This is a genomic window from Microbispora catharanthi, from assembly GCF_006334915.2.
Classification (GTDB): domain Bacteria; phylum Actinomycetota; class Actinomycetes; order Streptosporangiales; family Streptosporangiaceae; genus Microbispora; species Microbispora catharanthi.
The window spans coordinates 1-54,910 of record NZ_VDMA02000025.1 but is presented as its reverse complement, the minus strand read 5'-3'; the positions used below and the strand labels follow the sequence as shown (position 1 = coordinate 54,910).

Annotated in this window: 63 protein-coding genes and 1 pseudogene (1 of these 64 cut by a window edge); 35 read left to right on the top strand and 29 right to left on the bottom strand. The window is 70.8% G+C overall.

What is annotated here, in order from left to right; genetic code table 11:
- The 3 genes from FH610_RS34930 to FH610_RS34920 form a co-directional block, all read right to left on the bottom strand.
- Nucleotides 1-118: the 5' end (the start) of a LysR substrate-binding domain-containing protein gene (locus FH610_RS34930; protein WP_139579514.1), read on the bottom strand. 791 nt of this gene lie to the left of the window's left edge; only the first 118 of its 909 coding nucleotides appear in the window; the start codon lies at nt 116-118; its stop codon lies beyond the left edge, outside the window.
- Nucleotides 119-188: 70 nt separating this feature from the next.
- Nucleotides 189-917: an ABC transporter permease gene (locus FH610_RS34925; protein WP_139579513.1), complete on the bottom strand. Its 729-nt coding sequence runs from the start codon at nt 915-917 to the stop codon at nt 189-191.
- Complete coding sequence (locus FH610_RS34920) at nt 914-1,657, bottom strand: ABC transporter ATP-binding protein (protein WP_139579512.1); 744 nt, start codon at nt 1,655-1,657, stop codon at nt 914-916. The genes FH610_RS34925 and FH610_RS34920 overlap by 4 nt, the downstream gene beginning before the upstream one ends.
- Before the next feature lie 64 nt (nt 1,658-1,721).
- Here FH610_RS34920 and FH610_RS34915 point away from each other — a divergent pair, with 64 nt between their 5' ends.
- On the top strand, nt 1,722-2,414 hold the full coding sequence (locus FH610_RS34915; RefSeq protein WP_139579511.1) for a TetR/AcrR family transcriptional regulator: 693 nt from the start codon (nt 1,722-1,724) through the stop codon (nt 2,412-2,414).
- Here FH610_RS34915 and FH610_RS34910 read toward each other — a convergent pair.
- Nucleotides 2,368-3,054 carry a TetR/AcrR family transcriptional regulator gene (locus tag FH610_RS34910; RefSeq protein WP_240809381.1) on the bottom strand — a complete coding sequence of 229 codons (687 nt, stop codon included), beginning with the start codon at nt 3,052-3,054 and terminating at the stop codon, nt 2,368-2,370. The two genes, FH610_RS34915 and FH610_RS34910, sit on opposite strands and share 47 nt — an antisense overlap.
- Nucleotides 3,055-3,183: 129 nt before the next feature.
- Between FH610_RS34910 and FH610_RS34905 the strand changes: the two genes are divergently transcribed.
- The 13 genes from FH610_RS34905 to rocD all read left to right on the top strand — a co-directional run bounded on the left by FH610_RS34905 (nt 3,184) and on the right by rocD (nt 14,893).
- Complete coding sequence (locus FH610_RS34905; RefSeq protein ID WP_139579510.1) at nt 3,184-4,212, top strand: DMT family transporter; 1,029 nt, start codon at nt 3,184-3,186, stop codon at nt 4,210-4,212.
- A 30-nt stretch (nt 4,213-4,242) separates the two neighbouring features.
- Nucleotides 4,243-5,067, top strand: a complete 825-nt coding sequence (locus FH610_RS34900; protein ID WP_139579509.1) for an MBL fold metallo-hydrolase — start codon at nt 4,243-4,245, stop codon at nt 5,065-5,067.
- A gap of 32 nt (nt 5,068-5,099) precedes the next feature.
- The gene (locus FH610_RS34895; RefSeq protein ID WP_139579508.1) at nt 5,100-5,786 is read left to right on the top strand and encodes a DsbA family oxidoreductase; all 687 of its coding nucleotides are present in this window, start codon (nt 5,100-5,102) and stop codon (nt 5,784-5,786) included.
- A gap of 444 nt (nt 5,787-6,230) precedes the next feature.
- Nucleotides 6,231-7,442, top strand: coding sequence for an aminotransferase class I/II-fold pyridoxal phosphate-dependent enzyme (locus FH610_RS34890; RefSeq protein ID WP_205826285.1), 1,212 nt, complete (start codon nt 6,231-6,233; stop codon nt 7,440-7,442).
- Entirely contained in the window at nt 7,432-7,938 is a 507-nt protein-coding gene (locus tag FH610_RS34885) for a DUF6190 family protein (RefSeq protein ID WP_139579507.1), read from the top strand. The genes FH610_RS34890 and FH610_RS34885 overlap by 11 nt, the downstream gene beginning before the upstream one ends.
- An 8-nt stretch (nt 7,939-7,946) precedes the next feature.
- Complete coding sequence (locus FH610_RS34880) at nt 7,947-8,756, top strand: dihydrodipicolinate synthase family protein (protein ID WP_276607724.1); 810 nt, start codon at nt 7,947-7,949, stop codon at nt 8,754-8,756.
- A 5-nt stretch (nt 8,757-8,761) separates the two neighbouring features.
- Nucleotides 8,762-9,601 (top strand): iron-containing redox enzyme family protein, encoded by an 840-nt coding sequence (locus FH610_RS34875; RefSeq protein ID WP_139579571.1) that lies wholly within the window; start codon nt 8,762-8,764, stop codon nt 9,599-9,601.
- Nucleotides 9,598-9,930, top strand: coding sequence for a Rieske (2Fe-2S) protein (locus tag FH610_RS34870; RefSeq protein ID WP_139579505.1), 333 nt, complete (start codon nt 9,598-9,600; stop codon nt 9,928-9,930). Before FH610_RS34875 ends, FH610_RS34870 begins: the two co-directional genes overlap by 4 nt.
- A complete protein-coding gene (locus FH610_RS34865; protein WP_205826283.1) occupies nt 9,927-11,390 on the top strand; it encodes a purine-cytosine permease family protein in 1,464 nt (487 codons plus the stop codon). The genes FH610_RS34870 and FH610_RS34865 overlap by 4 nt, the downstream gene beginning before the upstream one ends.
- Entirely contained in the window at nt 11,387-12,103 is a 717-nt protein-coding gene (locus FH610_RS34860; protein WP_139579504.1) for a DsbA family oxidoreductase, read from the top strand. The genes FH610_RS34865 and FH610_RS34860 overlap by 4 nt, the downstream gene beginning before the upstream one ends.
- Nucleotides 12,104-12,279: 176 nt before the next feature.
- Entirely contained in the window at nt 12,280-12,729 is a 450-nt protein-coding gene (locus FH610_RS34855; protein ID WP_030506266.1) for an Lrp/AsnC family transcriptional regulator, read from the top strand.
- A gap of 107 nt (nt 12,730-12,836) precedes the next feature.
- Complete coding sequence (gene ddaH / locus FH610_RS34850) at nt 12,837-13,691, top strand: dimethylargininase (RefSeq protein ID WP_139579503.1); 855 nt, start codon at nt 12,837-12,839, stop codon at nt 13,689-13,691.
- Nucleotides 13,688-14,893: an ornithine--oxo-acid transaminase gene (gene rocD, locus FH610_RS34845; RefSeq protein WP_139579502.1), complete on the top strand. Its 1,206-nt coding sequence runs from the start codon at nt 13,688-13,690 to the stop codon at nt 14,891-14,893. Before ddaH ends, rocD begins: the two co-directional genes overlap by 4 nt.
- Here the strand turns inward: rocD and FH610_RS34840 are convergent.
- A complete protein-coding gene (locus FH610_RS34840) occupies nt 14,862-16,445 on the bottom strand; it encodes an alkaline phosphatase D family protein (RefSeq protein WP_139579501.1) in 1,584 nt (527 codons plus the stop codon). The genes rocD and FH610_RS34840 overlap by 32 nt on opposite strands.
- 254 nt (nt 16,446-16,699) lie before the next feature.
- Between FH610_RS34840 and FH610_RS34835 the strand changes: the two genes are divergently transcribed.
- On the top strand, nt 16,700-18,022 hold the full coding sequence (locus FH610_RS34835) for a Glu/Leu/Phe/Val family dehydrogenase (RefSeq protein WP_139579500.1): 1,323 nt from the start codon (nt 16,700-16,702) through the stop codon (nt 18,020-18,022).
- 70 nt (nt 18,023-18,092) lie between these two features.
- Here FH610_RS34835 and FH610_RS34830 read toward each other — a convergent pair whose 3' ends face one another.
- Genes FH610_RS34830 through FH610_RS34820 form a run of 3 tightly spaced genes read right to left on the bottom strand, consistent with a single transcriptional unit; the run spans nt 18,093 to nt 20,320 of the window.
- The gene (locus tag FH610_RS34830) at nt 18,093-18,998 is read right to left on the bottom strand and encodes a Gfo/Idh/MocA family protein (protein ID WP_139579499.1); all 906 of its coding nucleotides are present in this window, start codon (nt 18,996-18,998) and stop codon (nt 18,093-18,095) included.
- Between the two features lie 34 nt (nt 18,999-19,032).
- The gene (locus FH610_RS34825; protein ID WP_139579498.1) at nt 19,033-19,962 is read right to left on the bottom strand and encodes an NAD-dependent epimerase/dehydratase family protein; all 930 of its coding nucleotides are present in this window, start codon (nt 19,960-19,962) and stop codon (nt 19,033-19,035) included.
- Between the two features lie 10 nt (nt 19,963-19,972).
- Nucleotides 19,973-20,320: a YrdB family protein gene (locus tag FH610_RS34820; protein WP_139579497.1), complete on the bottom strand. Its 348-nt coding sequence runs from the start codon at nt 20,318-20,320 to the stop codon at nt 19,973-19,975.
- Nucleotides 20,321-20,433: 113 nt separating this feature from the next.
- Here FH610_RS34820 and FH610_RS34815 point away from each other — a divergent pair, with 113 nt between their 5' ends.
- Entirely contained in the window at nt 20,434-21,132 is a 699-nt protein-coding gene (locus FH610_RS34815) for a TetR/AcrR family transcriptional regulator (RefSeq protein ID WP_139579496.1), read from the top strand.
- Nucleotides 21,133-21,189: 57 nt separating this feature from the next.
- Here the strand turns inward: FH610_RS34815 and FH610_RS44835 are convergent, their stop codons facing one another.
- The 4 genes from FH610_RS44835 to leuA all read right to left on the bottom strand — a co-directional run bounded on the left by FH610_RS44835 (nt 21,190) and on the right by leuA (nt 24,042).
- Nucleotides 21,190-21,345, bottom strand: a complete 156-nt coding sequence (locus FH610_RS44835) for a hypothetical protein (protein ID WP_240809380.1) — start codon at nt 21,343-21,345, stop codon at nt 21,190-21,192.
- A complete protein-coding gene (locus FH610_RS44830; protein WP_240809379.1) occupies nt 21,342-21,581 on the bottom strand; it encodes a hypothetical protein in 240 nt (79 codons plus the stop codon). The genes FH610_RS44835 and FH610_RS44830 overlap by 4 nt, the downstream gene beginning before the upstream one ends.
- A 168-nt stretch (nt 21,582-21,749) precedes the next feature.
- Complete coding sequence (locus tag FH610_RS43060; RefSeq protein WP_161628148.1) at nt 21,750-21,917, bottom strand: hypothetical protein; 168 nt, start codon at nt 21,915-21,917, stop codon at nt 21,750-21,752.
- 400 nt (nt 21,918-22,317) lie between these two features.
- Entirely contained in the window at nt 22,318-24,042 is a 1,725-nt protein-coding gene (gene leuA, locus FH610_RS34800; RefSeq protein ID WP_139579495.1) for a 2-isopropylmalate synthase, read from the bottom strand.
- Between the two features lie 278 nt (nt 24,043-24,320).
- Here leuA and FH610_RS34795 point away from each other — a divergent pair, with 278 nt between their 5' ends.
- Nucleotides 24,321-24,566: a DUF2630 family protein gene (locus FH610_RS34795; RefSeq protein ID WP_139579494.1), complete on the top strand. Its 246-nt coding sequence runs from the start codon at nt 24,321-24,323 to the stop codon at nt 24,564-24,566.
- 74 nt (nt 24,567-24,640) lie between these two features.
- A complete protein-coding gene (locus FH610_RS34790; RefSeq protein WP_139579493.1) occupies nt 24,641-25,693 on the top strand; it encodes a GNAT family N-acetyltransferase in 1,053 nt (350 codons plus the stop codon).
- A gap of 260 nt (nt 25,694-25,953) precedes the next feature.
- On the opposite strand, the gene urtE is transcribed toward FH610_RS34790, so the two are convergent.
- From urtE to urtA, 5 genes are read right to left on the bottom strand one after another with little or no spacing between them, the layout of a single operon-like run.
- Nucleotides 25,954-26,646: an urea ABC transporter ATP-binding subunit UrtE gene (gene urtE, locus FH610_RS34785; protein ID WP_139579492.1), complete on the bottom strand. Its 693-nt coding sequence runs from the start codon at nt 26,644-26,646 to the stop codon at nt 25,954-25,956.
- Nucleotides 26,633-27,439, bottom strand: coding sequence for an urea ABC transporter ATP-binding protein UrtD (urtD, locus tag FH610_RS34780; RefSeq protein WP_139579491.1), 807 nt, complete (start codon nt 27,437-27,439; stop codon nt 26,633-26,635). Before urtD ends, urtE begins: the two co-directional genes overlap by 14 nt.
- Nucleotides 27,436-28,488 carry an urea ABC transporter permease subunit UrtC gene (urtC, locus tag FH610_RS34775; RefSeq protein ID WP_139579490.1) on the bottom strand — a complete coding sequence of 351 codons (1,053 nt, stop codon included), beginning with the start codon at nt 28,486-28,488 and terminating at the stop codon, nt 27,436-27,438. Before urtC ends, urtD begins: the two co-directional genes overlap by 4 nt.
- Nucleotides 28,485-29,339, bottom strand: a complete 855-nt coding sequence (gene urtB, locus FH610_RS34770; protein ID WP_139579489.1) for an urea ABC transporter permease subunit UrtB — start codon at nt 29,337-29,339, stop codon at nt 28,485-28,487. Before urtB ends, urtC begins: the two co-directional genes overlap by 4 nt.
- An 8-nt stretch (nt 29,340-29,347) precedes the next feature.
- Nucleotides 29,348-30,574, bottom strand: a complete 1,227-nt coding sequence (gene urtA, locus FH610_RS34765) for an urea ABC transporter substrate-binding protein (RefSeq protein ID WP_139579488.1) — start codon at nt 30,572-30,574, stop codon at nt 29,348-29,350.
- 182 nt (nt 30,575-30,756) lie between these two features.
- Between urtA and FH610_RS34760 the strand changes: the two genes are divergently transcribed.
- The 7 genes from FH610_RS34760 (at nt 30,757) to FH610_RS34730 (ending at nt 36,135) form a co-directional block, all read left to right on the top strand.
- The gene (locus FH610_RS34760; RefSeq protein WP_139579487.1) at nt 30,757-31,059 is read left to right on the top strand and encodes an urease subunit gamma; all 303 of its coding nucleotides are present in this window, start codon (nt 30,757-30,759) and stop codon (nt 31,057-31,059) included.
- On the top strand, nt 31,056-31,382 hold the full coding sequence (locus FH610_RS34755; RefSeq protein ID WP_139579486.1) for an urease subunit beta: 327 nt from the start codon (nt 31,056-31,058) through the stop codon (nt 31,380-31,382). Before FH610_RS34760 ends, FH610_RS34755 begins: the two co-directional genes overlap by 4 nt.
- Nucleotides 31,375-33,093, top strand: a complete 1,719-nt coding sequence (locus FH610_RS34750; protein WP_139579485.1) for an urease subunit alpha — start codon at nt 31,375-31,377, stop codon at nt 33,091-33,093. The genes FH610_RS34755 and FH610_RS34750 overlap by 8 nt, the downstream gene beginning before the upstream one ends.
- A gap of 1 nt (nt 33,094) precedes the next feature.
- Nucleotides 33,095-33,955 carry an urease accessory protein UreF gene (locus tag FH610_RS34745; protein ID WP_139579484.1) on the top strand — a complete coding sequence of 287 codons (861 nt, stop codon included), beginning with the start codon at nt 33,095-33,097 and terminating at the stop codon, nt 33,953-33,955.
- A gap of 43 nt (nt 33,956-33,998) precedes the next feature.
- Nucleotides 33,999-34,724 (top strand): urease accessory protein UreG, encoded by a 726-nt coding sequence (gene ureG, locus FH610_RS34740; RefSeq protein WP_139579483.1) that lies wholly within the window; start codon nt 33,999-34,001, stop codon nt 34,722-34,724.
- Between the two features lie 5 nt (nt 34,725-34,729).
- On the top strand, nt 34,730-35,527 hold the full coding sequence (locus FH610_RS34735) for an urease accessory protein UreD (protein ID WP_139579482.1): 798 nt from the start codon (nt 34,730-34,732) through the stop codon (nt 35,525-35,527).
- Nucleotides 35,528-35,652: 125 nt separating this feature from the next.
- Entirely contained in the window at nt 35,653-36,135 is a 483-nt protein-coding gene (locus FH610_RS34730; protein WP_139579481.1) for a hypothetical protein, read from the top strand.
- A gap of 6 nt (nt 36,136-36,141) precedes the next feature.
- On the opposite strand, the gene era is transcribed toward FH610_RS34730, so the two are convergent.
- The 7 genes from era to FH610_RS34695 form a co-directional block, all read right to left on the bottom strand.
- Nucleotides 36,142-37,053, bottom strand: coding sequence for a GTPase Era (era, locus tag FH610_RS34725; RefSeq protein WP_139579480.1), 912 nt, complete (start codon nt 37,051-37,053; stop codon nt 36,142-36,144).
- Nucleotide 37,054: 1 nt separating this feature from the next.
- Nucleotides 37,055-37,390, bottom strand: coding sequence for a cytidine/deoxycytidylate deaminase family protein (locus FH610_RS34720; protein ID WP_139579479.1), 336 nt, complete (start codon nt 37,388-37,390; stop codon nt 37,055-37,057).
- Entirely contained in the window at nt 37,387-38,046 is a 660-nt protein-coding gene (locus FH610_RS34715; RefSeq protein ID WP_139579478.1) for a hypothetical protein, read from the bottom strand. The genes FH610_RS34720 and FH610_RS34715 overlap by 4 nt, the downstream gene beginning before the upstream one ends.
- 292 nt (nt 38,047-38,338) lie before the next feature.
- A complete protein-coding gene (locus FH610_RS34710; protein WP_139579477.1) occupies nt 38,339-39,634 on the bottom strand; it encodes a hemolysin family protein in 1,296 nt (431 codons plus the stop codon).
- Complete coding sequence (gene ybeY / locus FH610_RS34705; RefSeq protein ID WP_079312172.1) at nt 39,631-40,104, bottom strand: rRNA maturation RNase YbeY; 474 nt, start codon at nt 40,102-40,104, stop codon at nt 39,631-39,633. The genes FH610_RS34710 and ybeY overlap by 4 nt, the downstream gene beginning before the upstream one ends.
- 28 nt (nt 40,105-40,132) lie before the next feature.
- Nucleotides 40,133-41,155, bottom strand: coding sequence for a PhoH family protein (locus FH610_RS34700; protein WP_139579476.1), 1,023 nt, complete (start codon nt 41,153-41,155; stop codon nt 40,133-40,135).
- A 54-nt stretch (nt 41,156-41,209) separates the two neighbouring features.
- A complete protein-coding gene (locus FH610_RS34695; protein WP_139579475.1) occupies nt 41,210-41,554 on the bottom strand; it encodes a histidine triad nucleotide-binding protein in 345 nt (114 codons plus the stop codon).
- A gap of 245 nt (nt 41,555-41,799) precedes the next feature.
- Here FH610_RS34695 and FH610_RS34690 point away from each other — a divergent pair, with 245 nt between their 5' ends.
- The 3 genes from FH610_RS34690 to FH610_RS34680 all read left to right on the top strand — a co-directional run bounded on the left by FH610_RS34690 (nt 41,800) and on the right by FH610_RS34680 (nt 43,448).
- A complete protein-coding gene (locus FH610_RS34690) occupies nt 41,800-42,279 on the top strand; it encodes a SigE family RNA polymerase sigma factor (RefSeq protein WP_111697223.1) in 480 nt (159 codons plus the stop codon).
- Nucleotides 42,276-42,941, top strand: a complete 666-nt coding sequence (locus FH610_RS34685) for a hypothetical protein (protein WP_139579474.1) — start codon at nt 42,276-42,278, stop codon at nt 42,939-42,941. The genes FH610_RS34690 and FH610_RS34685 overlap by 4 nt, the downstream gene beginning before the upstream one ends.
- 180 nt (nt 42,942-43,121) lie before the next feature.
- Entirely contained in the window at nt 43,122-43,448 is a 327-nt protein-coding gene (locus FH610_RS34680) for an alpha/beta hydrolase (protein WP_240809378.1), read from the top strand.
- A 17-nt stretch (nt 43,449-43,465) separates the two neighbouring features.
- On the opposite strand, the gene FH610_RS34675 is transcribed toward FH610_RS34680, so the two are convergent.
- From FH610_RS34675 to hrcA, 3 genes are read right to left on the bottom strand one after another with little or no spacing between them, the layout of a single operon-like run.
- A complete protein-coding gene (locus FH610_RS34675) occupies nt 43,466-44,200 on the bottom strand; it encodes a 16S rRNA (uracil(1498)-N(3))-methyltransferase (protein WP_139579472.1) in 735 nt (244 codons plus the stop codon).
- A gap of 9 nt (nt 44,201-44,209) precedes the next feature.
- Nucleotides 44,210-45,346, bottom strand: a complete 1,137-nt coding sequence (gene dnaJ, locus FH610_RS34670) for a molecular chaperone DnaJ (RefSeq protein ID WP_139579471.1) — start codon at nt 45,344-45,346, stop codon at nt 44,210-44,212.
- A complete protein-coding gene (gene hrcA / locus FH610_RS34665) occupies nt 45,347-46,360 on the bottom strand; it encodes a heat-inducible transcriptional repressor HrcA (protein WP_139579470.1) in 1,014 nt (337 codons plus the stop codon).
- A gap of 174 nt (nt 46,361-46,534) precedes the next feature.
- Between hrcA and FH610_RS34660 the strand changes: the two genes are divergently transcribed.
- Together FH610_RS34660 and FH610_RS34655 are read left to right on the top strand one after the other, a co-directional pair.
- Nucleotides 46,535-47,197 (top strand): hypothetical protein, encoded by a 663-nt coding sequence (locus FH610_RS34660; RefSeq protein ID WP_139579469.1) that lies wholly within the window; start codon nt 46,535-46,537, stop codon nt 47,195-47,197.
- An 18-nt stretch (nt 47,198-47,215) separates the two neighbouring features.
- Entirely contained in the window at nt 47,216-48,022 is an 807-nt protein-coding gene (locus tag FH610_RS34655; RefSeq protein WP_139579468.1) for a DUF3097 domain-containing protein, read from the top strand.
- Here the strand turns inward: FH610_RS34655 and hemW are convergent.
- On the bottom strand, nt 48,019-49,239 hold the full coding sequence (hemW, locus tag FH610_RS34650) for a radical SAM family heme chaperone HemW (protein WP_139579467.1): 1,221 nt from the start codon (nt 49,237-49,239) through the stop codon (nt 48,019-48,021). The two genes, FH610_RS34655 and hemW, sit on opposite strands and share 4 nt — an antisense overlap.
- A gap of 446 nt (nt 49,240-49,685) precedes the next feature.
- On the opposite strand from hemW, the gene FH610_RS34645 reads away from it, so the two are divergent.
- The 5 genes from FH610_RS34645 (at nt 49,686) to FH610_RS34635 (ending at nt 54,529) form a co-directional block, all read left to right on the top strand.
- The gene (locus FH610_RS34645; protein ID WP_139579466.1) at nt 49,686-50,576 is read left to right on the top strand and encodes a CDP-diacylglycerol diphosphatase; all 891 of its coding nucleotides are present in this window, start codon (nt 49,686-49,688) and stop codon (nt 50,574-50,576) included.
- Between the two features lie 202 nt (nt 50,577-50,778).
- Nucleotides 50,779-50,925, top strand: coding sequence for a hypothetical protein (locus tag FH610_RS43055; protein WP_161628147.1), 147 nt, complete (start codon nt 50,779-50,781; stop codon nt 50,923-50,925).
- Between the two features lie 36 nt (nt 50,926-50,961).
- Entirely contained in the window at nt 50,962-52,473 is a 1,512-nt protein-coding gene (locus FH610_RS34640) for a recombinase family protein (RefSeq protein ID WP_139579465.1), read from the top strand.
- A 506-nt stretch (nt 52,474-52,979) separates the two neighbouring features.
- A complete protein-coding gene (locus FH610_RS43050; protein WP_161628146.1) occupies nt 52,980-53,135 on the top strand; it encodes a hypothetical protein in 156 nt (51 codons plus the stop codon).
- Nucleotides 53,132-54,529, top strand: a complete 1,398-nt coding sequence (locus FH610_RS34635) for a replication initiator (protein ID WP_240809377.1) — start codon at nt 53,132-53,134, stop codon at nt 54,527-54,529. Before FH610_RS43050 ends, FH610_RS34635 begins: the two co-directional genes overlap by 4 nt.
- 198 nt (nt 54,530-54,727) lie before the next feature.
- Here FH610_RS34635 and FH610_RS34630 read toward each other — a convergent pair.
- Nucleotides 54,728-54,910: pseudogene (locus FH610_RS34630) on the bottom strand (GntR family transcriptional regulator); the annotation flags it as partial.

Here is a 54,910-nt window from a genome sequence, read left to right as displayed (position 1 = left end):
TCGCCGACTGCGCCACCATGAGTTCTCTGCTGGCCGCGGTCATGCTGCCGAGCTCGGCCGCGGTTACGAAGTAACGCAGCTGGACGAGGGTGAAGTTGACGTCCGCCACGCCACCCATTGTGACCGTCTCCGTGCCCGGCGGCGCCCGCAAACCGGTATCAACTTCGAATGCCTTTTCCTAGCCCTGATCAGGCGTTTTCCCTTTGGAAACGCCTGGTGCCCAGGGTAACGCCCAGGACGGCGAAGGCCAGGGACACGACGACCCCCCACAACAATGCGGACGACGCGTAGGAACCGGCGAAAAGCGCGCGCAACCCCTCGACCGCGTACCGGAACGGCGTGAGCCGCGACACCACGTCGAGCCATGCGGGGGCGAGCGACATCGGCAGCAGCGCGCCCGACAGCAGCATCAGCGGGACCACCACGGTGGACATCACGGGCGCGAACAGCTCCTGCCGCATCGTGAGCGCCGCCGTGTACGACAGCGACGCCATGCCGACCGACAGCACGGTGGTCAGCAGCAGCGCCGCCAGCACCCCCGCGACCGGCGCCCGCAGGCCCAGCGCGTACGCGGCCACGATGATCGCCGTCGCCTGCACCAGCAGCACGACGCTGTCCCTGAGCACCCGGCCGAGCAGCAGCGTCACCCGGCTCACCGGCGTGACCCGCAGCCGTTCGAGCACGCCGAACCGCTGGTCGAAAACGATGGTGAAGCCCGCCATTCCCGCGCTCGTCAATCCGAGCTGCACCAGCAGGCCGGGCACGAGGACGGCCCAGGAACCCACGCCGCTGCGGTCGAACAGCGGGCCGAACAGCACGAGGTAGAGGAACGGCTGCAGGGCGCTGAAGACCAGGCTGAACTTGTTGCCGAAGGAAACACGCAGGTAGTGGCCGGTCAGGACGGCGAGAGCGGTCATGCGGCGGCCCCCTCGCGCAGCTCGCGGCCGGTGACGGCGAGGAAGACCTCGTCGAGCGTCCGCGCGCCGTGCTCGGACTTCAGCTCGTCCGGAGTCCTCTGGGCGACGAGCCGGCCGTGGTCGATGATCAGGATGCGGTCGCAGAGCGCGTCGGCCTCTTCCAGGTAGTGGGTCGTGAGGAAGACCGTCAGTCCCTCCTGCTCGCGCAGCCGGCGCACGTGGTCCCACAGGTTGGCGCGGCTCTGCGGGTCGAGCCCGGTCGTCGGCTCGTCGAGGAAGAGCAGCTCGGGCCGGTGGAGCAGGCCCATCGCGATGTCGAGACGGCGCTTCTGGCCGCCCGACAGCGACACGCTCGTACGCTCCTCGACTCCGGGCAGGTCCAGCTCGGCGAGCAGGGTGGTCACCCGCTCGCGGGCCTGGGCCCTGCCCATGCCGTACAGGCGGGCCTGGAGCACGAGCTCCTCCCCCACGGGGGAGAACGGGGCGAACGCGCCGCCCTGGGCGACGTAGCCGATGCGGCGGCGTACGCCCGCGGGGTCGGCGAACAGGTCGGCGCCCGCGACCGTGGCGGTCCCGGAGGTCGGGCGCAGCAGCGTGGTCAGCATGCGCAGCGTGGTGGTCTTGCCCGCGCCGTTCGGTCCGAGGAAGCCGACGATCTCCCCTGCGGAGACGTCGAGGTCGATCCCCCGCACGGCCTCGGTCGGGCCGAAGGTCTTGGTGAGCCCTCTGGCGTGAATCATGGCGAGTAGAGTAACACCAAATTTGGAGTCACTTAAAGATTGTGCTCGCCCTTACAATCGGAGCGTGGAAGAGGGCCTGCGGGAGCGGAAGAAGCGGGAGACCCGGCAGCGCATCGCCGACATCGCGATGGGGTTGTTCCTGCAACGGGGGTTCGACAACGTCACGGTGGCCGAGGTGGCCAGAGCCGCCGACGTGTCGGTCAACACCGTCTTCAACTACTTCCGCACCAAGGAGGACCTGTTCCTCGACCGCAGCGAGGAGACCGAGGACCTGCTGGCCCGGGTCGTGCGCGAGCGCCGCGCGGGCGAGAGTGCGGTCGAGGCGGTGCGCCGCGACTTCTTCGAGGCCCTCGACGCCGGCGACTGGCGTTACGGGATGAACGAGGGCGCGGACCTGTTCGTGCAGCGGGTCAGGGAGAGCGTGGCACTCCAGTCGCGGGTGCGCATGCTGGACGTCAACCGGGAGGATCGGCTCGCCCGCACGCTCGCCGAGGAGACCGACGCCGATCCCGACGACCTGACCCCCTGGCTGGTGTCGGCGCAGATCTGCGCCGCCGTCCGCGCGCTGACTCGCCACTTCGCGATCCGGCAGATGGCCGGCGAGGATCCGGCGCCGATCAGGGCGGACATCAGGGAGCACGCCGAGCGCGCCTTCGACCTGCTGGAGCGCGGAGTGGGCGGCTACTGCCCGCGCCCCGAGCCCGGATCGCTCAGCCGCCCGCGAGCCGGCGAGCGCTCCACACCAACGCCTCGGTGACGCGGGCCTGCGACAGGCCCAGGGTGTGCCGCTGGAACTGGTAGACCTCGGGCGCGAGCGGCGCCAGCACGGCGTCCGCCACTCCCTCCGGGTCCGGCACTCGCGCCTCGGTCAGCAGCATCCGCACGTGCGCGCGCCAGAAGCGGTAGGCGCCGGTGCCGAAACGCGCGCTCCCGGTCTCGGCTCCCAGCACGAGGTGCAGGTGACGCTCCAGCAGGTCGATCATGGCGATGTGGAACGCGGCCAGCCGGTCGGCCGGTGAGGCCCCCGGCCCGAGCGGCGGCGGGCCGTTCAGGATGTGTCCCTGCACCTGCCGCTCGTGCTCGTCCAGGAGGGCCGTCGCGATCGAGGCGGGGTCCGGATAGCGCCGGTAGAGCGTGGCCCGCCCCACTCCCGCCGCCTTGGCGATCTCGTCCATGGTGACGTGCCGCGCGTCCCTCGTCGCGAAGAGCTGTTCGGCCGCCTTCAGTACGCGCATGCGGTTGCGCGCGGCGTCCGCCCGTTCCCGCACCGGCGCCGGGCGGCCCGGTTCGAGGTCGAGCACGGGCAGTTCCCGGCCGATGCCGGCCGACATGGTCCCCTCCGACGGAACGCGGCCGTTCCTCCGGTTCCCGCCGGGATCCATAAACCCGTTGTTCATGAGGACATGGTAGCCCCCCGGCGGAACGATGTGGACAGAGCGTCCACTTTTGCCTTACGCTCATCCGGACACCATGTCCGGTTCTGGTCCGGCTTCTCGGAAATCCGGTTCTCTAGAAGAGGGATCGCGATGCATGCCCTGTTCCTCGCCTCGGCACTGCTGGTCGGCTGCTTACTGGCAGTGCAAGCCTCGGTGAATCTCCAGCTCAACAAGGCCGTGGGGACGCCGTACGGCGCCTCGACCCTGCAACTGGGCGTGGCGACGGCCCTGCTGGCGCTCCTCGCGGTCGCGGTCGGAGCGATCGGCGCCGTCCGCCTCGTGCCCGGCGTGCCCTTCTGGCACCTGCTCGGGGGTCTGGCCAGCCCGCTCTACATCACCAGCGGGATCCTGCTCTTCCCCCGCCTCGGCGCGCTGGCCGCGGCGGGCCTGTTCGTGACCGGTCAGATGTTCGCGTCGCTGGGGCTGGACCTGTTCGGCCTGTTCGGCATCGCGCGCAAGCCGCTCAGCGTCGGCATCGCGCTCGGCGCGCTCGCGGTCCTCGCCGGCATCACGGTCATCATCCGGGGACAGCGCCCGGCGCAGTCGCCGCCCGCGGCGGGACCGGCGCCCGGCGGCGCTCCCGGCACTCCCGCCCGTGGCGGGACGGCCACCGTCACCGCCCCGGCCGCGACGGCGGCGGCCGTACGCCGGAGCGGCGGCCTCGGCCAGGGCGGCTGGATCCTGCTGGGCATCGTGGCCGGCGCCGTCCTGCCGGTGCAGGGGGCGGTCAACGCCGCGCTGCGCAAGGACATCCACGAGCCGGTGACCACCGCGATGATCAGCTTCATCGTGGCCACGATCACCATCGCCGTGGTTCTGCTCGTCCTGCTGGCGACGCGCCGCACCCCCCGGCCGCAGCTCGGCGGGCTGCGCACGATGCCCTGGTGGGGCTGGCTCGGCGGCGCCTGCGCCGCGGCGTACGTCACCGCGACCTTCACGCTCATCCCCACGATCGGCGCCGCCACCACCGTGGCGCTGACCGTGACCGGCCAGCAGGTCGCCTCGGCCGTGATCGACAACTACGGCTTCCTCCGGCTGCCCCGCCGCCCGCTCACCGCGCCGCGCCTGTCCGGTCTCGCCCTGCTCATCGTCGGCTCGGTGCTCGTCCAGCTCACCTGAGTCAACCCACCGCGGAAAGGACCCCCCTCCATGACCTCCTATCTGCGCAGCCCCTACGAGGCGACACCCGGCGTCACCACGCTGCCGTCGTCCCTCCCCATCACCGGCGCCGGCCTGCTGCCGGTGAACGCCTACCTGATCCGCGGCCCGCAGCCGATCCTCGTCGACACCGGCATGGCGATCGACCGCGGCTACTTCGAACAGGCCCTGTGGTCCCTGGTCGACCCGGCCGACCTGCGCTGGATTGTGCTCACGCACGACGACAGGGACCACGCGGGCAACCTCAAGGAAGTCCTCATGGCGGCGCCGCAGGCCAAGGTCATCACGAACGGCCTGGCCGTCGCGCGGCTCGGCGAGGAGTGGGACGTGCCCCCGAACCGTGTCCTGCAGGTGAACCCCGGCCGCACGCTCGACCTCGGGGGCAGGATCGTCTCCCTGCTGCGCCCGCCCGCCTACGACTCCCCTTCGACGCTGGCCCTCTATGATCACGCCACCCGTTCGCTGTTCAGCGCGGACAGCTTCGGCGCGATCCTGCCGACACTGGCGGAGGACGCCCAGGACATCCCGGAGAGCGACTACCTCGCCGGGATGGCCCTGTTCACCAGGGCCAACGCCCCCTGGACCGCACTGGCCGACCCGGCCAAGTTCGACACCGTGCTGGACGACCTGCTCCGGCTCGCCCCCCGGCACATCCTCAGCTCACACGGCGCCACCGTCGTGGAGGGCACCGAGACGCTCGTGAAGACGCTGCGCGAGGTGCCCTCCATGACGCCGTGGCTGCCGGACGAGGACGTGCTGGTGGAGGCCGTGCTCGCCAAGCACGAGGGGGCCACGCTCAGCGCCGGCGCGGCCTGAGCGATACGAGGCACGACACAAGGAGAACGTCGATGACGACGACACTGACCCCGGAGCCCGGCACCATCATCATCTTCTCGGATATCTGGTGCTCCTTCGCGCACATAGCCGTGCACCGGCTCCACAGGACCCGGGAACGGCTGGGCCTGACCGACCGGGTCCGGTTCGACCACCGCGCCTTCCCCCTGGAACTGCTCAACGACGCGCCCAGTCCCCGGCCGGGGACCGACAGCGAGGTGGGCCGGATGGCCGCGCTGGAGCCCGACGCGGGGTGGCAGCTGTGGCAGGCGAAGGACTGGCTCTACCCGTCCACCACGCTGCCCGCGCTGGAGGCCGTCCAGGCGGCCAAGGAGCAGGGGTTCGCGGCGTCGGAACAGCTCGACCTGGCGCTGCGGAAGGCATTCTGGGCCGAGTCGCGGTGCATCAGCCATCGCAAGGTCATCCTGGACGCCGCCGCGTCCACCGGCGTGGTGGACGTGGACGCCCTGGCGGCCGCACTCGACGACGGCCGGGCCCGCAGGACGCTGTCCGAACAGGCCGCCATCGCGGCGACCGACCGGGTGAACTGCAGCCCGCACCTGTTCCTGCCGGACGGCACCGACCACGCCAACCCCGGAATCGAGGTCGGCTGGGTGGGTTCGTACGGCATCGGCTGGCCCGTCGTCTCCTCCGACGATCCGAGCGTGTTCGAGGACATCCTCAAGCGCGCCGCCGCCTGACCGAAGCCCTCCCCCCGGTAACACAGAACAGCCCTTTCCCAGGGGCACAGAACGCCGGCGGACCCGCGTGGCCCGCCGGCGCAGCACGCGACCGGCTCTTTCATCGGCGCGCGCCGGGACGTCGACGCGCGCCGATTCTTTATGGACGATCCCCATTCCTGGGATAATCGATGCGAATTTTGATTACCCAGGGTCAGCGTCCGGTGACGCGAAAGCCGGACCATTCCGGAAATCCGGAAAGAAGCATTTCCCGTCTCACCCGTTGACTCCGCCGTAAGTGAGACGTACCTTTTATTGCATCGCCCATCGCGGGCAAAACGGGAGTGACGTTCCTCCCTGCTTCTCCGTAAGAAGGAGCTCGCGGCGAAACCGCCGCCTCCGACGCATGTCTTCCCGCACCACTCTTGCGCTACTCCATGTTCCGCACCAGTGAAGGGATCTGTCATGAACAATGTCGGTTCGGAAATCGAAGAGACGCCGCTCAGCGCGTCCGGAACGCCGGACGTGACCGGGTTCGTCGACCTCACCCAGCACGAGATCCAGGCCCTGAAGACCCGGTGGAACCTCGCCGACGCACACACCCACCAGCGTCAGTCCGCCGGCCAGGACAAGATCGTCTCCCGGCTCCCCGACCTGTGGTACGAGGCCGAGGAAAACCAGCAGGCGTATTTCGAGCGCCGATTCATCGACGCCTTCTTCCGGCTGCACAGGCAGCCCACCGCGGCGGCCGCCGGCAAAACCTGGCTGTCGTATTCGGCCAGCGTCTCCACAATGGTCGCCGCCATGTACCTGATGCAGCGGAACATGTCGGTCGGTCTCATCGAGCCGTGCTTCGACAATCTCGTCGACCTGCTCAAGCACATGCAGGTCGAACTCACCGCGCTGCCGGAGGAGTCGCTCGCCGATCCGGCCCGCATTTACGCGAACCTGAGCACGCTGGAAACAGACGCGCTCTATCTGGTCGACCCAAACAATCCGACCGGGTTCAGCCTCCTGCAGTACGGGATGGACGGATTCCGCGAGGTCATCCGCTACTGCAAGGACCACGGCAAGCTGCTGATGCTCGACCTGTGCTTCGCGTCGTTCGCGCTGTGCGACGAGAAGATCGGGCGCATCGACATCTACGAGCTGCTGGAGGAGTCGGGCGTCTCGTACATGGCGCTGGAGGACACCGGCAAGACCTGGCCGGTGCAGGACGCCAAGTGCGCGATGCTGACAGTCAGCGACGACATCAAGGAGGAGGTCTACAACATCCAGACGGCCGTCCTGCTGAACGTCTCGCCGTTCGTCCTCAACTTCCTCACCCAGTACGTCGAGGACTCCATCGAGGACAACTTCGCCTCGGTGCGCGACGTCATCACCGACAACCGGGCGATGGCCGTCAAGGCCGTCGAGGGCACGATCCTCGAGTACGTCGAGCCCGTGGTGAACACGAGCGTCGCGTGGTTCCGCATCAAGCCGGAGGACCTCACCGCGAGCGAGCTGCAGCAGCGGCTGCTGGAGGACGAGATCTACGTGCTGCCCGGCACGTACTTCTACTGGAACGACCCGGCGAAGGGCGAGCGCTACATCCGCGTAGCCCTCGCCCGCCGGCCCGGCACCTTCGCCTGCGCCATGCACCGGATGCGTGAGGTGCTGCTCGGCTATGAGCGATAAGCCCTTCCTCGACGCCGCCCTGTTCATGGGCATGCACAGCCGCGACGACGACGTCCGGCGGGGGTGCAAGCGCTTCTTCACCGAGCGCCTGTCCGGCGGCCACGTCCTGATGAGCCTGGAGCACGTCGGGCGGTGCGACGACCTGGTCTGGCGATACCCCCGCGAGGCGCAGGACGAGTACTACCCGTTCATGGACAACCTCCACTCCGACATGGCCATCGACCGCATCGGCTACGACGAGCAGGACCTGCGCCTCGCCCTCGAGGCCGGGGCGCTGTCGGACCTTCCGCTGCACGAGCGGCTGCTCGTGGCGATGGCGATGCGCCGCGACACGGTCGTGGTCACGGCCAGCCCCCGGCTGAGCCTGCGCCCCGACCTCCCGGTCCGGCCGGTGGAGCCGGCGAAGCCGGCCGATGACGAACCGGTGTTCCCGGCGCCGCTGGAGCGGCTCTACGAGCGGTCCTTGGCCCTGCGAGTCGACGTCGACGACCTGTGAGGTGACCCGTGTATCCAGCAAAGCACTCGGGGACGATCGTCCCCATGGTCACGCCCCTGACCGAGGCGGGCGAGGTGTCCGAGCCGAGCGTACGACGGCTCGTCGAGTCCCTCAGGAGCGAGGTCACCGGGCTGATGCCCGCCCTGTCCACCGGCGAGGGATGGAAGCTGTCGGATCGGCAGTGGCACGAGGTGGTCGCGTACACCGTCCGCCACGCGGACGGGCTGCCCGTCCTGGCCGGCGTGCAGTCGCCGACCACCGAGGAGGTGATCGCCAGAGCGAAGGAGGCCCAGGCCCTCGGCGTGGCGGCGATCGCCGTCACCACCCCCTTCTCACCGGACCTCACGCAGGAGGAGATCTACGAGCACTACCGGGCGATCCGGGAGGCCGTGCCGGTCCCGCTGTTCGTCTACAACGAGAAGGCCCTGTCGGGCAACCAGATCGAACTGGACACCCTGGTGCGCGTCTGCGCCCTGCCCGGCGTCGTCGGCATCAAGGAGTCCAGCGGGTCGGCAGAGTTCACCAGGAAGCTCGTCGCCGCGGTCCCCGAGATCCCGGTGTTCGAGGGCTGGGAGAACCTCCTGCACGAGGTGACGGGGCCCGGCGGGGTCGCCGGGTTCATCGGTCCCCTGGCCAACCTGGAGCCCGGCCTCGCCAACGCCATGCTCGCCCAGCCGTCCGAGCGACGGCAGCGCGAGATCGACGCGACCTGTGAGCGGTACGGCCTGTTCAACGACGACTGGTACCGGCACCTGAAGAAGGAACTGCACCGCCGCGGGGTCATCGACACCGACGCGGTCGTCGAGGAAGCGGGGTGAGCGGGATGTTGGAGGTCCGGCCCGGAGACTCCGCCCAGAAGCGGCTCTACGTCTACAACCGCTCGGTCCTCACTCCCGAGAGGTACGCCGAGCTGTGCGAGATCGAGCGCGACTGGGTGGTGCGTCTCGCCGCCGAGCACGAGGAGCGCGCTCCCCGCTTCGGGTTCCGCATCGAGCTGATCGACGCGCTCCACGACCTGCTGGCCAAGGAACAGGCCAACCCCTCCGGCGACGAGCGGTTCCTCGCGGAGGAGGCCACCCTCGACCAGTTCAAGACGGTGGTCGCGGAGTTCGCCGTCGACGGCCTGGTGGAGTCGCAGTCCCACCTCGGGATCCTGCGGCGCCTGCCGTCGAAGGCGCGCATGGCCGTGCTGCGCGTGCTCATCGACGAGTTCGGCTGCGGCAACGACGACATGGAGCACTCGCGGCTCTACCGCGACCTGGTGACCGAGCTGGGCATGCCCGCCGACCTGGAGCACTACGTGGACCTGGCCGGGGACGCCAGCTTCGCGTACGTCAACCTGTTCCACTGGCTGGCCGACCGGGCGCCGGCGCCGGAGTACTTCCTCGGCGCGTACGCCTACTTCGAGGCCAGCGTGCTGTACGCCTTCAAGCCCTTCGCGGCCGCGGCGAAACGGCTCGGCATCAGCAACGACCGGTACTACACAGAACATTTGTACATCGACAGCTTCCACTCCAAGCAGATGCAGACCGCGATACGGGCGCTGGGCGAGCACCGCGAGGTCGACCTGGCGAAGGTGTGGGCCGGCGTCACGCTGACCAGCGCCGTCATCGCGGAGGCCACGGAGGCGGCGGTGGACAGGGCGAGGAAGGTGCCCGCATGACCGACAACCCGGGTGGGTCTGTCTCGCTGCGCCAGATCGCGCCCGACCTCCTGCTCATCGAGGTGGCGGGCAGGCGGGTGCTGACCCAGGCGGAGTGTCCCCACCGCAGGGGGCGGCTGCGCTACGGCTACCTCAACGGGCGGACGCTGCGGATCACCTGCCCGCTGCACCACTCCACGTTCGACCTGCTCACCGGCCGGCAGGTGGCCGGCCCGCCGTGCGGGTCGCTGCGCGTCACGCTGCTGCCCGAGGACGCCGCGTCTCCTCGGTCGGCGGCGGAGGCGGCGGCGTACGCCGAGGCCGTCCGGCCCGAGGCGGGTGCTCCGTGACCACCCGCGAGCTGCCCGCCCAGGTCACCGGGCAGGTCAGCGGGCAGAGCACGCGGGTGGAGGCGCACGGCGTCGACCGGATCCCGGACGGGGAGCGCACCGCCTCGCCCCGCGAGTTCCTGTGGATCTGGCACTCGGCCCAGTTCTCGTTCGGCACGGTGGTGCTCGGCTCGGTGCCGGTGAGCTTCGGCCTGAGCTGGACGGCCTCCGTCACCGCGATCCTGGTGGGGCTGCTGATCGGCACGGCGGTGTTCGCACCGCTCGTGCTGTTCGGCAAGCGCACCGGCGCGAACGACGCGGTGTCCAGCGGCGCCCACTTCGGCGTGCGCGGCCGGGTCGTCGCCAACGTCATCACGATCGTGGTCGCGATCGGGTTCTTCTCGATCGCGGTGTGGACGGGCGCGACGGCCATCCTCGCGGCCGGCCAGCGGGTGCTCGGCACCCCGGCCGGCCCGGCGGGGCTCGCCGTCACGATGCCGCTGATGGCACTGGCCGTCGTGGTGGTCGCGGTGTACGGATACGGCGCGCTGCTGGCGACGTACAAGGTCATGACGGTGATCGGCGGGCTGGTGCTGCTGGCGCTGGTCGTGGTGCTGCTGCCCGGTTTCGACCCGGCGTACGCGGGCGGGCCGTACGCGCTGGGCGACTTCTGGCGGACCTGGCTGCTGGCCGTGTCCTTCAGCGCCACGCTCCCGGTGTCGTACTCGACGTTCCAGGGCGACTACAGCCGCTACCTGTCGCCCGGGGTCCGCGACCGGGCGGCGGTGGCGTACAACGGCGCGGCGATGTACGTGAGCAACGCGCTCGCGCTCGTCGGCGGCGCCTACGTCACCACGATGCTGAAGAACGGCTCGGCGCCCTGGATCCTCGGGGTGGCCGACGCCGTGCCCCGTTGGTTCACGGTCGTGGTGATCGCCTTCGGGTTCGCCGGCACGCTGCCGCAGGCGGCACTGTGCCTGTACGCGGCGGGGCTGTCGGCCAATTCCATCCTGTGGCGGATCCCCCGCGCCGCCGCGACGTGGCTGATGTGGGCACTCGGCGTCGCCACCCTCTACGTCGGGGCGATCGTCTTCGACGCCATCGAGTCGATCTCGACGTTCGTGCTGATCCTGCTCGTCCTCGTCTCGCCGTGGACCGCGATCATGCTGGTCGGGTTCGCCCTGCGGCGGGGCCGGTACCACCCCGAGGACCTGTACGGCTTCGCCCGGCCCGGCCACCGGGGCGGCTACTGGTTCACCGGCGGGTTCAACCTCCGGGCCCTGGGGGCGTTCGTCCCCGCGGTGGTCCTGGGGCTGCTGTTCGTGGACAACACGATCTACACCGGCCCGTTCGCCCGCCTGGCGGGCGGGGTGGACCTGAGCTGCCTGGTGCCGTTCTGCACGGCGGCGCTGCTCTACGCCGCGCTGTGCCGGCTGTTCCCCGAGCGGACGGCCGTACCGACCGGAGGTGATTCGAGATGAACAGAGATCCGCGGCTGCCCGACTCGCCCGACACGATCGTGGTCTTCTCCGACCTCAACTGCTCCTTCGCCCACCTGGCCGTTTACCGCCTGCACGAGGCGCGCCGGCGGCTCGGCCTGGAGGGACGGCTGTGGTTCGACCACCGCTGCTTCCCGTTGGAGCTGTTCAACCGGACGGTGAACGAGCGCCCCGGGGTGGACTCGGAGGTGTCGGTGGTCGGCGCGCTCGACCCCGGCGCCGGCTGGCGGCTGTGGCAGGGGCCCGACTGGACCTACCCGGTCACGATGCTGCCGCCCCTGGAGGCCGTGCAGGCGGCCAAGGCGCAGAGCCTGCACGCCTCGGAACAGCTCGATCTGGCGCTGCGCCGGGCCTTCTGGGCCGAGGGCCGGTGCATCTCGCTGCGGCACGAGATCCTCGACGTCGCGGCCTCCACCGGGGCGGTCGACGTCGAGGCGCTGGCCGAGGCGCTCGACGACGGCCGCGCCCGGCGGGCGGTGATGGATCAGTTCGAGACGGCCCGGCACGGCCGGGTCGACTGCAGCCCCCACGTGTTCCTGTACGACGGGACCGACGTCGCCAATCCCGGCGTGCGGGCACGCTGGGTCAACGGCGACTTCGGCGTGGGCTTCCCGGTCATCGAGGCCGACGACCCGACCGTCTACACGGATCTGCTGGCCAGGGCGGCCGAGCTGATCTGCGAGACGGCGGCCTGACGACCCGCCGTCGAAGAGAGGGCGCGGGCCCGGCGAGGGGGCTCGCGCCCTCCGCGTGCCCGCGTCCTCCGCGTGCCCGCGCCCTCTGGGTGCCCGCGCCCTCTGCACGCCCGGTGCGGCGCAGGCACATGCCCGGGGCGGGGCATGCCGGGCCCGGCGGCTGTATACAGGTCCACGTGAGGTTGGACGAGCTTGATCGCGCCATAATCCGGGCCCTTGTCGAGGACGCCCGGGCGACGTACGCCGAGATAGGCGCTCAAGTGGGGCTGTCGGCTCCGGCCGTGAAGAGGCGGGTCGACCGGCTCATCGCCAGCGGCGCGATCACCGGCTTCAGCGCCCGGGTGGAGCCGTCGGCCCTCGGCTGGACCACCGAGGCGTACGTCGAGCTGTACTGCCGGGGCAAGACCTCACCGGCGGAGATCGGCATGGCCGTGTCCCGGCACCCGGAGGTCGTCTCCGCCTGCACGGTCACCGGCGAGGCCGACGCGTTGCTGCACATCCGCGCGACCGACGTGCGGCACGTCGAGCGGGTGATCGAACGCCTGGCGGCCGAGCCGTTCGTGGTGCGCACCAAGAGTTCGATCGTGCTGTCGCGGCTGATTAACGGATCGCTGCAAAACGGGTGAAGGACGCAACCGATCCACAGGTGATCGCAACGCGGGCGCATTGGATTGTCGCCTTCCGATTCCTACGCTGAAGTCCCGTTCACCCGGTTTCCCGCTTGGAGTCGACGATGACACTCGCGCCAGCCACCGAGACCACGGACAGTGGTCGTACGGGTACGGCCCGGCATTTCCTGATGTGCCGGCCCGAGTTCTTCACGGTCTCGTATTCCATCAATCCGTGGATGCATCCCGAGAAGGGCGCCGACACGGCCAGGGCGTTGCGGCAGTGGGACAGCCTCCGGCAGGCGTACGAGGGGCTCGGCCACCGCGTCAGCCTGATCGACCCGATCGAGGGCCTGCCGGACATGGTGTTCGCCGCGAACGGCGCGCTCGTCGTGGACGGGCGGGTCTACGGAGCGAGGTTCGCCCACCCGGAACGCGCCGCCGAGGGCCCCGCCTACCTGCGGTGGTTCCTCGAACGGGGATACGAGACACTGGAGGCGTCCTTCACCAACGAGGGCGAGGGCGACTACCTGACGCTCGACGAGATGATCCTGGCCGGGACGGGCTTCCGCACCGACGTGGCGGCGCACATGGAGGCCCAGGAGTTCCTCGGCCGGCCGGTCGTCACGCTGCGCCTGGTCGACCCGAGGTACTACCACCTCGACACCGCCCTGTTTCCGCTGGACGGCCACAACGTGGCGTACTATCCGGAGGCGTTCAGCGAGGGCAGCAGGAAGGTGCTGCGGCGGCTGTTCCCCGACGCCGTGATCGCCACGTCCGCGGACGCGGAGGTGCTGGGCCTCAACGCGGTGAGCGACGGCCGCAACGTCGTCGTCAACGCCGAGGCGACCGGGCTGATCCTGGAACTCAAGCGCCGTGGCTTCGAGGTCGTCCCGGTGGACCTCGGCGAGCTGCGCAAGGCCGGCGGCGGGCCCAAGTGCTGCACCCTCGAGATCCGGCCGAACAGGGAGATTCGATGAACAGCGAGGAACTGATCCGGCTCAGCGAGAGCCACAGCGCGCACAACTACCACCCGCTGCCCGTCGTGATCAGCTCGGCCGAGGGCGCCTGGGTCACCGATGTGGAGGGCAAGCGGTATCTCGACTGCCTCGCCGGCTACTCCTCGCTGAACTTCGGCCACGGCAACCCCGCGATCCTCGCGGCGGCCCGCGAGCAGCTCGACCGGCTGACCCTGACCAGCCGCGCGTTCTACCACGATCGGTTCGCCGCGTTCGTGACCGGCCTTTCCGAGCTGTGCGGCAAGGACATGGTCCTGCCGATGAACACCGGCGCGGAGGCCGTCGAGACCGCCGTCAAGGTCGCCCGCAAGTGGGGCTACGAGGTCAAGGGCGTCGCCCCCGACCAGGCCAACATCGTCGTGATGGAGGACAACTTCCACGGCCGCACCACGACCATCGTGGGCTTCTCCACCGACCCCGAGTCCCGGGACGGCTTCGGCCCCTTCTCCCCCGGCTTCCGGATCGTCAAGTACGGCTCCGCCGAGGCGGTCAGGGAGGCGATCGACGAGAACACGGTGGCCGTGCTGCTCGAGCCCGTCCAGGGCGAGGCCGGCGTGCTGGTCCCGCCGGACGGCTACCTGGCCGCGGTCCGGGAGATCTGCACCGACAACAACGTGCTGTTCGTCGCCGACGAGATCCAGTCGGGCCTCGGCCGCACCGGGGACACGTTCGCCTGCGACCACGAGCGCGTCGTCCCCGACCTGTACGTCCTGGGCAAAGCCCTCGGCGGCGGCGTGGTCCCGGTCTCCGCGGTCGTCGCGAACAGCGACGTCATGGGCGTGATCGGGCCCGGCCAGCACGGCTCCACCTTCGGCGGCAACCCGCTGGCGTGCGCCGTCGGCGACGCGGTGGTCGGGCTGCTGCGGACCGGCGAGTACCAGGCCAGGGCCCGCGAGCTCGGCGCGTTCCTGCACGCCCGCCTGGCGGACCTCGGCCCCGGCGTGGTGGCGGTGCGCGGGCGCGGGCTGTGGGCGGGCATCGACATCGACCCCTCGCTCGGCACCGGACGGGAGATCAGCGAGGCGCTCATGCGGCGCGGCGTGCTCGTCAAGGACACGCACGGCTCGACGATCCGCCTCGCGCCGCCCCTCGTCGTCTCCCGGGACGACCTGGCCTGGGCGGTGGACCAGCTCAGCGCGGTGCTGCGGGAGGCTCGGGCCTGATCCGCACCGCGTCCTGATCGCCGGTGTCGGTGAACCACGTCACCGTGGCCTCCCCGGGCGCCAGGTCGATGGCGGTCATCATGTTGGGGAACCAGGGTCCCTTGCTGATGCGCCACCGCAACGGCGGCCGGGGAAGGCCCCCGGCCCTGGCCAGCACCCCGCCGAGCACGCCCGCGAGCCCGAACGACGCCACGATGTTGGCGAAGCGCAGCGTGCGGCTCAGCGGGTTGCGGATCGGCGAGCAGACGACCTGGTGGACGCGCCCGCCGCCCCGGCGCCGCACGGACGCCATGTAGGAGTAGTGGACGTCGCCCGACAGCAGCAGGACGGTCGCGGGCGGCCTCCCCCGGCCGCCCGAGGCGACCTCCAGCACCACCTGCGCGAGTTCCTCGAACGACCGGCGGAAGGCCCCCCAGTGCTCCAGGTCGAGAAACTGCCGCACCCGCTCGCCCCACCGCGCCGCCCTGCGGCCCCAGATGCCGTCGCAGACCGCCTCGTTCCAGCTCTCCACGTGGTGGATCCCCGCGGGCAGCAGGATCGGCAGCGAGGACCCGACGAGCAGGTGGTCGAAGTCGCCGGTGGCGTGCTTGTCGAACCAGTCCCACTCCCCGGGGTCGAGCATCCGCCGGCGTCCCGGCTCCAGCACCCGGGCGCTGCGGCTGTCCAGCACGATCAGCCGGGTGCCGCCCAGGTCCCTGTGGTAGCTCCAGCGCACCGAGTCGGGCTCCTTGTCGGCCCGCCGGGCGAAGGTGTCCAGCGCCTCGTCGCCGCCGCCCGCCCGCAGCGCGGCGAGCACGGGATCGGCCGCCCGCTCGGCCGGGGGCAGGTTGCCCAGGTGCTGGTAGACGTAGTACGAGCCGAGCGCGGAGACGATGCGCCGCTCCCACCAGGGCACCTCGGCCATCTGCTCGCGCCAGACGTTCGAGGTGTTCCAGTCGTCCCTGACGTCGTGGTCATCGAAGATCATCAGGGTGGGCACCGTGGCCATCAGCCAGCGGACCGGAGGGTCGGACCACGCCTGCCGGTACAGCTCGGCGTACTCCTCGAAGTCGACGACCTCCTCGGGCCCTTCGTCCCTGCGCCCGGCGATGAACTCCTTCATGTCCGGCGTGAGCTCGTCGGCGTACACCTGGTCGCCCAGCAGCAGGATCAGGTCGGGCCGCGCGTCCGGCGACTCCATCAGGCGCAGGCCGTACGCCCGCAGGACGTCCGGGCCGTGCGTGCGGACGTACGGCTCCTCGTGCGGGACGCTGGTGCGGCAGGAGCCGAAGATCAGCCGGTCGAGGCGGGTCAGCGGGTGGATCACGCTGGGCGGCAGGCCCTCTTCCGGCCACACCCGCCGGTCGTCGAGCTCCACCTCGTAGGCCACCGGGCCCTCGATGCCGACGTCGAGCAGGGCGTAGTGGTGGCCGTGCACGGTGAAGGTGCGCTCCTCCGAGCAGGCGTCGCCGGCCCGCACGCGGACCGTGCAGGGCTCGGAGGTCTCCACCCAGACGGTCGCGGCGGCCGCGTCCACGTGGCGCAGCAGCGGGCCCAGCACAAGTTCCGGCACCACCCCTGTCTACTGCAAAAGGACGGCAAAGCGCGACTTGCGCCCATCCGTCCACCGCCGTTCACGGCGTGCGCCACCTATGCGCCGGAACGGCGAAATACCGCCCGGCGATCTCCGTATTGGCCTATATCGCGATCGCCCGGTCCACGATTTGATCCAGATGTCGCTCCTCCCGGTCCGCCTTTCGCGGCCGTCAACGACGACGGCACGCGGGGCCCGGGGAACGGCCACCCTTCCGACAGGAGAACAACAGAATGACCATCACGGACTTCCCGACAACGGCGTCGGGGGTTCGGACCCCGATCCCCGACCTCCATGCCCCCTCCCTGGGTGAGCGCGCCCTCGCCGCCGCCCGCTTCCAGCTCGCCGAGGCCTCCCGCTTCCTCGGTCTCGACGACGGCATGCACCACATGCTCGCCACGCCCCGCCGCTCGCTGACGGTCTCCGTGCCCGTACGGCGCGAGGACGGCCGCCTGGAGGTGGTGCAGGGTCACCGCGTGCAGCACAACCTGTCGCGCGGGCCGGCCAAGGGCGGCATCCGTTTCCACCCCGCCACCGATCTCGCCGAGGTCACCGCCCTCGCCATGTGGATGACGTGGAAGTGCGCCCTCGTCGGCATCCCGTACGGCGGGGCCAAGGGCGGCGTCGCGGTGGACCCGGCCGTGCTGACCACCCGCGAGCTCGAACGCGTCACCCGGCGCTACGTCAACGAGATCCTGCCGCTCATCGGCCCGGAGAAGGACATCCCCGCGCCCGACGTGGGCACCGACGAGCAGACCATGGCCTGGATCATGGACACCTACAGCGCCAACGCGGGCTACTCGGTCCCGGGCGTGGTGACCGGCAAGCCCACGGCGCTCGGCGGCTCGCTCGGCCGCGCGGGCGCGACCTCGCGCGGGGTGCAGATCGCCGCGCTGCAGGCGCTGGCCCAGCTGAGCAGGGCGCGATCCCCCGAGGGCGCGACCGTGGCGGTGCAGGGCTTCGGCAAGGTGGGCGCGCTCGCCGCGCAGTACCTCGCCGACGCCGGCTGCCGTGTCGTGGCCGTCTCCGACGCGGGCGGCGCGGTCGTCCGCCCCTCCGGCCTCGACGTCGCCGCGCTGCGCGCCCACGCCGCCGAGACCGGGTCGGTCCACGGCTACCGCGAGGCCGACCCGCTCTCCCACGACGAGCTGCTCGAACTCGACGTGGACGTGCTGGTGCCGGCCGCGCTCGAAGGCGTGATCACCGCGGACAACGCGCCGCGCGTACGGGCCCGCCTGGTCGTGGAGGGCGCCAACGGGCCCACCACTCCCGAGGCCGACCTGATCCTGGCCGGCAACGGGGTCACGGTGGTCCCCGACATCCTGGCCAACGCCGGCGGGGTGATCGTGTCCTACCTGGAGTGGGTGCAGAACACCCAGGCGTACTCCTGGAGCGCCGGAGAGGTCGAGGTGAAGCTCCGCGACCTGATGGAGAACGCCTATCGGGCGGTCGCGGACCTGGCCGCGGAGCGTGACCTCACGCTCCGCCAGGCCGCCCACGCGATCGGGGTGGGGCGGGTGGCCGAGGCCCACCGCATGCGGGGCCTCTACCCCTGACGCCCCTGACGCCCTTCTGAAGACGGCGACGACGACCGCCTCCCGGGAATATGCGGCTTCCGGGAGGCGGTCAGGCCGTCGCCGCCGTGTCCGTGGCGGCCAGCACGATCTGCTCGCACAGCTCGTGGGTCTCCAGGGCGTCGTCGGCCGTGAGGATCCGGCCCTCCCGGACCGCGGCGAGGAACTCCCGGCAGATCTGCTCGATGCCGCGCTGCCGGGTCGCCGGGACCCAGTCGCCACGCCTCGTGAGGACCTCGTCCCCGGCGAGGTCCACCACGTCGCCGAGGTTGACGACCCGCCGCTTGCCGCCGCCGCCCATGACCTCGCAGGTCTCCTCGGCCGCTCCGCTGGTGCGGCTCATCACGCCGACGGCGGTGAACCCGTCGCCGCCGAGCGTCAGCACCACGTGTTCGAGCAGGCCGTCCCGCACCCTGGTTCTGATCGTGGTGTCGGTGACCGGCCCGGGGGCGAGGAAGCGCAGCGTGTCGGCCACGTGGACGAAGTCGTCGAAGATCATGGTCCGCGGATCACCGGGCAGGTCACGCCGGTTCTTCTGCATCACGATCACGTCGCGCGGCAGGCCGCGCAGGGCCGCGTACGCGGGGGCGCGCCTGCGGTTGAACCCGACCATCAGCGACCTGTTCCGCTCGCGTGCCAGCCGTACGAGCCCGGCGGAGGCGGCGGCGTCGTAGGCGAGCGGCTTGTCCACGTAGACGTGCACGCCCGCCTCCAGCAGCGTGGTCACGATCGGGACGTGCGCGCTGGTGGCCGCGTGCACGAACGCCGCGTCGATCCCGGCCTCGGCGAGGCCGTCCACGGAGGTGAAACGCGCGCCGATCCGGTACGCGTCGCCGAGCCGGTCGAGAGCCGCCCGGTCGCGGGTGCACAGCAGCGGCTCGATGCCCGGCGTCGCGGCCAGCACGGGCAGGTACGCCTTCTCCGCGATGTCTCCCAGGCCGATGATCCCAACTCTCATGCCGGGGAGACTATCGCCGTCCTTCCGGCGCTTTTCAGCGCCCCCGCCACCACGCCACCGTCTCCTTCACCCCGTCCTCGACCGGCGTCGGCCCGAACCCGAGGACCGCCTGGGAGGCGGAGGAGTCGAGCACGTACGGCCGGTCGAACTGATAACGGGTCTCCCCCAGCTCGCGCAGGAACGGCGATACGAGGCCCCCCGCCTTCAGCGTCCACGACGGCAGCCGCCGCAGGCGCGGCGCCGGGGCGCCCGCGGCCTCGCACACCATCTCGGCGAACTGCCGCATGGTGAAGGGCGGCGCGGTCGGGACATGCCAGGGCCGCCCCCACGCGCGCTCCTCCCCCGCGGCCGCCGCCAGCGCCCGCACGACGTCGGGCAGGTACGTCCAGCTGTGCGGGATGTCGGGGTCGCTCACGACGGTGGCGGGCTTGCCCGCGAGCAGGGGCTCCAGGAGCCGCGGCCCCACGTACGACTGGTCGGACGACCGCGGCCCGTAGTAGTCCGAGCCGCGCACCTCGGTGACCCGCACCCGGCCGGCCTCGTGGGCGGCCCGCATCTCCTCCCACATCCGCGCCCGGACCATGCCCTTGGTGCCCGTCGCGGCGAGCGGCAGATCCTCGGTCATCGGTCCGTCCACCGGCCCGTATCCGTACAGGTTGCCCAGGGTGACCAGGACGGCCCCGGACGACTCGGCGGCGGCCAGCAGCGAGGCCGCGATCGGCGGCCAGTCCAGGGGCCACCGGTGATAGCGCGGGTTGGCGCAGTTGTAGAGCGCGTCGGCCCCCTCGGTGAGCCGCCGCATCACGGCGGCGTCGGCCGCGTCCGCGGCGACCCGCGAGATCCCCGGACGCTCCGGGCCGGAGCCCGAGCGGGTGACGAGGGTCACCTCGTGCCCGCGCTCCGCCAGCGTCTCGGCGAGGCCGCCGCCGACCTGTCCCGATCCGACGATCACATGCCTGCCCATCACTTCTCCTTCAGACCTGATCCGTCAGCAGCCGCAGCACGCCGTCCACGACGTACACGACCGCGAACACCACACCCGCGGTGACGAGCCCGGAGGCCACCAGTGCGGCCGCCCCCGCGCCGAACCACACGACCTCGAAGGCCGCCCGGGCGATCCCGTGCAGCTGGTGCGGCGCCTTGCCGCCCGCCATGAACAACCCCCAGAGCGTCGCGAACACGGCCGGCCCACCGAGTCCCAGAAGGATCTTCACCAGGATGTTGGCCTCCCGGGTGAACCCCCAGTAGGCCAGCGAGATCAGCACGCCCAGCTCCAGGAAGAACATCAGTGCGGAGATCGTTCCCTTGGCCACGGTAAGCATCGGCACTCCTTGACTTTCATTGCTCCGTTTCGAGAGCAATGCTCTCCCATTGGAGCGGATTTCGTCAAGAGCACCGCTCTCTAATCGCTCTGGTGCTCTGTTAACCTTGCCACATGAATGCGAGCAGGACCGCGCGCGAGCGGGTGAGAGCGGAGCTGATCAGGGAAATCACGGACATCGCCCGGCGACATCTGGCGACGGAGGGAGCCACGGGCCTGTCCCTGCGGGCGGTGGCCCGCGAGATGGGGATGGTCTCCTCGGCGATCTACCGCTACTTCCCCAGCCGCGACGACCTGCTGACCGCGCTGATCATAGACGGATACAACGCCCTCGGAGAGGCCGTGGAACGCGCCGACGCCGCCTGCGCGCGCGACGACTTCACCGGACGATGGCTCGCCGCCTGCCGGGCCGTCCGCGAGTGGGCCCTGGCCCATCCGCACGAGTACGCCCTGCTGTACGGCTCACCCGTGCCGGGCTACGCCGCGCCGCAGGACACCGTCGCGCCGGCGGTGCGGGACACGGCCGTGTACGGGCGGATCGTCGCAGAGGCCCACCGCGCGGGCAGGCTCGCCCCTCCCCCGATCTGCCCGCCGCCACCCGCGATCCTGGCGGAGGACGCGGAGATCGTACGGTCGCTGATGCCGGACGTGCCGGACGACGTGGTCACGCGGGCGATCGTCGTCTGGACGGGCCTGTTCGGGATGGTCAGCTTCGAGCTCTTCGGCCAGTTCAACAACACGATCGCCCACCGAACCGAGCTGTTCGAGCACAACATGACCTGTCTGGGCCGGCTTCTCGGCTTGCCCGAGTAGGCGACACGGCTCGGCTTGCGCGAGTAGGCGATCACGGCTCGGCGGGCCGGATCGCGGTCAGAGCTGGCGGGCGCCGAGGCGTCCTTCCAGGAGGAGGAGCAGCTCGCCGAGCAGGTCTCCCAGCTCCCGCCGCCGGTCGGTGAGCGCGCGGCCCTCGTCGGTGAGCGTGAGGTGGGAGACCCGCCGGTCGCGGTCGTCGGGGCGGCGGCTCACCAGCCCGCGCTCCTCCAGGGCCCGGGGCCGGTACGGCAGGCCGTGCGCGTAGAGGGCGCAATGGCTCCGGCGGAGGTGTAGACGGCCAGGTCCAGGCGGTCCAGCAGCAGCAGGACCGTGTCCGGCACGGCGAGGGCGATGACCGCGCTGAGCGCGTGCTTGTGCCAGACGTCCCCCAGCCCGCCGATCCGGAACACTCCCCGCAACGGCAGCCGCCCTCGCATCGCCGGCCTCATGATCCCTCGTTCTTTCGCGAGTGTTTTACTCGTGAAAGTTATTAGGCCGCCAAGCGCCGCGACCCCGCCGCCTCGGGCTCCGTGGAGAGCACAGTTCAGACAATCCGGGGAGAGCGAGCCCGTACGGCCTGCGCCCTGGTCCCACTGGCGGCGACGCCGTCAACGAATCTACGGCTGGAGTATTAGAAGCTCGTAGACGCGTTGGACCAGTTCAGCAAGGAGCCAGCACGCGAGGCCTGCGGCCACCAGCCTGAGCCGGTCGTCTTCCTTGAAGACCGCCAGGGCCAGGCAGATGAATCCCCCCAGCAGCAGGATCAACGTGATCAGGGCAATCATGAACAGATCGTGCTACGCGAGATCAACCAGAGGCAAGCGCCGGCGAATGGGAAGCACCCCGAAAGGCTGTCCTCTGTCGAACGTCGGCACCGGCGCCTTACCCGCGCCAAGCGGACCACACAGGAGTGGCGCGACCGTGGGGATCGATTCGATGCTGTCGGCACGACGATCGCGGCCGATCAGGACGGCTGTCGCCACCTCGCCGCCGACAGCACGGCACCGACACCGTGTCGATCATGAGACATGCGAAAGGCGGCAGTCGGGGATCTCCCGGTTGCCGCCTTTCGCGTGTTTCCGACAGCCTTTTGGGCCGGTCAGGTCATACGCTTGCGCTTTTGTGCAAGGTCACGGACAGTGAGACCGCAGGTCCTGCCGCATCACTGCGAGATTCAGAGGGCTGTCAGGCGCGGGTGGCGCGGTTCACGGCGGAGATGATGGCCTTGAGCGAGGCGCTCGTCGTGTTCGCGTCGATGCCGACGCCCCACAGGACCTGCGTGCCGTTCGGCCCGCCGACCTCGCACTCCACGTACGACGCGGCCTTGGCGTCGGCGCCCGCGCTCATCGCGTGCTCGGTGTAGTCGAGGACCCGCACCGGCACCCCGATGTTCTCCAGCGCGTCGCAGAAGGCCGAGATGGGGCCGTTGCCGACGCCCTCGATCTCCCTGATCTGGCCGTCGACCCGCACATCGGCGTTGATCGCGTCCTTGTCGTCCACGGTGGAGGTGTGCCGGTGGGCCAGCAGGCCCAGGCGGCCCCAGGGACTCGCCGGGTTCGGCAGGTACTCGTCGGCGAACCGCTCCCACATCTCGGCGGCCGTGACCTCGCCGCCCTCGGCGTCCGTACGGGCCTGGATGACGCGGGAGAACTCGATCTGCAGGCGACGCGGCAGGTCGAGCTGGTGGTCGGCCTTCATGATGTAGGCGACGCCGCCCTTGCCCGACTGGCTGTTGACGCGGATCACGGCCTCGTACGTGCGGCCGATGTCCTTGGGGTCGATCGGCAGGTACGGCACGGCCCAGGTGAACTGGTCGACCGGCACGCCGGCGGCGACCGCGTCGCGCTCCAGGTGCTCGAGGCCCTTCTTGATGGCGTCCTGGTGGGAGCCGGAGAAGGCCGTGTAGACCAGCTCGCCGCCCCACGGGTGGCGGGGGTGCACGGGCAGCTGGTTGCAGTGCTCGACCACGCGCCGGATCTCGTCCATGTCCGAGAAGTCGATCTCCGGGTCGACGCCCTGCGAGAACAGGTTCATCCCCAGCGTGACCAGGCAGACGTTGCCGGTCCGCTCGCCGTTGCCGAACAGGCAGCCCTCGATGCGGTCGGCGCCGGCCATGTAGCCCAGCTCGGCGGCGGCGACGGCGGTGCCGCGGTCGTTGTGCGGGTGCAGGGACAGCACGACCGAGTCCCGGTACGCCAGGTTGCGGTGCATCCACTCGATCTGGTCGGCGTACACGTTGGGGGTGGCCATCTCGACCGTCGCCGGCAGGTTGACGATCACCTTGCGGTCGGGGGTGGGCCGCCACACGTCGTTGACGGCGTTGCAGACCTCGACGGCGTACTCCAGCTCGGTGCCGGTGAAGGACTCGGGCGAGTACTGGAAGTAGATCTCCGTGCCCTCCATCTCGGCCGCCAGCTTCTTGCACAGCTTGGCGCCCTCGACGGCGATCGCGGTGATGCCGTCCCTGTCCTGGCCGAAGACGACCCGGCGCTGGAGGGTGGAGGTGGAGTTGTACAGGTGGACGATCGCCTGGCGGGCGCCGCGCAGCGCCTCGAAGGTCCGCTCGATCAGCTCGGGCCGGGCCTGCGTCAGCACCTGGATGACCACGTCGGAGGGGATGCGCCCCTCTTCGATGATCTGGCGGACGAAGTCGTAGTCGGTCTGCGACGCGGCCGGGAAGCCGACCTCGATCTCCTTGTAGCCCATCCTGACCAGCAGGTCGAACATCTTCAGCTTGCGGTCGGAGTCCATCGGGTCGATCAGCGCCTGGTTGCCGTCGCGCAGGTCCACCGCGCACCAGCGCGGCGCCTCCGTGATGACCTTGTCGGGCCAGGTGCGGTCGGCCAGCCGTACCGGCTCGAACGGCGTGTAGCGGTGGAAAGGCATGGGACTGGGCTGCTGCTCATTCATGGTTGCTCCTCGTCGGGCGCACGGCGAGCCCCGGGCACGACGTTGCCGTCGATTCGTTAGGAAGGGGGCGCCGTTGGATGAAACCAGGGCGGCCGACGCGCATGCCTCTCGCACCGCGGCGAGGGAGCCGGCCTCTTACAGGCCCTCGCCGCGGCGGATAAGAAGGAGTCCGCGCAGCATGCCAAGCAGACTAGCAGACGCCCTCAGCCGGACGAGACACCCGATCACATTCCGAGACGGAGCTCCAGGTTAGGGTGACTCGTGACGAAGGAGGCCACATGAAGGACGACGAGATCCTGAAGCGGATCAGCGACCTGGTCGACGAGGAGCACTCCCTGCGCGAACGACTGGTCGCGGGTGAGCTGACCTCGGACGAGGAGCACAACAGGATCGCCTCGCTGGAGGAGCAGCTCGACCGCTGCTGGGACCTGCTGCGCCAGCGCCGCGCCCGGCGCGACGTGGGCGAGGACCCCGACTTCGCCTCCCCCCGCCCGGTCAACGAGGTCGAGAACTACATGCAATAGCCCCTCACCCACCGCCGTTCCACGATGTGAAAATCAGTCGCGCCCCTGACAAGGGGTGCGGAATTCTTGTCGGCATGCAAATGAAGCGCGTCGCCCCCATCGAGAACGACGCCGAGCAGGGGGAAGACGACCCGGACGGCCCGGCGGGGCACTCCCCTCTGGCCGGTCTGTACGGCATCGCGCGCGCGTGCGACCATCCGGGTCCGGCGATGTCGTGGCGGCACTTCACGGCGAGCGTCCGGAGCGGGTCCGGCGGCGAGCGGGCCGAGGCGTGGGTGGCGTGCGACGGCAGCCGAACCAACGGCAGCCAAATCACCGGTGACCAGGTCGTCGGCGGCCACATTCTCCATTTCCCTCAGGACGACAACACTCATCTCGCCCTGCTCCGGCTGATGACGCATCCGGGCCGCAGGCGCGAGGGAATCGGCGTCGCGCTGCTCGACCACGCGATCGGCCGGGCGCGCGACGAGGGCAGGCGCGTCCTGATCGCCGAGGCCACGGCGGACGGTCCTGGCGCGGCGTTCGCCAAGGCCCGCGGATTCTCCCCCGCCTCCACCGAGACCCGGCTGGTGCTCGACCTGCGCACGGCCGACTGGTCCGGCCTCGAACTCCTCCGCGCCCGGGCCGTACGGCACGCCACGGGCTACTCGCTCGAACGGTGGGCCGGGCCGACTCCCGACGACCTGCTCGGCGACATGGCCTGCCTGGCGGAGGGCATGAACGACGAGCCGCTGGGCGACCTCGCGATGGAGGACCAGCGGTGGACCGCCGACCGCGTGCGCGCCCGCGAGGAGATGCTCGCGCGGGCGGGCCAGCGGACGTACACGATGATCGCCCGGCATACGGCCAGCGGAGAGCCGGCGGGGTTCACCCAGCTCGTGGTGGACGCCGAGCGGCCGGAGGGATGGGCCCGTCAGAGCTCGACCACCGTCCTCGCGCCGCACCGCGGCCGGCGGCTCGGCCTGGTGCTCAAGCTCGCCAACATCACCTGGTTCCGTGCGTGCGAGCCGTTCGCCGAGCGTGTGATCACGTGGAACTCCGTCGCGAACCCGCACATGCTGGCGATCAACGAGGCGATGGGCTTCGAGGTCTTCGACACCTGGCACCAGTGGCAGCTCGACATCTGACTGCCCTTTTCGCTCGTCATTGATTGACATCTGCTTGAGGCCGTTGATTCCACGGTTGATCTGCCGTGGCGGCTCGACGGTGTTCGCCCATCCTGCCCCGCCTCACGGCGGCGTCGCCGGAGACGACGGAGGAAGCGGTCGGGCCGTGCGCAGTGCCGGGTCCGGACGGCCCCCACCGCTCCCGCGGTGCGGAGCCTCCGGCGCGGCCAAAGGCGTTCACACGTGCGATCGCTTCCTCCCTTCCAGGGTAGGCGCCGAGGTCAGACGGACAAAAGCCGGTGGACCTCCTCGTCCTGGAGCTCTCGCGCGGGGCCGGACCTGACGACCCGCCCGGCGTCGAGGATCACGAACCCGTCGGCCAGTCGCAGCGCGAGGTCCAGGTACTGCTCCACCAGCAGGATCGCGAGACCGGTCGCGTGCAGGCGTTCGACGGCCTCCTCGATCTCCAGGATGATCGACGGCTGGATGCCCTCGGTCGGCTCGTCCAGGATCAGCAGCTTCGGCCGGGTGACCAGGGCCCGGGCCATCGCGAGCTGCTGCTGCTGGCCGCCGGACAGGAAGCCCGCCGGCCGTTTGAGCAGCGGCTTGAGCCGGGGGAAGACCTCCAGGGCCTCCTCCAGCGCCGCCCGGTCCCCGTGCGCGGACGCCTCCAGCGTGACCAGGAGGTTGTCCATCACGCTGAGCTGGGGGAACGTGTCGTGACCCTGCGGCACGTAGCCCATGCCGAGCCGTACGCGCTGGTCCGGGCGCAGCCGGGTGACGTCCCTGCCCTCGAACGTCACCCTCCCGCCGGTCGCCGGGAGCACGCCCATGACGGTGTCGAGCAGGGTCGTCTTGCCGACCCCGTTGCGGCCCATCACGCAGACGAGGCGACCGGCCGGCACCTCCAGCGAGACGCCGAAGAGCACCCGGGCCCGGCCGTACCCCGATTCCAGTCCCTCAACGGACAGCATCCTCGGCACCCTCCCGCGCCCGTCCCAAGTAGATCTCCTGTACGCGCGGGTCGGCCCGCACCTGCTCGACCGAGCCCTCCGTCAGCACCCTGCCCTCGTGCAGCACGGTGACCTGGGAGGCGTAGCGGCGTAGGAAGTCCATGTCGTGCTCGACCACGACCACGGTGTGATCGCGGGCGACCTCGGTGAGCAGTTCGCCGGTGCGCTCGCGCTCGCCGGAGGACATGCCGGCGACCGGCTCGTCGAGCAGCAGCAGCCGGGGCCGCTGGACGATCAGCATGCCGATCTCCAGCCACTGCCGCTGCCCATGGGACAGCACCCCGGCTCTGCTGCCCGCCAGCCCGGCCAGGCCGGTCGTCTCCAGCGCCGCCGTAACCTCCTCCGACACCTCGCGCCTGCGGCGCAGCAGCGACCACAGCGGGCGGCGGAACGACGCGGCCAGGTCGAGGTTCTCCAGCACGGTGAGCTCCTCGAAGACCACCGAGGTCTGGAAGGTGCGGCCCACGCCGAGCCGGACGATCTCGTGCTCCCTGCGGCCCACGAGGTCGTGCCCCTCGAACCGCACCGAGCCCCCGGTGGGCCTGGTCAGGCCCGTGATCACGTCGATGAGGGTGGTCTTCCCCGCGCCGTTCGGCCCGATGAGGAAGCGCAGCTCACCCCGGCCGACGGTCAGGTCCACGCCGTCGAGCGCGCGGAAGCCGCCGAAGGCGACCTCCAGACCCCTGATTTCCAGTAACGCGGTCTCCGGTAGCGCGGTCTCCGGTAGCGCGGTCTCCGGTAGCGCCTCGGTCACGCCCGCACCTCCCTTCTCCGTACGAGATTGGCGGCCAGGCCCGCGATGCCCTTGGGCGCCAGCGTCATGACGAGCACGAACAGGGCGCCCTGCAGGTAGAGCCAGGCGTCCGGAAGCTCCTCGCTGAAGTACGTCCGCGCGTATCCCATGACGACCGCGCCGAGCACCGCGCCGGCCAGCGCGAACCGGCCGCCGACCGCCACCGCGACGACGAGTTCGAGCGAGGGGACGACACCGAGCAGGGCCGGCGAGATGATGCCGACCACGGGCACGAACAGCGCCCCCGCGATGCCGGCCATGCCCGCCGAGACGGCGAAGGTCAGCGTCTTCACCGTGGCCGGGTTGTAGCCGAGGAAGCGCACGCGGTCCTCGCCGTCCCTGACCGCCAGCAGCAGCCGTCCGAACCGGCTGCGGACGAGTTGCCTGGCGCCCAGGTAGAGCGCCCCGAGCACGACCGCGACGAGCAGGTAGAGGCCGCGCTGGGTCTCGTCGGCCGCCACGTCGTTGCCGAAGAAGTCGAAGAAGTTGGTCAGGCCGTTCGTGCCGCCGGTCAGCCCCTGCTGCCCGACCAGCAGGATCACCAGCGCCGCCGCCAGCGCCTGGGTGAGGATCGCGAAATACGCCCCGCGTACGCGCTGGCGGAACACCAGCGCGCCGAGCAGCAGCGCGACCGCGGCAGGCAGCACGACGACCATGGCCAGTGCGAAGACCGGGTTGCCGAACGGCTTCCACAGCGCCGGCAGCTTCTCCACCCCGCTCCAGACCATGAAGTCGGGCAGGTCCCCGGCGGCGTCGTTGAGCTTGAGATACATGCCCATCGCGTAGCCGCCGAGGCCGAAGAACACCCCCTGCCCGAGCGTGAGCATGCCGCCCTGTCCCCAGGCGAGGCCGATGCCCAGCGCCACGATCGCGTAGCAGAGATACTTGGCCAGCAGGCCCAGTCGGAACGGCTCCAGCAGCAGCGGCGCCGCCACCAGGGCGAGCACCGCCACGGCCGAGAACACCGCCGGGCCCAGCCATCGGCGTGCGGACTGCTCCGGCGCCGTCATGTCAGTGCCCGCGACCGGACGAAGAACAGCCCCTGCGGCCGGACCTGCAGGAAGCCGACGATCGCCACGAAGACCACCACCTTGGCGAGGCTGGCGTCGCTCCAGAACTCGGCGTAGGAGTTCAGCAGGCCGAGGCCGGCCGCGGCCAGCACCGCGCCCCGAAGCTGGCCCAGGCCGCCCGCGACGACCACGAGGAACGCGTCCACGATGTAGTACGTCCCGAGCGTCGGGCCGACCGGTCCGATCAGCGTGAGGGCGACCCCCGCGACCCCGGCGAGCCCCGAGCCGATGAAGAACGTCCGCTGGTCGACCCGCCCGGTGTCGATGCCGCTCGTCGCCGCGAGTCTCCTGTTCTGCATCACCGCCCGCATGCGCCGCCCCTGCCCCGTCCTGTTCATGTACGCCCAGATCGCGAGCACGGACGCCGCGGCGAGCGCCATGATGAACAACCGGTTGTACGGCAGGATCCCGATGCCGCCGCGCAGCCAGGCGGGCGAGGAGACCTGCACGTTGGGCGCCCCGAACAGGTCCCGGGCCAGTTGCTGGAGCATCAGGCTGACGCCCCAGGTGAGCAGCAGTGTGTCGAGCGGGCGGCCGTAGAAACGCCGGATCAGCGTGCGCTCCAGGACCAGGCCCATGAGCCCGGCGACCACGAACGCGGCCGGGAGGGCGATCAGGAAGCCCACGCCCTGGAGCAGGTAGGCCGTGTAGGCCCCCGCCATGATGAACTCGCCGTGGGCCATGTTGACCACGCCCATCTGCCCGAACGTGAACGTCAGGCCGAGCGCGATCAGCAGCAGGACCGCACCGATCGACAGCCCGATCGGCAGCTGGTTGAGCACTCCCTCCATGTCGGCCGTCAGACCAGGCCGCCGGCCCAGGAGTACGTCTTGAGGTAGGGATCCGGCTTGATCGGTTCGCCGGAGTTCCAGACCTCCTTGATCTGGCCGTCCGGCTGGACGACCCCGATGCGCGCGGTCTTGTAGACGTGCTGGTTGTCGCCGTCGATGGTGACCTTGCCCTCGGGGCGGTCCAGGGACACGCCGCCGGCGGCCTTCTTGACGGCCTCCACGTCGGTGGTCCCGGCCTTCTTGACGGCCTCGGCCCACAGGTAGACGGCGTTGTATCCGGCCTCCATCGGGTCGGAGGTCACCTTGTCCGCGCCGTACTTCGCCTTGAACGCGGCGACGAACTTCTCGTTGGCCGGGGTGTCGGTCGTCTGGTAGTAGTTCCAGGCCACCAGGTGCCCTGCGACGTTGTCGACCCCGATGCCCCTGACCTCCTCCTCGGCCACGGACACCGACATGACCGGCATCTGGTCGGCGCTGATCCCGGTGCTCTTGAGCTGCTTGAAGAACGCGACGTTGCTGTCGCCGTTCAAGGTGTTGAAGACCGCGTCCGGCTTCGCCTCGACGATCTTGTTGACGAGCGTGCTGTACTCGGTGTGCCCGAGCGGGGTGTACTCCTCGCCGAGGACCTCCATCCCGTTCGCCGCGGCGTACGCCTTGATGATTTTGTTCGCGGTTCTCGGGAAGACGTAGTCGCTGCCCACGAGGAAGAGCTTCTTCTTGCCCTTCTCCTTCAGATAGTCGAGTCCCGGGACGATCTGCTGGTTGGTCGTGGCGCCCGTGTAGAAGATGTACGGCGAGCTTTCCAGTCCCTCGTACTGGACCGGATACCACAGCAGCGCCTTGCGCTTTTCGAAGACGGGGAGCATCGCCTTGCGGCTCGCCGACGTCCAGCCGCCGAAGACGGTGGCGACCTTGTCCTGGGCGATGAGCTTGGTGGCCTTCTCCGCGAAGGTCGGCCAGTCGGACGCGCCGTCCTCCACGACGGGCTCCAGCTTCTTGCCCAGCACGCCGCCCGCCGCGTTGATCTCCTCGATGGCGAGCAGTTCCGCGTCCCTGACCGTGACCTCGCTGATGGCCATCGTGCCGCTGAGCGAGTGAAGAATGCCCACCTTGATGGTGTCGGAGCCGCCGGACGAGGCCGCCGTGTCATTCGTGGGCGATTGCCCGGCACAGGCCGCGAGCGTCACGGCCGCGAGCGTGAACGCCGCTCCGGTGCGCCATAATGAGTTACGCAAATGCCTCTCCCTTGCCGCTACGGTCCCCACGCCGATCCGTCTGCCGTCAAGGTGAGCGCGCGGTATTTCCCGCCGAAATCCCGGCGGTTAACAACTCATTAGCGAAGGCTCACCGCCGTCCGGATACGCAGACGAAATCAGCGGGTAACGCGGGGGAAACGCCGGGTACTTATCGTCCCGCCATGCGGCTCACTCCACACGAACAGGAACGGCTCCTCATCCACGTCGCCGCGGGCGTGGCCCGCGAGCGCAAGGAGCGCGGCCTTCGCCTCAACCATCCGGAGGCGACGGCCCTCATCGCGTCCTTCCTCCTGGAAGGCGCCCGCGACGGCCGCAGCGTCGCCGACCTGATGGACGCCGGCCGCAAGGTCCTGCGGCGCGAGGACGTCATGGAGGGCGTGCCCGAAATGCTGGAGTCCGTCCAGATCGAGGCCACCTTCCCCGACGGCACCAAGCTCGTCACCGTCCACAACCCCATCACATGAGCACGCCCGGCGAGATCGTGTGCGGCGACGGCGACGTGCCGCTGAACCCCGGCAGGGAGCGGATCACCCTGAGAGTCGTCAACACGGCCGACCGGCCGGTGCAGGTCGGGTCGCACTACCACTTCGCCGCGGCCAACCCCGGCCTGGAGTTCGACCGCGAGGCGGCCTGGGGCACCCGCCTCGACATCCCGGCGGGCACCGCGGTCAGGTTCGAGCCCGGGGTGGAGCGCGACGTCACGCTGGTCCCGATCGCCGGCCATCGGGTCGTACCGGGCCTTCGTCCCGAGTGGGCCGGGCCCCTCGACGGGAGGACCGATGTCTAGCGTCGAACGCTCCCGCTACGCCGCGCTGTACGGCCCGACCACCGGCGACCGGGTGCGCCTGGCCGACACCGACCTGTACGTCGAGGTGACCGAGGACCTGTCGATGGGGCCCGCCGGGGCGGGCGACGAGGCCGTGTTCGGCGGCGGCAAGGTCATCCGCGAGTCGATGGGGCAGGCGCGCACCACGAGGGCCGAGGGTGCGGCCGACCTCGTCATCACCGGCGCGGTGATCCTCGACCACTGGGGCGTGGTCAAGGCCGACATCGGCGTGCGCGACGGCCGGATCGCCGCCATCGGCAAGGCCGGCAATCCCGACACCATGGACGGCGTCCACCCGGACCTCGTCATCGGCCCGTCCACCGAGATCCTCGCGGCCAACGGAAAGATCGTCACGGCGGGCGCCGTCGACTCCCACGTCCACCTGATCTGCCCGCAGATCCTCGACGAGGCGCTCGCCTCGGGCGTCACCACGATCGTCGGCGGCGGCACAGGACCCGCCGAGGGCACGAAGGCCACCACCGTGACCGGGACCTGGTATCTCGGCCGGATGCTGGAGTCGCTGGACGCCTACCCGGTCAACGTGGCCCTGCTCGGCAAGGGCAACACGGTCAGCGAGGAGGGGCTGCTCGAACAGCTCAGGGCCGGGGCGTCGGGCTTCAAGCTGCACGAGGACTGGGGCACCACCCCGGCCGCCATCGACGCGTGCCTGCGGGTGTGCGACGCCACCGGCGTGCAGGTCGCCATCCACACCGACACGCTGAACGAGGCGGGGTTCGTGGAGTCGACCCTGCGGGCCGTCGGCGGCCGGGCGATCCACGCCTACCACACCGAGGGCGCGGGAGGCGGCCACGCTCCGGACATCATCACGGTGGCCTCCCACGCCAACGTGCTGCCGTCCTCCACCAACCCGACCCGTCCGCACACCGTCAACACCCACCACGAGCACCTGGACATGCTCATGGTGTGCCACCACCTCAACCCCTCCATCCCGGAGGACCTGGCGTTCGCCGAGTCGCGGATCAGGCCGACGACGATGGCGGCCGAGGACGTCCTGCACGACATGGGCGCGATCTCGATGATCGGCTCGGACTCCCAGGCCATGGGCCGGGTCGGCGAGACGATCATCCGTACCTGGCAGACGGCCCACGTGATGAAGCGGCGTCGCGGCGCGCTGCCGGGCGACGGCCCGGCCGACAACCTCCGCGCCCGCCGCTACGTCGCCAAGTACACGATCAACCCGGCGATCGCCCACGGCCTGGACGCGGAGATCGGCTCGGTGGAGCCCGGCAAGCTCGCCGACCTCGTCCTGTGGAGCCCGGCCTTCTTCGGGGTCAAGCCGGACCTCGTCGTCAAGGGCGGCGTCATCGCGTACGCGCAGATGGGCGACGCGAACGCGTCGATCCCGACGCCGCAGCCCGTGCTTCCCCGGCCGATGTTCGGCGCGGCCCCGGCCACCGCCGCGGCGACCTCGCTGCACTTCGTCGCGCCGCTCGCGGTGGAGGACGGCCTGGCGGGCCGCCTGGCCGTGGGCAGGCGACTGGTCCCCGTGGCCGACGTACGCGCCCGGCGCAAGGACGCCATGCCCCTCAACGACGCCCTGCCGGACATCCGGGTGGACCCCGACACCTTCGCCGTACACGTGGACGGCGAGCTGATCGAACCCGCCCCGGCCGAGTCGCTGCCCATGGCGCAGCGCTACTTCCTCTTCTGAGATGAACGGGGACGCGGCGCTGCTGCTGCTGGCCGACTCGCGGCTGCCTGCGGGCGGGCACGCCCACTCGGGCGGCGTGGAGGAGGCCGTGCGGCGGGGCACGGTCACCGGCGCCGGCGACCTGGCGCGGTTCCTGCGCGGCAGGCTCGCCACCGCCGGCCTCGTCACCGCCGCCCTCGCCGCCGCCGCGTGCGAACTGGCCGCCGTCGACAGCGGCGGCAGTGCCGGCCGAGAACTTCGCGCCGCCTGTGACCCGGGGCCACCGCCCGCGGACGACGCCGCGGACGGCGTTCCGCTGTGGCGGCGGCTGGACGCCGAGGCCGACGCCAGGACCGCCTCGCCCGCCCAGCGGGGGGCCGCCCGCACGCAGGGGCGGCTCCTGCTGCGCACGGCCCGGCGGATGTGGCCCTCGGCCGCCCTGGACGCGCTCGCGCGGGCCGTGCCGGAGGGCCCGCACCACCCCGTCGCGCTCGGCGCGGCGGCGGCCTCGGCGGGCTGCGCGCCCCGCCAGGCCGCGCTGGCCGCCGCCTACACCTCGGTCACCGGCCCGGCCACGGCGGCCGTGCGGCTCCTCGGCCTCGACCCGGTCACCGTGCACCGCCTGCTCGCCGATCTCGCCCCCGCACTCGAGGACACGGCCCACGTCGCCTGCGCGTCGCTCGACGACGCGGTCCCGGCGGACGACGAGCCGGACGGGTGCGGGGCGGGGCATCACCAGGGACGGCAGCCTGGACGCCACCCTGAGCGGCAAGCGGCCTGGCAGGCGGCGCGATGGCACGCGCTGCCGGGGCACAGCGCGCCCGCGCTCGACCTCCTGGCGGAGGGACACCTGACCAACCCGATGAAGCTTTTCGTCTCCTGACGTTTCCGCACCGGCCACCGCACGAGAAAGAGCAGGTACCCGCATGGGCGCTCACCACGACGACCTCCACGACGCGGCCGAACCACACGGGCGGGCGCTCCGTCTCGGCATCGGCGGGCCGGTCGGCAGCGGCAAGACCGCCCTGGTGGCGGCGCTGTGCCGCAGTCTCGGGCCGTCGCTGCGGCTCGGGGTCGTGACCAACGACATCTACACCACCGAGGACGCCGACTTCCTGCGCCGCGCGGGGGTCGTCGACCCCGAGCGGATCCTCGCCGTGCAGACCGGCTGCTGCCCGCACACCGCCATCCGCGACGACATCGCGGCCAACCTGGACGCCGTCGAAACGCTGGAGGAGCGGTTCGGGCCGCTCGATCTCGTGATCGTCGAGAGCGGCGGCGACAACCTCACCGCCACGTTCAGCCGGGGCCTGGCCGACCGGCAGATCTTCGTGCTCGACGTGTCGGGGGGCGACAAGGTGCCGCGCAAGGGCGGGCCGGGGGTGACCTCGGCCGACCTGCTCGTCGTCAACAAGACCGACCTCGCGCCGATGGTGGGCGCCGACCTGACCGTCATGTCCCGCGACGCCGCGGCCGTGCGGGACGGCAAACCGGTGCTGTTCACGTCGATCAGAGAAGACAGAGGCGCGCACAGCGTGGCGGAGTGGGTGACGCACATGGTCGACGCCTGGCGGCGCGAGCACGGCGAGCCGCACCACCACGCCGTCCAGAGCGCCGTCCAGAGCGCCGCCCGGCAGGCTCCGGCGTCCTGACCGGCATGACGGCCGTCACCGCGCGTGCGCTGATCAGGACGGAGGCCGCAGGCGGAGGCCGGACCCGGCTGGAGACGCTGCGGTCCGACCCGCCGCTGACGCTGCGGCAGACCGGTCCGCGGCGGGTCCACCTCGTCTCGACGGGCGCGGGCCCGCTGCGCGGGGACCACCTCGAACTCGGCGTGGACGTCGCCCCCGGCACTTCGCTGGAGGTCCGCTCGGTGGGCGCCACGCTGGTGCTGCCGGGTCTCGCGGACACCCCTTCGGTCATGGTCGTGCGGGCGCGGGTCGGCGCGGGCGCCACCCTGCACTTCTCCCCCGAACCGACCGTCCTCGCCGCCGGATGTGTCCACCGCCTCGTCGTACGGCTCTCGCTCGCCGAGGACGCCACGGTCTTCTGGCGGGAGGAGATCGTCTTCGGGCGGCACGGCGAACGGCCGGGACGCGGCCGCGCGCGGTTCGACGCGACGGTGGCCGGACGGCCCCTGCTCCGCCAGGACCTCCTGGTGGGCGAGGAGGCGGTGGACGGCAGCCCGGCCGTCTACGGGGACGCCCGGTGCGTCGGCTCGACCCTGATCGCGGGACCCGCCTGGGCCCCGCCCGCCGTGCCGGACGTCAAACGCGAGCGGCGGGCCGCCCTGGGGGACGGCTGGGCGGCGCTGCCGCTGGCCGGTCCGGGCGTGCAGGTCTGCGCGCTCGGCGCGGACGCGGTCCAGCTCAGGGAGCGGCTGCGGCGCGGCGAGGAGGCCGCGGCCACCTCCCCACCGACCACCCCACCTGCCACCTCGGCTCCCGATGGCTGAACCCTGCCACCACTGGTGCCACCACTGGTGCCGCCCAGGTGCCCGACGCCCCGCCGACCGGCCCTGAGCGGCTCCGAGGCACGCAAGGGCTGAAACCGGCCGCCTCGGGCCGTAGCCTGGTGATCGTGTCGGAACCCACGCAGCATCCCGGCAGGCCGCGGCGAGGCACCAGCGTGGCCGGCGTCCTGCGGGCCGCCGGCGTGTTCGTCGCGGGGTTCGCGCTGGCCGTGACCGCGCTGCTCCCGTGGGCGGGCCTCACCGCCGAGTTCGGCATCCTCGACGCGTCGCTCACGCACGCCGTGCGGGGCGTGGACGCGGGCCCCGGCTGGTTCGTGCTGGGCGCCGGGATCACGGCGATGCTGCTCGGCGTGCTCGGCGCGACGCGAAACTGGCTGTTCACCGGGCTGGCGATCCTGCCCGGCGCGGTGGCCGCCTTCGCGCTGGCCATGTTCCTCGCCGACCCGCGCGACCTCGTGGGCCGGCTCGACTTCCAGATCTCCGGGCTGCTGCGGGTGCACCCGACGATCCAGTATGGCTGGTTCGCCGGCCTGCTGGCCTCGGTCGCGCTGGCCGTCCTGGCCGCCGCCGCGCTGCTGCGCCGCCGGTGACGGCCGTCAGTCGTAGAAGCCGAGACGCCGCAGTTGCTTGGGATCGCGCTGCCACTCCTTGGCGACCTTGACCCGCAGGTCGAGGTAGACGCGGGTGCCGAGCAGCCCCTCGATCTGCTGCCGGGCGCGGGTGCCCACGTCCTTGAGCCTCGTGCCGCCCGGGCCGATCACGATCGCCTTCTGCGAGGGGCGCTCGACGAACATGTGGGCGTACACGTCGAGGAGGTCGTCGCGGCCCTCCCGGGGGTGCATCTCCTCCACGACCACCGCGATCGAGTGGGGCAGCTCGTCGCGCACGCCCTCCAGCGCCGCCTCCCGGATCAGCTCGGCGACCAGCACCTGCTCCGGCTCGTCGGTCAGCTCCCCGCCGGCGTACAGCGGGGGCGACTCCGGCAGCCGCTTGACGAGCACGTCGGCGAGGACGTCGAGCTGCTCGCCGCCCTGCGCGGACACCGGGACGATCTCCGCGAACTCGGCCAGCGCGGACACCGCGAGAAGCTGGTGCGCGACCTGCTCGCGGGTGGCCAGGTCGCACTTGGTGACGACCGCCACCACCGGGGTCTTCTTGACGGCGGCGAGCTTGTCGACGATGAACCGGTCGCCCTTGCCGATCGGCTCGTTCGCCGGGACGCAGAACCCGATCACGTCGACCTCGGTGAGCGTGGACAGCACCAGGCTGTCCAGCCGCTCCCCCAGGAGCGTGCGGGGACGGTGGAACCCGGGGGTGTCCACGATCACCAGCTGGGCGTCCGGCCGGTGGACGATGCCGCGGATGGCCCGCCGCGTGGTCTGCGGCTTGGACGAGGTGATCGCCACCTTGGTGCCGACCAGGGCGTTCATCAGCGTGGACTTGCCGACGTTGGGCCTGCCGACGAAGCAGGCGAAGCCCGCACGGAAACCGCTCGATTCGGCGTCCACGTCAGATGTACCGGCCCTTCAGCGAACCGTCCGGCGCGGCCAGGAACAGCGTGCCGTTGCCCATGTCCTCGATGACGGCCAGGTCCTGCTCGGCCGGGTCGTCGGCCTCGGTGACGATCGCCGCCGCCTCGAGGGCCTTCGCCCCGCTGGACACGGCCGTGGCCACGGCCGCCTGGAGGGCCGAGAGCCGGAGCGAGGGCAGCGCCACCGTGGTCGCGGCGTACGTCCGGCCGGTCTCGTCGCGCACGGCGGCGCCCTCGGGGGTGCCGCCGCGCGCCCGCGCCGACCTGGCCAGCGTGATGATCTTGTTGTCCTCGGGGTCCAGCGTCTGTGTCACGCGTCAAGCGTACCGACCTCGCGGACGAGCAGCCGTGTCAGTTCGGCCGTGCGGGCCGGATCGGGCGGGGTCAGGCCCGCGTGCACGAGCGCGATCAACGTGTGGCCGGAGCGGGCGACGACCACGTGCATGCGGTAGGGGTAACCGCCGACCCTTCCGGACAGGGCCCGGCCCGCCGCGTCCGGGCCGCCGACGCCGGGCAGCGGCGTCCGCGCGGCCGTCAGGCGGTCGTACGGCGTGCCGCCGTCGGCCGTCGCGCAGTGGGAGAGGGCGTCGCGGAGCGCGGCGAGATGCCCGGCCGCCTCGCCGCCGTCGTAGACGGCGACGCCGACCCCGGCGAGCTCGCCCGCGTGCGCGCCCTGGTAGGTGGCGGCGGTCGTGCCGCCGAGCCCCGCACGCGGGGGCCTGCCCGCGGCCGCGTCGAACAGCAGGCGGCACGCGCGGGCGCGGGGACGGAACGGCGGACGCCAGGGCGCCCGCGCGTGGCTGAAGAACCCCTCGGGAAGGCCGTCCATCCTGCCGAGCACCGTCCGCGGACGGTTCGCGTCCGCCGCCTTGCCGGAGGCCCGGACGGCGGCGTACGTGACCCGGCCCGTGCCGCAGGCACCGGTCGCCAGGACCAGGCAGCCCGCGACGGCCGCGTGGACGATGCGCATACCCGCCTCCCCGCTTTGCCGGAGGTTTCCTTCCCCGGACCGCGAGCGGGTAATCACATTGCGTAATCAATACGGAGCTCTCATCGATACGGGGCTCCCACCCGAGCCGGGTGAGAGCCCCGCACCGATTACGGATCCCCCATGGGAGGCTCCGGTGCGCCGCGAACCCCCTCTCGGCGCGCCGGACTCCCCAACGAGGCGCCCCGAACCCCTTCTGAGCGCCTGGGACAACAGTGGCCGGGCCCGCTTGCAGCTCGGTTGAAAGACGCTTGCAGTCCCCGACGGCGACGGATCACTCGTGGTCGGCGCCGGCGGCCACGACCTCGTCGCCCGTCGCGGGCTCCTCGCGGCGCACGACGACCGTGCTGATGCGGTTGCGGCGTCCCGCCAGGTTCTCGGCCGTCAGGCGCAGGCCGCCGACCACCGCCTCCGAGCCCGCGATCGGCACCCGGCCCAGGGCGTGCGCCAGCAGGCCGCCGACCGTGTCGACGTCCTCGACCTCGATCTCGGCGTCGAACAGCTCGCCGAGCTCGTCGACCGGGAGCCGTGCGGTCACCCGGACCGCCCCGTCGTCCAGCCATTCGACCCGCGGGGCCTCCTGGTCGTACTCGTCGGCGATCTCGCCGACGATCTCCTCGATGACGTCCTCGATGGTGACGAGGCCGGCGGTGCCGCCGTACTCGTCGATGACGATGGCGAGGTGGATCTGCCGCGCCTGCATCTCGCGCAGCAGCTCGTCGATCGGCTTGCTCTCCGGCACGTACGTCGCGGGGCGCATGAGCTCGTCCACCCGCACGCCGCCGTCGCCGGTGTCCTGGATGCGGCGGACGATGTCCTTGAGGTAGGCGATGCCCACCACGTCGTCCTCGTTCTCACCCACCACCGGGATGCGGGAGAACCCGCTGCGCAGGGCCAGCGAGAGCGCCTGGCTCAGCGTCTTGCCGCGCTCGATGAAGACCATGTCGGTGCGCGGCACCATGACCTCGCGCACCAGCGTGTCGCCGAGCTCGAAGACCGAGTGGATCATCTCCCGCTCGTCGGGCTCGATGACCCGGCGCTGCTCGGCCAGGTCGACCAGGTCGCGCAGCTCGGCCTCGGAGGTGAACGGGCCCTCGCGGAAGCCCTTGCCCGGGGTGAGCGCGTTGCCCAGCAGGATCAGCAGTTCGGGCAGCGGGCCGAAGATCCGGGTCAGGCCGTACACGATGGGCGCGCTCGCCAGCGCCACCGGCTCGGCGTGCTGGCGGCCGAGCGTACGCGGCATGACCCCGACGATGACGTAGCTCACCAGGATCATCACCACGGCCGCCAGGGCGTACGCCTGCCCGCGGTCGCCGAGCCAGTCGATGAACAGCAGCGTCGTGATCACCGTCGCGACGAGCTCACAGCTCAGACGCAGCAGGAGCACCAGGTTGAGGTAGCGCGGCGGGTCGGCGACGATCGCCTGCAGCCGCACCGCGCCGCGCCGGCCCTCCTTGACGAACTCCTCCGCGCGCACCCTGGAGATGCGGGTCAGCGCCGTCTCCGCGCTCGCCAGCAGGCCGCCGGCCACGATCAGGAAGACGGCGGAGAGCAGCCAGCCGTTGTTCACGGCTTACGCCGCACCTCCCGCCAGGCGCCGAGCAGTTCGTCCTGCAGCCCGAACATCTCGGCGTGCTCCTCGGGCTCGGCGTGGTCGTAGCCGAGCAGGTGCAGGATGCCGTGCGTGCACAGCAGCTCCAGCTCGTCCTGCGCGCTGTGCCCGGCCTCGGCGGCCTGCTTGGCCGCCACCTGGGGGCACAGCACCACGTCGCCGAGCAGCGCCGGGTCGGGGGACGCGTCCTCGTCCCGGCCGCCGACGTTGGGCCGCAACTCGTCCATGGGGAAGGCCAGCACGTCGGTCGGGCCCGGCTCCCCCATCCACTGCTCATGCAGCTCGGCCATCGCCGCCTCGTCGATCACCAGGATCGACAGCTCGGCCAGCGGGTTGATCCCCATCCGGCCGAGGACGTGCCCGGCCAGCTCGACCAGCGCCGACTCGTCGACCTCGACGCCGGACTCGTTGGCCACCTCGATGCTCACGGGGTCTCCTCACCCGTCATGGTCGCGCTCACCGCCGGTTGTTCCGCGGCCGCTTGTTGATCGCGCGCGGCTCCGACGCCATCGCGGCGTCGTAACGGCCGTAGGCGTCGACGATGTCGCTCACCAGCTTGTGCCGTACGACGTCGGCGCTGGTCAGCCTGCTGAAATGGATGTCCTCGATGCCTTCGAGGATGTGCTGCACGACCTTCAGGCCGCTGTCCTGGCCGCCGGGCAGGTCGATCTGGGTCACGTCGCCGGTGACCACGATCTTCGAGTTGAACCCGAGCCTGGTCAGGAACATCTTCATCTGCTCGGGCGAGGTGTTCTGCGCCTCGTCCAGGATGATGAAGGCGTCGTTGAGCGTCCGGCCGCGCATGTAGGCGAGCGGCGCGACCTCGATCGTCCCGGCCGACATCAGGCGGGGGATCGAATCGGGGTCGAGCATGTCGTGCAGCGCGTCGTACAGCGGCCGCAGGTACGGATCGATCTTCTCGTAGAGCGTGCCGGGCAGGAAGCCGAGCCGCTCCCCCGCCTCGACGGCGGGGCGGGTGAGGATGATCCGGTTGACCCGCTTGTTCTGCAGGGCCTTCACGGCCTTCGCCATCGCCAGGTACGTCTTGCCGGTGCCGGCGGGGCCGATACCGAAGACGATGGTGTGCCTGTCGATCGCGTCGACGTACCGCTTCTGGTTGACCGTCTTCGGGCGGATGGTGCGGCCCCGCGAGGACAGAATGTCCAGGGACAGGACCTCGGCCGGACGGTCGGTGGCCTGCCGCAGCATGTGGATGCTGCGCTCGACCGCGTCGGGGGACAGCTCGGCACCCGAGCCGACCAACTCCACCAGCTCCTCGAAGAGGCGGACGACGACGCCGCTCTCCTCGGGACTGCCGGTGATCGTGATCTCGTTGCCCCGCACGTGAATGTCGGCGCTGAAGGCGCCCTCGATGACCCGCAGCAGCTCGTCACCCGACCCGAGGAGGCTGACCATCGGCTGCCCCTCGGGGATGACTACCTTGGCCTGGGTCTTGTGGATGTGCTGTGACTCGGACATGGGCGGCCCTTGCGGCCCTGATCGCCTCCCTAGTTCCCTCCCCACTTTAGCCGCTCAGCCGGGGGGCCAGGTGAGGCCTCGGCCGCCGAGGACGTGCGCGTGGACGTGGAAGACCGTCTGCCCGGCCCCCGGCCCGGTGTTGAACACGATCCGGTAACCGGTCTCGGCCACACCCTCCTGCACGGCCACCGCGTGGCAGGCCTTGAGCAGGTCGTCGGCCAGGCCGTCGTCGGCCGCCGCCAGCACGGCGGCGTTCTCGTGGTGGGCCTTGGGCACGACGAGGACGTGGGTGGGGGCCTGCGGGTTGACGTCGCGGAAGGCCAGCGCCCGCCCGGCCTCCAGGACGATGTCCGCCGGGACCTCCTTGGCCACGATCTTGCAGAAGAGGCAGTCGCTCACGCGCGAAAGCCTAGCCGTTGGCGGTAGTTGATGACTGCAATGATCCCCCCGGCTAGTGTGAGTGTGCGAGACTGCACCAGAAAACCCCCCCTAGTGTCGGGCGAGGACACCGCTGGGCCATGCCCCCTCATGATTCGGAAGAACGTAAACCCCCCGGGGATGACGAGCGTCCTATTGATGTGACCACCGAGACCCTCGTGGCCGACAGGTCGTTGGGGACGGTGCCCGTCGGGTGGGATGCCGACATGGCCGTTACGGCGCTCTACAGCGCTCACTATCGGTCACTGGTGCGTCTCGCCGTGCTGCTGGTGCGTGACGTGGCCAGCGCGGAAGAGGTCGTTCAGGACGCGTTCGTCGCCCTTCATGGCGCCTGGCGCAGGCTGAGAGACACCGACAAGGCACTGGCCTACCTTCGTCAATCGGTCGTGAACCGATCGCGTTCCGTGCTGCGGCACCGCGCGGTCGTCGAGAAGTACGCGCCCAAGGGGCTGCCGGACGCGCCGAGCGCGGAGAACGGCGCGATCGGTGAACTGGAGCGTTCGGCCGTCATCGAGGCGCTCCGCGGCTTACCGACCCGCCAGCGCGAGGCGCTGGTGCTGCGCTACTACGGCGACCTGTCGGAGGCCGAGATCGCACACGCGATGGGGATCAGCAAGGGCGCCGTGAAGAGTCACACGGCCCGCGGCATGGCCGCACTACGGATGGCACTGGAGCAGTTCTCATGACCTTCCCTCCCGACGACGAGTACGGCGAGTTGCTCCGCCGTGCCCTGCGCGCGGAGGCGGACTCGGTCGTGCCGTCTCCCGAAGGACTCGAAATCATCCGCGGGCGGATCGACCAGCGCGGTCTGCGCGGCCTGCGGAACATGCTGTGGTGGCGTGTCGGAGCGGCCGCCGCAGGGGCCGTGCTCGTAGCGGGCACGGTCGTGATGGTCGTCCCCGGCCTGCGCGACCAGGTGGCCCAGTCCACGGGCATCGCCCCCGCCGGCGACGAGCGCGAGGACGAGAGGGACACCTCGTCGGTGAACCGGCCGCCCAACCCGGCGCCCTCGCATCCGGTCGTGATCGTGCCCGTCACCCCGAGCCCGTCCCGCGGACGGCCCGCCCCGTCCCCGACCCACAAGGTGGGCGTGACCACCCGGCCGTCGCCCTCGCCGTCCGATCCCTGCGTCACGCCCACCCCCCAGCCCGGGGTGATCGAGCCCGACGGGGCCCTCTCCCCGACGTGCTCGCCGACGTCGGTGACGCAGCCGCCCACGGTGAAGCCCTCGGCCTCGCGCCGTCCCTCGACGGCTCCGCCCACGACGTCCGCGCCCACGGTCACCCCGAGCGCGACGCCCACGGAGACGGCCACGCTCGACTCGGCGACCGAGACGCCCTCACCCTGACCCGGCCCGCCGGTCATCCTGAGGTATGACCGGTGCTCGCCCGATCACCGGGGGTCGCACCGGGAGATCGTCACACGGCCGGAGGGCGTCGCGCCTCCTCGTTGGAATCGGCCGCCGCTGGTCGCCGCCGACCTCGACGCCACGTCGGCGCCCGCCCTCCTCGGCGTCCGGCCAGGCCAGGTGGACTGGGCGGCGACCCGCACGCACGCCCGCCTGGACGCGCCCGTACGGCCGAGAGCCGGCGGCTACCCGGTGGTGCTCTACTCCCCCGGCTACATGGTGCCGCGCTCGCTGGGCACGCTCGCGGCGGAGGACCTGGCCTCGCGCGGCTACGTGGTCGTCACGGTCGATCACACCTACGAGGCGTCCGCCGTCGAGTTCCCCCGCGGACGGCTGGAGCGCGCCAGGGTGCGGGCGGACAGCATGGACGACGCGATGAAGGCCCTCGACGTCAGGGTGGCGGACCTGCGGTTCGTCCTCGACGTGATCACGCGTTCCCCGAGGTGAGCTTCCTCGGCTAGCTCTCACCAGCGGCCGCAGCGGGACAGCAGGACGGCCGCCGCGGCCACGCCCGCCGTCGAGGTCCGCAGCACCGTCGGCCCCAGCAGGGCCGGCGTGGCTCCCGCGGCCCGCAACGTGGCGATCTCCTCGTCGGTGACGCCGCCCTCCGGGCCGACGACCATCACGATGTCGCCCGGCTCCTCCGGCAGGGGCAGGCGGCTCAGCGGCTCGGCGGCCTCCTCGTGCAGGACGACCGCGAGCGCCGCCGCCGAGACGAGCGAGCCGACCGCCGCGGTCGTGGCCTGCTCGGTCACCTCGGGCAGGTGGAAGCGCCGGGCCTGCTTGGCCGCCTCGCGTGCCGTGCCGCGCCAGCGGGCGAGGGCCTTGGCGGACCGGTCGCCCTTCCACTGGGTCACGCAGCGGGAGGCGGCCCAGGGGACGATCACGTCGACCCCCGCCTCGGTCATCATCTCGACCGCGAGCTCGCCCCGGTCGCCCTTGGGCAGGCCCTGGACGACCACCAGCCTCGGGCGGGGCGGCGGGACCTCGAACCGGCGCAGCACCTCGGCGGTCAGCGAGTCCTTGCCGGCCGCTGTGACCGTGCACTCGGCCACCCGCCCCGCGCCGTCGGTCAGGTCGATCCGCTCCCCCGGCCGCAGGCGGCGTACGGCGGCGGCGTGCCGCCCCTCCGGCCCGTCGAGGACGATCGTGTCCGCCGCCTGGCCGGCCGCGTCCGACAGGAACACGGGAACACTCATGCGATCAGCTCAGCGGCCGTTGAAGGCGTCCCGCAGGCGGGAGAAGAAGCCCTGCTGGCCCGGCGAGAACTTGCCTGGCGGCCGTTCCTCTCCACGCAGTTTCGACAGCTCGCGCAGCAGTTCCTCCTGCTGCGGGTCGAGCTTGGTCGGCGTCTCGACGTTCACGTGGATCAGCAGGTCGCCCCTGCCGGTCTCGTTGAGCCGCTGGACGCCCTTGCCGTACAGGGGGATGACCTGGCCGGCCTGGGTGCCGGGCCGCACGTCGATGTCCTCGGCCCCGTCGAGCGTCTCGATCGCGATCGAGGTGCCGAGCGCGGCGGCGGTCATCGGGATGTGGACCGTGCAGTGCAGGTCGTCGCCGCGTCGCTCGAAGATCTGGTGCGGCCGCTCGACGATCTCCAGGAACAGGTCGCCGGGAGGCCCGCCGCCGGGGCCGACCTCGCCCTCGCCCGCGAGCTGGATGTGCGTGCCGTCCTCGACGCCGGCCGGGATCCTGACCTTGATCGTGCGCCGGGTCCTGACCCGTCCCTCGCCCGAGCACTCCATGCAGGGGTGCCGGATGACGCTGCCGTACCCGCCGCATTGGGGGCAGGGACGGGAGGTCATGACCTGGCCGAGGAACGAACGGGTCACCTGCGAGACCTCGCCGCGCCCGTGGCACATGTCGCAGGTGTCGGGGTGGGTGCCGGACGCCGCCCCGGAGCCCTGGCAGACCTCGCAGACCACGGCCGTGTCGACCACGATCTCGCGGGTCGTGCCGAAGGCCGTCTCCGACAGGTCGAGCTCGACCCTGATGGTGGCGTTGCGGCCACGGCGGGCGCGGGAGCGGGGCCCCCGCGCGGCGCCCGCCGAGCCGAAGAAGGCGTCCATGATGTCGCTGAACGGGAAGCCCGCGCCGAAACCGCCGGCCCCCGGCCCCGCGCCGCCGCCGCCGAACGGGTCGGCGCCCATGTCGTACATGCGGCGCTTGCCCGCGTCGGACAGCACCTCGTACGCCTGGTTGATCTCCTTGAACCGCTCCTGGGTCTCCGGATCGGGGTTGACGTCCGGGTGCAGCTCACGGGCGAGACGGCGATATGCCTTCTTGATCTCTTCCTGGCTGGCGTCGCGCCGTACGCCAAGGGTCGCGTAGTAGTCGTTGGACACTTATGACCCCGCCAGGATCTGGCCGACGTAACGCGCCACCGCGCGCACCGCACCCATCGTCACCGGATAGTCCATTCGTGTCGGGCCCAGCACTCCGAGCCGGGCCAGTTCTCTGTCGCCCGAACCGTATCCCGCGGCCACGATAGATGTGCCGCGCAGCCCGCTGTAGGGGTTCTCGGATCCGATGCGGACGGTCAGTTCGGACAGCCCGCCGGTTTCCCCCAGCAGGCGAATGAGGACGACCTGCTCCTCCAGCGCCTCCAGCACGTCCCGCAGGCCGATGCTGAGGTCGGCGGCGGCGAGGTTGGCCGTCCCACCAAAAACGATCTTCTCCTCGTGCCGTTCGACGAGCGTCTCGAGCAGCACGGACAGGATCGTGGCCGCCACCGGCCTGTCCTCGGGAGGCAGGCGTTCGGGAATGTCGGCCACGGTCTCCGGCACCTGGGACAGGCCGCAGCCGTCCAGGCACGCGTTGAGCACGGCGCGCAGGTTCGCGATCCGGTCGTCGCCGATGGCCTCCGGCAGGTCGACCACCCGCTGCTCGACCCGTCCGGTGTTCGTGATCAGCACCAGCATGACCCGGCGCTCCGCGAGCGGGACGATCTCCACGTGACGGACCGACGACCTGGTGAGCGAGGGGTACTGGACCACCGCGACCTGCCGGGTGAGCTGCGCGAGCAGCCGCACCGTGCGCATGACGATCTCGTCGAGGTCCACGGCCCCGGCGAGAAAGGTCTCGATGGCCCTGCGCTCCGCGCCGGACAGTGGCTTGATCTGCGACAGCCGATCGACGAACAGGCGATATCCCTTGTCGGTCGGCACCCTGCCGGCACTGGTGTGCGGCTGGGTGATGTATCCCTGCTCCTCCAGCGCCGCCATGTCGTTGCGGATCGTCGCCGGGGAGACGCCGAGGTTGTGCCTGTCCACCAGGGCCTTGGATCCCACCGGCTCGTTGGTGGACACGTAGTCCTCGACGATGGCGCGCAGGACGGCGAGCTTGCGGTCGTCGAGCAATCGTCACCTCCCTGTGCGTGGAAACACCGACTCTGGCACTCTGTGTTCCCGAGTGCCAAGTGTACGGCTACCACCCCACGTGGTGCGATAACGCAGGGGGCACCAAGACGACGCAGGGCACCAGGACAAGCGAGCTGCAAATCGACCACAAGCCGCATGGTCGACTCTTCACCCATGCACGAGAATCAGACCTCCACGCCGGCCGACGTGACCATGCGGGTGCCCCGCCCCATGCCCTCGGCACCGGCTGACGCGACCTTGCGGATGCCGCACCCCTTTCCCCCGGTGTACGCCGCCCCCCGGCCGATCCGGCCCCGGCTGCTGTGGATCTTCCTCTCCTGGGCGCTCTTCGTCGTCCTGGTGGTGGCGGGCGTCGGCGGGTTCGCCGGCGGCCTGTTCTCCACGCTCGGCGACGCCGCGCCCGCCACGATCTTCTCCGGTGGGCAGTCGGTGAACGTCGCGCTCGATCCCGCGGACAAGCCGGCGATCTACGCGGCCGTCGACCAGCCCACCGACGTCCGCTGTCAGCTCGGCGACGGCGCCGACCCGCGGGTGCGGCTGACCCGGCCGGCCGTCTCGCAGACCGTCACGCTGAACGGCACGACCTGGGAGCTGATGTTCGAGGCCGGCGTCCCCGAGGCGGGCACCTACCAGCTCGCCTGCGAGGGCGACGGGGTGCGGTTCGGCGTCGGCAAGCAGCTCACCGGCGCGGTCGGCATGCTGGTGGGCGGCGCCGTCGCGCTGCTGGCGCTGCCCACCGTCGGCTTCCTGGCCGCGCTGATCGTGACGATCGTCGTGCTCGCGCGGCGCTCCGCGGCCCGCCGTCGCCTGGCGTGATTTGCTAGCGTTCCCCGCATGTACGGGCGGGACGTGCTTTCCGGAGACTGGCGGCGGCCACGGCGGGGGCAGATCCCCGAGATCCCGGCCGAGCCCGACCTCGTGGTCGAGGACGCCGAGGGCCGCTTCTGCGGCGCGGTGGTGGCCTGCGACAAGGAGGCCGTGACGCTGGAGGACCGGTTCGGCCGGCGGCGGGTGTTCCCGCTGACGCCCGCCGGATTCCTCCTCGACGGCGAACCGGTGACGCTGGTGCGCCCCCAGGCCGGTCCGAAGGGGCCGCTGCGGAGCGCCTCGGGGTCGATCGCGGTCGGGGGCCTGCGCGCGCAGGTCGCCAGGGAGAGCCGCATCTACGTCGAGGGCGTCCACGACGCCTCGCTGGTGGAGCGGATCTGGGGACACGACCTGCGGGTGGAGGGGGTCGTCGTCGAATACCTGGAGGGCGTGGACGACCTCCCGGCCATCGTCGAGGAGTTCGGCCCCGAGCCGGGCAGGCGGCTCGGCGTGCTCGTGGACCACCTGGTGCCCGGCTCGAAGGAGAGCCGCATCGCCGCCCGGGTGTCCGGCGACGACGTGCTCGTCGTCGGGCATCCGTTCGTGGACATCTGGCAGGCGGTCAAGCCCCGGGTGCTCGGCATCCCCGCCTGGCCGGACGTGCCACGCGGGGTGCCCTGGAAGGAGGGCGTGATCGCGGCCCTCGGCTGGCGGATGGACCCCCAGGAGGCGTGGCGGCACATCCTGGGCCGGGTCACGACCTACGCCGACCTGGAGCCCGAACTGCTCGGCCGCGTGGAGGAACTGATCGACTTCGTCACGGCTCCGGCTTAGACGGTCAGGTCCCGCACCACGGCGTCGGCGAGCAGCCTGCCGCGCAGCGTGAGCACGGCGAGGCCCGCCTTGAACGCCTCCACCTCCAGCAGCCCGTCCGCCAGCGCCCGCGCGCACGCCGTACGCGCCTGGGGGGCGAGGTCGGCGAGCGGGAAGCCCGAGGCGAGGCGCAGCTCCAGCATTACCCGCTCGACGGCCCTGTCCTCCGCCGGCAGCACCTCACGGGCGTGCGCGGGCGAGGTCCCGGCCGCGAGGCGGGCGGCGTACGCCGCGGGGTGCTTGACGTTCCACCAGCGGGTGCCGCCGACGTGACTGTGCGCCCCCGGTCCGGCCCCCCACCAGTCGCCGCCGGTCCAGTACAGCAGGTTGTGGCGGCAGCGGGCCTCGTCTCCCGCCGCCCAGTTGGAGATCTCGTACCAGCTCAGGCCCGCGGCCGTCAGCAGCTCCTCGGCGATCAGGTAGCGGTCGGCCGCCACGTCGTCGTCCGGCATCGGCAGCTCGCCGCGTCGGATCCGGGCGGCGAGCCGGGTGCCGTCCTCGACGATCAGGGAGTACGCCGAGACGTGGTCGGGCCCGGCGGCCAGCGCGGCCTCCAGCGAGGCCCGCCAGTCGTCGTCGCTCTCCCCCGGCGTGCCGTAGATCAGATCGAGGTTGACGTGCTCGAACCCGGCCGCTCGGGCCTCCCGTACGGCCTCGGCGGGCCGGCCGGGGGTGTGCCGCCGGTCGAGTACGGCGAGGACGTGCTCGCCCGCGCTCTGCATGCCGAAGCTCACGCGGGTGAACCCGCCCGCCCGCAGCTCCTTCAAGTAGGTCGGGTCCACCGACTCGGGGTTGGCCTCGGTCGTCACCTCGGCGTCCGGCCGTAGGCCGAACTCCTCGCCGATCGCGTCGAGGATCAGTACGAGGTCGGCGGCGGGCAGCAGGGTCGGAGTGCCTCCGCCGAAGAAGACGGTCTCCACGGGCGGCGCGGCGTCTCCCAGCACGCGCCGGGCGAGCCGTATCTCCTCGACCGCGGTGGCGGCGTAGTCGCGCTGCGCGGCGCCGGGGCCCAGCTCGGCCGCCGTGTAGGTGTTGAAGTCGCAGTAGCCGCAGCGCGTCGCGCAGAACGGCACGTGGACGTAGAAGCCGAACGGACGGGAGCCGAGCCCGTCGAGAGCCTCGGACGGCAGCTCGCCGCTCACGGGGACGGGATCGCCGTCGGGAAGTACTGAAGGCACGCTCTCCAGTCTGCCGCCACTCGCGCCCTGCCCCCGACGCCCCCGGTCACTCGGATCCCAGACCAATCCCCATCAGTAAATCGCCACCCTATCCACCTTTGTCGCACTCATCCGAATATCACAGAGTTTGTCGTGGCCGATTATTCTAATGCGCGTCCGCCCGGCCGCCGCGCAACTCCATGACAAATGACTGCCTTCTTCGAGGTCAGTCGCCGTGCACGCCCGGGAGCGGAACATCCGGCGATTCCCGAAGCACCCGGGGGCAGTGTTTCGATCTTTCCAGGAGAAATTCAAGGCTACGCCAGCGGCTTTTACCGGCCGCCAGAAAGGGGATCAACCCGGCCGAGTGCGCCGATCTTTGAATCCGGTCTCACAGACGACCGGAGCCGCAGTGCATGCACAGATCGTGACAGGCGGCTTCAGGGTGCGGGTTATCGGGGGTAATCATGCGTGACAGCGACCGGGCGAACGACGAGGCGAGCGAGCTGACGCGACGCCGGTTCATCCAGTTCTCCAGCCTGGCGGGCACCAGCGTGCTCGCGGGTGTAGGCATTCTTTCCGGTGCCGAGCACGCGTTGGCCGCGCCTTCTTTGGAACTCGCCAAAGGGCCCGACCCCAAGGAGTGCGGCAAGATCGGCGACTCGGACTCTCTCTGGCGGCTCAGCCAGAAGTGCCACAGTAACAACACCTGCCGGCAGAACCATGCCGACTACGTGGTGATGGGCGGCACCAAGAGCAAGAAGAAGTACGCCAACTACATTCTCGTCCCCACTCAGCGGATCAGCGGCATCGAGTGTTCCTGGATCTGCGGCAGCAGTGCGCCGAATTATTGGAGTGCCGCGAACTATTATGCCACCAAGCCTCCCACCGTAGTTCCCGCCCCCGTGGGATTGGGAATCAATTCAAAGCAGGCCCGAGGTTTCAACCAGCTGCACATTCATATGGCACGGGCGCGATGGGAGTCCTGGCATGACCTCGCCGCCCAGGACAACTTGGCCGCCAGAACCGTGGCAAATTGGGCGAACTCGCGCGTGTCGATCCGCGGCCTCAGCCAGAATCTCGGGATCATCCCACACACCTACCGAGTGCTCATCTGGCCGGGATTCCACCACGACAATCTCTTCGCCATGCTCAGGACCATGCTGAAGCGCTCTCTTGGACATGGAGGGACCACCGCCCAGGCTCAGGCGCTCATGCAGTATCAAACGCTGATCGTGATACCCCGGGCCGCCGGAGGCTATTACATCATCAACAGCGAGAAGGGCTTGAAGGACCCGAACAACCCCCAGCTGGCCGGAACCGACACCTGCGACCCGCTGCTCCTCATGCATCCTTGACCCGTCACCGTTCGCCCGGCAGCGCCCGAGCGGGGTGCGGATGGAGGCCTTGGCCGCGTGGTCGCGCCGCGCGGCGCCGGCCCCCGGCCCGGTCTCCGGTCCGCCGTCACACGGGCGCTGCCCATTGACGCCCTGATCACCGGGGTCTACGATCGCGACAATTTACAGGAAACTTTCCTATAAGTGGCGCTCGGAGGCCGGCGTGCTCATGAGAAGGACCTTCGCCGTGGCGGTCGCCGCCACCCTGGCGGCCGGGCTGGCGCCGGCGGCGGCGGCGGCCCAGGCCACCACCGGCGGGGACCGCTACAAGCGGGTCGCCTACTTCATTCAGTGGGGGATCTATGGTTAGAACCTTCCTTGGAGTGCAAACTTCAAGGAGGCCCCCATGGCAGAGGTTGTACCTGTCGTCTCGTACGCGCGCATCTCGTCAGACGGACGGGGAGACGAGCACGGCGTACAGGATCAGCACAAGGTCAACCGGGAGACCGCCGGGCGGCTCGGCTGGACGATCGTCCACGAGTTCACCGACAACGACAAGTCCGCCGCCAAGGCCAACGTCGTACGCGACGCCTTCGAGGCCATGGTCAAGGCGCTGCGCGCCGGACGCCTCGCGGACGGGGCACCTATAGAAGGTGTGGTGATCGTCGCCGAGGATCGGCTGGCACGCCGTCCCGGCGACTACGAACGCTTCGTGGAAGCCTTCACCTATCGCGACGGGCGGGTCTTCGCCGACGCTCGCGGGCCGAAAGACCTCTACAGCGAGGACACCGAGAGCATGGGCCTGTTCGGGGCCGTGATCTCGAAGATGGAAGTACGGAAGATGCAGCGGCGCATGCGCCGCTCTCACCGGGCGCGGGCCGAGCAGGGCGTACCGGTGGGTGGCCCTCGTCCCTTCGGCTGGCTCGCCGATCGCGTCACCATCCATCCCGAAGAGGGGCCACTGCTGCGTGAGGCGGTGGACGCCATCATCGCCGGGGGCTCTCTGCGCGCGATCGTCATGAAATGGCAGCAGCTCGGGGTGCGTACGACACGGGGGAACGAGTGGTCACGCCGTTCCCTGCGGGCCACCCTGTCCAGTCCTCGGCTCTGCGGATGGCGGGAGATCAACGGTGAGCTGGTTCGTGACGCGGACGGCAATCCGGTGCTGGGCAAGTGGGAAGCCCTGATCACCCCCGACGAGCTACTTGCCGTGCGGGCCGCCTTCGAGCGCACCTCGCGGGAGAAGGCCGATCAGTACGCGGCCCTGGGGATGCGCTTCGATCAGCGCGAGCACCGCTACCTCCTGTCGGGCATCCTCCGGTGCGGCAAGCCCAAGGGCGATGGGACCGGCATCTGCAACGCGCCCCTGCGGGTTCGGCCGGCGCGCGGAGGGGTTCACCTCTACGTATGTCCCGCACCGAGTGACGGCGGATGCGGGGGCGTCGGACGGCGCGGTGACCGGGTGGACGTGTTCATATCCGAGCTGGTCCTGGCGAAGCTCGACGAGTCCCCCGACGCGGACGCGGAGGACGTCCCGTGGGCCGGTGAGCAAGAGCTGAAAGACACGAAGGAGCAGCTTGCCGAACTCACCCGGCAGTGGAACGCGCGCACGATCAGCAATGAGCTGTTCTTCATGCTCGTCCCGTCGCTTGAGCAGCGAATCAACGAGTTGCGGCGGGAGGGCCAGGCGTACACGGCGGCCAAGGAACGCAAGCGGGCTCGGCGCATCGTTGACGGAGCCGACATACGGCGGCGCTGGTACCTCCCCGAGGACCAGGGCGGCCTCTCCATGGGCACGAAGCGCGCGATGGTCATGGAGGCGTTCCACGCCGTGATCGTCCATCCCGTGGGCAAGGGCATGGGGTCGTGGGGCAACTTCGACCCGAACGCGCTCGAACCCGTCTGGCGGGAGGACTGACGTCCTTACCTCAGCGGGACATCTGCCTTCCCCCGCTCCCTACGCAGACATACGCCAGCGAACGCCAATGGACGCCAGTGAACGCCAGCGAACAACGGTGGACAGTCCCGAGAAGGGCCATGCGCGGAACGCTGACCTGGATAGGTACGTTCTCCGAGTGGTACATCTGAAAGGGCAAGGGCTCCGTCCCCGACAGGGCGGAAAGACGTTCACAACAGCGAGCTACCGGCCGCGACAGATTCGAGCACAGGGGAACCACCGGGCAAACAACGAAACAGATAAGCCGTTCCGCTGGAGGGACCCGGCCCAGCGGTAGGCCCCCTGGACGTGCTCACCGGTTCACCGTCGCATAAAACACTCCACATATCGCCTCGCTGAAAGCACCACCGCACTACAGACCTGCCTTCGGTCTGCTCTGCGCTGGTGCTTTGTCTTTCCCGGGTTCGCGCGAGGGGGCTTCCTACGAGGAAAGGAGGTCTCCGCTGGTACCCGAGGAACTGGGTCCAATGGCTGCGCTGGCTGAGGAGTGGTGCAAGCGGCAGCTCGAACGCTCACCCCGGTGGGGCGTCAACAAGTGGCGGCGGCTGGCCGCCATCCACGGTGCCGAGTACGTCGGCGACGCGCACGACACCGCCTCCGACAGCGGGAGGGACGCCGCGTGAGCGAACTCCCTCCCCTCTCCCCCGATGTGCTGGCCGCCGCCCAGCGCGCCGCCATGCCGGACTTCGCCCGGTGGCAGGAGATGGTGCGCGCGACGGGCGGCTGCGCCCAGCCGATCCGGCTACAGGGACGCCGGATCACCTTCGACTCAGGGTTGGAGGTGCTGGACGTCTACCAGACGGCCGACGAGCCGACCGGCTACCTGCTGACCGCGTGCGGCAACCGGCGCGCGTCGCGGTGCCCGGCCTGCTCGGAGGTCTACCGGGACGACACCTATCACCTGATCCTGTCCGGCCTGCGCGGTGGCAAGGGCGTCCCCGAGGACGTGAGCGCCCATCCCCGCGTGTTCGCCACGTTCACGGCCCCCTCGTTCGGTGCGGTCCACGCGCGCCGGGTGAAGGGGGACAAGGTGCTGCCGTGCCGTCCCCGGCGGGACAACCCGGTATGCGAGCACGGCAGGCCGGAAGGCTGCGGGGTCCGGCACAGAGACGACGATCCCCAGGTCGGGCAACCGATCTGCGTGGACTGCTACGACTACCGGGACGCGGTCCTGTGGAACGCCCATGCCGGTGAGCTGTGGCGGCGCTTCACCCAGGCACTACCGGCGGCCTTCGCCCGGCATCTCGGCGTCTCTCGGGCCGAGCTTCGGCGGCGGCTTCGGCTGTCGTACGCCAAGGTGGCCGAGTATCAGGTGCGGGGCCTGGTCCACTTTCACGCGGTGATCCGTCTCGATGGACCGGATGGTCCGTCCGATCGTCCGCCGGGCTGGGCGACCGTGCCCGTGCTCCAGGAGGCGATTCGGGAGACCGCGGCTGCGGTCTCGGTCCCTGTGCCGGACGATGACCCTGTGTTCGTCGGCCGGTGGGGGACGCAGCTCGACGTGGATCCCATCTATGTCGCGACCTCGCTTGAGGGCATCGCGGATCAGCGGGTGGCGGCCTACATCGCCAAGTACGCGACGAAGGGGGCCGAGTCCGCCGGGACCGTGGACCGGCCGATCCGGGAGGTGTCCGACGTTGCGCGGCTCGACGTGACCGAGCATGCCCGGCGCATGATCTACACCTGCTTCGCCCTGGTGAACGATCCGGCCTTTCGGCTGATCCCGTTGCGGCAGTGGGCGCACATGCTCGGGTATCGGGGCCACTTCTCGACCAAGAGCCGCCACTACTCGACCACTCTCGGCGCGCTGCGTCAGGTGCGGGCCGATCACCAGGCCGAGCGGGCGCGGGAACGGCGGGGCCTGCCTCCTCGTGAGGAGCGGGAGACGGTGACGGTCGGTCAGTGGCGTTTCGCTGGGAGCGGTTACCGGAACGGCGAACACCTGTGGGCCGAGCTGATCCGGCAACGCATCGCCACCGCGCGCCGGATCGCCCGTGAACGGGGACAGTCTGCCTGACCGGCGGGATGTGTGGGCGGGAGTGGCGCGGCCGGCGCAATGCCGTAGGCACCCGAAGGGCCGCGAAGCGGTTGGGCCGGCGGCGCCACGGCGGAACGCTACTGCCCTCGGCCCGTGGGCTCTACGCTTGGTGCGCCTTCCGTCGTCTCGCTGACAACCGATAGAAGGCTGAAGGCCCCCGGGTTCGTTCGGGGGCCTTCACTCGTCTTCGGTGTCTCTCCGGGGCGGGCCGCCGGTCTCGGGGTCGGCGACGAAGGTTCCCTTGCCGAGCACGGTGTAGACGTCTCCGGCTTTGAGCAGTTCGTTGATGACGCGGCGTGCGGTGCCCTTGGCGATGCCGAACTCCTCGGCCATGCGGGGTTCACCAGGGATGGGGTGACC

Coding starts and splice junctions, on each gene's coding strand:
- FH610_RS34925 (WP_139579513.1), bottom strand. CDS start 917: ATGACCGCTCTCGCCGTCCTGACCGGCCACTACCTGCGTGTTTCCTTC.
- FH610_RS34920 (WP_139579512.1), bottom strand. CDS start 1,657: ATGATTCACGCCAGAGGGCTCACCAAGACCTTCGGCCCGACCGAGGCC.
- FH610_RS34910 (WP_240809381.1), bottom strand. CDS start 3,054: ATGAACAACGGGTTTATGGATCCCGGCGGGAACCGGAGGAACGGCCGC.
- FH610_RS34905 (WP_139579510.1), top strand. CDS start 3,184: ATGCATGCCCTGTTCCTCGCCTCGGCACTGCTGGTCGGCTGCTTACTG.
- FH610_RS34900 (WP_139579509.1), top strand. CDS start 4,243: ATGACCTCCTATCTGCGCAGCCCCTACGAGGCGACACCCGGCGTCACC.
- FH610_RS34895 (WP_139579508.1), top strand. CDS start 5,100: ATGACGACGACACTGACCCCGGAGCCCGGCACCATCATCATCTTCTCG.
- FH610_RS34890 (WP_205826285.1), top strand. CDS start 6,231: ATGAACAATGTCGGTTCGGAAATCGAAGAGACGCCGCTCAGCGCGTCC.
- FH610_RS34885 (WP_139579507.1), top strand. CDS start 7,432: ATGAGCGATAAGCCCTTCCTCGACGCCGCCCTGTTCATGGGCATGCAC.
- FH610_RS34875 (WP_139579571.1), top strand. CDS start 8,762: ATGTTGGAGGTCCGGCCCGGAGACTCCGCCCAGAAGCGGCTCTACGTC.
- FH610_RS34870 (WP_139579505.1), top strand. CDS start 9,598: ATGACCGACAACCCGGGTGGGTCTGTCTCGCTGCGCCAGATCGCGCCC.
- FH610_RS34860 (WP_139579504.1), top strand. CDS start 11,387: ATGAACAGAGATCCGCGGCTGCCCGACTCGCCCGACACGATCGTGGTC.
- ddaH (WP_139579503.1), top strand. CDS start 12,837: ATGACACTCGCGCCAGCCACCGAGACCACGGACAGTGGTCGTACGGGT.
- rocD (WP_139579502.1), top strand. CDS start 13,688: ATGAACAGCGAGGAACTGATCCGGCTCAGCGAGAGCCACAGCGCGCAC.
- FH610_RS34835 (WP_139579500.1), top strand. CDS start 16,700: ATGACCATCACGGACTTCCCGACAACGGCGTCGGGGGTTCGGACCCCG.
- FH610_RS34830 (WP_139579499.1), bottom strand. CDS start 18,998: ATGAGAGTTGGGATCATCGGCCTGGGAGACATCGCGGAGAAGGCGTAC.
- FH610_RS34825 (WP_139579498.1), bottom strand. CDS start 19,962: ATGGGCAGGCATGTGATCGTCGGATCGGGACAGGTCGGCGGCGGCCTC.
- FH610_RS34820 (WP_139579497.1), bottom strand. CDS start 20,320: ATGCTTACCGTGGCCAAGGGAACGATCTCCGCACTGATGTTCTTCCTG.
- FH610_RS34815 (WP_139579496.1), top strand. CDS start 20,434: ATGAATGCGAGCAGGACCGCGCGCGAGCGGGTGAGAGCGGAGCTGATC.
- FH610_RS44830 (WP_240809379.1), bottom strand. CDS start 21,581: ATGAGGCCGGCGATGCGAGGGCGGCTGCCGTTGCGGGGAGTGTTCCGG.
- FH610_RS43060 (WP_161628148.1), bottom strand. CDS start 21,917: ATGATTGCCCTGATCACGTTGATCCTGCTGCTGGGGGGATTCATCTGC.
- leuA (WP_139579495.1), bottom strand. CDS start 24,042: ATGAATGAGCAGCAGCCCAGTCCCATGCCTTTCCACCGCTACACGCCG.
- FH610_RS34795 (WP_139579494.1), top strand. CDS start 24,321: ATGAAGGACGACGAGATCCTGAAGCGGATCAGCGACCTGGTCGACGAG.
- FH610_RS34790 (WP_139579493.1), top strand. CDS start 24,641: ATGCAAATGAAGCGCGTCGCCCCCATCGAGAACGACGCCGAGCAGGGG.
- urtE (WP_139579492.1), bottom strand. CDS start 26,646: ATGCTGTCCGTTGAGGGACTGGAATCGGGGTACGGCCGGGCCCGGGTG.
- urtC (WP_139579490.1), bottom strand. CDS start 28,488: ATGACGGCGCCGGAGCAGTCCGCACGCCGATGGCTGGGCCCGGCGGTG.
- urtB (WP_139579489.1), bottom strand. CDS start 29,339: ATGGAGGGAGTGCTCAACCAGCTGCCGATCGGGCTGTCGATCGGTGCG.
- FH610_RS34760 (WP_139579487.1), top strand. CDS start 30,757: ATGCGGCTCACTCCACACGAACAGGAACGGCTCCTCATCCACGTCGCC.
- FH610_RS34755 (WP_139579486.1), top strand. CDS start 31,056: ATGAGCACGCCCGGCGAGATCGTGTGCGGCGACGGCGACGTGCCGCTG.
- FH610_RS34750 (WP_139579485.1), top strand. CDS start 31,375: ATGTCTAGCGTCGAACGCTCCCGCTACGCCGCGCTGTACGGCCCGACC.
- FH610_RS34745 (WP_139579484.1), top strand. CDS start 33,095: ATGAACGGGGACGCGGCGCTGCTGCTGCTGGCCGACTCGCGGCTGCCT.
- ureG (WP_139579483.1), top strand. CDS start 33,999: ATGGGCGCTCACCACGACGACCTCCACGACGCGGCCGAACCACACGGG.
- FH610_RS34735 (WP_139579482.1), top strand. CDS start 34,730: ATGACGGCCGTCACCGCGCGTGCGCTGATCAGGACGGAGGCCGCAGGC.
- FH610_RS34715 (WP_139579478.1), bottom strand. CDS start 38,046: ATGCGCATCGTCCACGCGGCCGTCGCGGGCTGCCTGGTCCTGGCGACC.
- FH610_RS34700 (WP_139579476.1), bottom strand. CDS start 41,155: ATGTCCGAGTCACAGCACATCCACAAGACCCAGGCCAAGGTAGTCATC.
- FH610_RS34690 (WP_111697223.1), top strand. CDS start 41,800: ATGGCCGTTACGGCGCTCTACAGCGCTCACTATCGGTCACTGGTGCGT.
- FH610_RS34685 (WP_139579474.1), top strand. CDS start 42,276: ATGACCTTCCCTCCCGACGACGAGTACGGCGAGTTGCTCCGCCGTGCC.
- FH610_RS34675 (WP_139579472.1), bottom strand. CDS start 44,200: ATGAGTGTTCCCGTGTTCCTGTCGGACGCGGCCGGCCAGGCGGCGGAC.
- FH610_RS34660 (WP_139579469.1), top strand. CDS start 46,535: ATGCACGAGAATCAGACCTCCACGCCGGCCGACGTGACCATGCGGGTG.
- FH610_RS34655 (WP_139579468.1), top strand. CDS start 47,216: ATGTACGGGCGGGACGTGCTTTCCGGAGACTGGCGGCGGCCACGGCGG.
- FH610_RS34645 (WP_139579466.1), top strand. CDS start 49,686: ATGCGTGACAGCGACCGGGCGAACGACGAGGCGAGCGAGCTGACGCGA.
- FH610_RS34640 (WP_139579465.1), top strand. CDS start 50,962: ATGGCAGAGGTTGTACCTGTCGTCTCGTACGCGCGCATCTCGTCAGAC.
- FH610_RS43050 (WP_161628146.1), top strand. CDS start 52,980: ATGGCTGCGCTGGCTGAGGAGTGGTGCAAGCGGCAGCTCGAACGCTCA.